This is a genomic window from Streptomyces sp. NPDC056883 (assembly GCF_042788835.1).
In the GTDB taxonomy this organism is placed as follows: domain Bacteria; phylum Actinomycetota; class Actinomycetes; order Streptomycetales; family Streptomycetaceae; genus Streptomyces; species Streptomyces stoeckheimensis.
This window is the reverse complement of sequence record NZ_JBHUBS010000001.1, coordinates 180,266-235,267: the sequence shown is the minus strand read 5'-3', so window position 1 is coordinate 235,267 and position 55,002 is coordinate 180,266. Positions and strand designations below refer to the sequence as shown.

Annotated in this window: 53 protein-coding genes; 20 read left to right on the top strand and 33 right to left on the bottom strand. The window is 72.6% G+C overall.

All coding sequences use genetic code 11. From position 1 onward, the window contains the following. Nucleotides 1–83 precede the first annotated feature (83 nt). The gene (locus tag ACFRU2_RS01085; protein ID WP_382966468.1) at nt 84–1,244 is read right to left on the bottom strand and encodes a hypothetical protein; all 1,161 of its coding nucleotides are present in this window, start codon (nt 1,242–1,244) and stop codon (nt 84–86) included. A gap of 253 nt (nt 1,245–1,497) precedes the next feature. On the opposite strand from ACFRU2_RS01085, the gene ACFRU2_RS01080 reads away from it, so the two are divergent. After that, nucleotides 1,498–2,313 (top strand): glutamate ABC transporter substrate-binding protein, encoded by an 816-nt coding sequence (locus ACFRU2_RS01080; RefSeq protein ID WP_382966467.1) that lies wholly within the window; start codon nt 1,498–1,500, stop codon nt 2,311–2,313. On the opposite strand, the gene ACFRU2_RS01075 is transcribed toward ACFRU2_RS01080, so the two are convergent. The 3 genes from ACFRU2_RS01075 to ACFRU2_RS01065 form a co-directional block, all read right to left on the bottom strand. After that, entirely contained in the window at nt 2,297–2,635 is a 339-nt protein-coding gene (locus ACFRU2_RS01075; protein ID WP_382966466.1) for a hypothetical protein, read from the bottom strand. The two genes, ACFRU2_RS01080 and ACFRU2_RS01075, sit on opposite strands and share 17 nt — an antisense overlap. 48 nt (nt 2,636–2,683) lie before the next feature. After that, on the bottom strand, nt 2,684–3,133 hold the full coding sequence (locus ACFRU2_RS01070; RefSeq protein ID WP_382966465.1) for a hypothetical protein: 450 nt from the start codon (nt 3,131–3,133) through the stop codon (nt 2,684–2,686). A 252-nt stretch (nt 3,134–3,385) separates the two neighbouring features. Then, the gene (locus ACFRU2_RS01065; protein WP_382966464.1) at nt 3,386–3,958 is read right to left on the bottom strand and encodes a DJ-1/PfpI family protein; all 573 of its coding nucleotides are present in this window, start codon (nt 3,956–3,958) and stop codon (nt 3,386–3,388) included. Between the two features lie 236 nt (nt 3,959–4,194). Here ACFRU2_RS01065 and ACFRU2_RS01060 point away from each other — a divergent pair, with 236 nt between their 5' ends. Continuing rightward, entirely contained in the window at nt 4,195–5,025 is an 831-nt protein-coding gene (locus tag ACFRU2_RS01060) for an endonuclease I family protein (protein WP_382966463.1), read from the top strand. A gap of 25 nt (nt 5,026–5,050) precedes the next feature. Here ACFRU2_RS01060 and ACFRU2_RS01055 read toward each other — a convergent pair whose 3' ends face one another. From ACFRU2_RS01055 to ACFRU2_RS01040, 4 genes are all read right to left on the bottom strand, one after another. Then, nucleotides 5,051–5,470, bottom strand: coding sequence for a GNAT family N-acetyltransferase (locus ACFRU2_RS01055; protein WP_382967796.1), 420 nt, complete (start codon nt 5,468–5,470; stop codon nt 5,051–5,053). A gap of 130 nt (nt 5,471–5,600) precedes the next feature. Further along, nucleotides 5,601–7,271, bottom strand: coding sequence for a glycoside hydrolase family 20 protein (locus ACFRU2_RS01050; protein ID WP_382966462.1), 1,671 nt, complete (start codon nt 7,269–7,271; stop codon nt 5,601–5,603). Between the two features lie 60 nt (nt 7,272–7,331). Beyond that, complete coding sequence (locus ACFRU2_RS01045; protein ID WP_267040459.1) at nt 7,332–7,772, bottom strand: heme-binding protein; 441 nt, start codon at nt 7,770–7,772, stop codon at nt 7,332–7,334. A gap of 54 nt (nt 7,773–7,826) precedes the next feature. After that, nucleotides 7,827–9,053 (bottom strand): MFS transporter, encoded by a 1,227-nt coding sequence (locus ACFRU2_RS01040; protein ID WP_382966461.1) that lies wholly within the window; start codon nt 9,051–9,053, stop codon nt 7,827–7,829. 197 nt (nt 9,054–9,250) lie between these two features. Between ACFRU2_RS01040 and ACFRU2_RS01035 the strand changes: the two genes are divergently transcribed. Continuing rightward, nucleotides 9,251–9,718: a MarR family winged helix-turn-helix transcriptional regulator gene (locus ACFRU2_RS01035; protein WP_267040458.1), complete on the top strand. Its 468-nt coding sequence runs from the start codon at nt 9,251–9,253 to the stop codon at nt 9,716–9,718. 55 nt (nt 9,719–9,773) lie between these two features. Here the strand turns inward: ACFRU2_RS01035 and ACFRU2_RS01030 are convergent, their stop codons facing one another. The 7 genes from ACFRU2_RS01030 to ACFRU2_RS01000 all read right to left on the bottom strand — a co-directional run bounded on the left by ACFRU2_RS01030 (nt 9,774) and on the right by ACFRU2_RS01000 (nt 16,343). Then, a complete protein-coding gene (locus tag ACFRU2_RS01030; RefSeq protein ID WP_382966460.1) occupies nt 9,774–10,934 on the bottom strand; it encodes an IMP dehydrogenase in 1,161 nt (386 codons plus the stop codon). Between the two features lie 366 nt (nt 10,935–11,300). Continuing rightward, nucleotides 11,301–11,831 (bottom strand): GNAT family N-acetyltransferase, encoded by a 531-nt coding sequence (locus tag ACFRU2_RS01025; RefSeq protein ID WP_382966459.1) that lies wholly within the window; start codon nt 11,829–11,831, stop codon nt 11,301–11,303. Between the two features lie 9 nt (nt 11,832–11,840). After that, the gene (locus tag ACFRU2_RS01020; protein WP_382966458.1) at nt 11,841–12,827 is read right to left on the bottom strand and encodes a helix-turn-helix domain-containing protein; all 987 of its coding nucleotides are present in this window, start codon (nt 12,825–12,827) and stop codon (nt 11,841–11,843) included. Between the two features lie 98 nt (nt 12,828–12,925). Continuing rightward, nucleotides 12,926–13,555 (bottom strand): hypothetical protein, encoded by a 630-nt coding sequence (locus ACFRU2_RS01015; protein WP_382966457.1) that lies wholly within the window; start codon nt 13,553–13,555, stop codon nt 12,926–12,928. Next, the gene (locus ACFRU2_RS01010; protein WP_382966456.1) at nt 13,552–14,217 is read right to left on the bottom strand and encodes an RNA polymerase sigma factor; all 666 of its coding nucleotides are present in this window, start codon (nt 14,215–14,217) and stop codon (nt 13,552–13,554) included. Before ACFRU2_RS01010 ends, ACFRU2_RS01015 begins: the two co-directional genes overlap by 4 nt. A gap of 8 nt (nt 14,218–14,225) precedes the next feature. Then, nucleotides 14,226–14,669: an LPXTG cell wall anchor domain-containing protein gene (locus ACFRU2_RS01005; RefSeq protein ID WP_382966455.1), complete on the bottom strand. Its 444-nt coding sequence runs from the start codon at nt 14,667–14,669 to the stop codon at nt 14,226–14,228. Nucleotides 14,670–14,807: 138 nt separating this feature from the next. Beyond that, nucleotides 14,808–16,343, bottom strand: coding sequence for a PLP-dependent aminotransferase family protein (locus ACFRU2_RS01000; RefSeq protein ID WP_382966454.1), 1,536 nt, complete (start codon nt 16,341–16,343; stop codon nt 14,808–14,810). A gap of 95 nt (nt 16,344–16,438) precedes the next feature. On the opposite strand from ACFRU2_RS01000, the gene ACFRU2_RS00995 reads away from it, so the two are divergent. Together ACFRU2_RS00995 and ACFRU2_RS00990 are read left to right on the top strand one after the other, a co-directional pair. Next, on the top strand, nt 16,439–17,398 hold the full coding sequence (locus ACFRU2_RS00995) for a DMT family transporter (protein ID WP_382966453.1): 960 nt from the start codon (nt 16,439–16,441) through the stop codon (nt 17,396–17,398). Nucleotides 17,399–17,430: 32 nt separating this feature from the next. After that, on the top strand, nt 17,431–18,339 hold the full coding sequence (locus ACFRU2_RS00990; protein ID WP_382966452.1) for a helix-turn-helix domain-containing protein: 909 nt from the start codon (nt 17,431–17,433) through the stop codon (nt 18,337–18,339). On the opposite strand, the gene ACFRU2_RS00985 is transcribed toward ACFRU2_RS00990, so the two are convergent. The 3 genes from ACFRU2_RS00985 to ACFRU2_RS00975 form a co-directional block, all read right to left on the bottom strand. Then, nucleotides 18,317–21,754: an endo-alpha-N-acetylgalactosaminidase family protein gene (locus tag ACFRU2_RS00985; RefSeq protein WP_382966451.1), complete on the bottom strand. Its 3,438-nt coding sequence runs from the start codon at nt 21,752–21,754 to the stop codon at nt 18,317–18,319. The two genes, ACFRU2_RS00990 and ACFRU2_RS00985, sit on opposite strands and share 23 nt — an antisense overlap. A gap of 310 nt (nt 21,755–22,064) precedes the next feature. Beyond that, on the bottom strand, nt 22,065–23,390 hold the full coding sequence (locus ACFRU2_RS00980) for an MFS transporter (RefSeq protein WP_382966450.1): 1,326 nt from the start codon (nt 23,388–23,390) through the stop codon (nt 22,065–22,067). A gap of 188 nt (nt 23,391–23,578) precedes the next feature. Continuing rightward, nucleotides 23,579–23,953: a YbjQ family protein gene (locus ACFRU2_RS00975; protein WP_382966449.1), complete on the bottom strand. Its 375-nt coding sequence runs from the start codon at nt 23,951–23,953 to the stop codon at nt 23,579–23,581. Between the two features lie 237 nt (nt 23,954–24,190). Here ACFRU2_RS00975 and ACFRU2_RS00970 point away from each other — a divergent pair, with 237 nt between their 5' ends. Then, on the top strand, nt 24,191–24,688 hold the full coding sequence (locus ACFRU2_RS00970; protein WP_382966448.1) for a hypothetical protein: 498 nt from the start codon (nt 24,191–24,193) through the stop codon (nt 24,686–24,688). A 19-nt stretch (nt 24,689–24,707) separates the two neighbouring features. Here the strand turns inward: ACFRU2_RS00970 and ACFRU2_RS00965 are convergent, their stop codons facing one another. From ACFRU2_RS00965 to ACFRU2_RS00930, 8 genes are all read right to left on the bottom strand, one after another. Then, a complete protein-coding gene (locus tag ACFRU2_RS00965) occupies nt 24,708–25,073 on the bottom strand; it encodes an NTP pyrophosphohydrolase (RefSeq protein ID WP_382966447.1) in 366 nt (121 codons plus the stop codon). Nucleotides 25,074–25,153: 80 nt separating this feature from the next. Continuing rightward, nucleotides 25,154–26,131: an AAA family ATPase gene (locus tag ACFRU2_RS00960; RefSeq protein WP_382966446.1), complete on the bottom strand. Its 978-nt coding sequence runs from the start codon at nt 26,129–26,131 to the stop codon at nt 25,154–25,156. 4 nt (nt 26,132–26,135) lie between these two features. Continuing rightward, complete coding sequence (locus ACFRU2_RS00955) at nt 26,136–27,350, bottom strand: RNA ligase (protein WP_382966445.1); 1,215 nt, start codon at nt 27,348–27,350, stop codon at nt 26,136–26,138. 72 nt (nt 27,351–27,422) lie between these two features. Then, complete coding sequence (locus ACFRU2_RS00950; protein ID WP_382966444.1) at nt 27,423–28,127, bottom strand: epimerase; 705 nt, start codon at nt 28,125–28,127, stop codon at nt 27,423–27,425. Nucleotides 28,128–28,156: 29 nt separating this feature from the next. Next, a complete protein-coding gene (locus ACFRU2_RS00945) occupies nt 28,157–28,591 on the bottom strand; it encodes a VOC family protein (RefSeq protein ID WP_382966443.1) in 435 nt (144 codons plus the stop codon). Between the two features lie 80 nt (nt 28,592–28,671). Next, nucleotides 28,672–30,204, bottom strand: coding sequence for an amino acid permease (locus ACFRU2_RS00940; RefSeq protein WP_382966442.1), 1,533 nt, complete (start codon nt 30,202–30,204; stop codon nt 28,672–28,674). A gap of 10 nt (nt 30,205–30,214) precedes the next feature. Beyond that, nucleotides 30,215–31,147 carry a glutaminase gene (locus ACFRU2_RS00935; RefSeq protein WP_382966441.1) on the bottom strand — a complete coding sequence of 311 codons (933 nt, stop codon included), beginning with the start codon at nt 31,145–31,147 and terminating at the stop codon, nt 30,215–30,217. Then, entirely contained in the window at nt 31,147–32,517 is a 1,371-nt protein-coding gene (locus tag ACFRU2_RS00930; protein WP_382966440.1) for a glutamate decarboxylase, read from the bottom strand. Before ACFRU2_RS00930 ends, ACFRU2_RS00935 begins: the two co-directional genes overlap by 1 nt. Nucleotides 32,518–32,740: 223 nt before the next feature. Between ACFRU2_RS00930 and ACFRU2_RS00925 the strand changes: the two genes are divergently transcribed. Continuing rightward, nucleotides 32,741–33,454 carry a YoaK family protein gene (locus ACFRU2_RS00925; protein WP_382966439.1) on the top strand — a complete coding sequence of 238 codons (714 nt, stop codon included), beginning with the start codon at nt 32,741–32,743 and terminating at the stop codon, nt 33,452–33,454. 66 nt (nt 33,455–33,520) lie between these two features. On the opposite strand, the gene ACFRU2_RS00920 is transcribed toward ACFRU2_RS00925, so the two are convergent. Beyond that, nucleotides 33,521–34,570 (bottom strand): tellurite resistance/C4-dicarboxylate transporter family protein, encoded by a 1,050-nt coding sequence (locus ACFRU2_RS00920; RefSeq protein WP_382966438.1) that lies wholly within the window; start codon nt 34,568–34,570, stop codon nt 33,521–33,523. Nucleotides 34,571–34,775: 205 nt separating this feature from the next. Here ACFRU2_RS00920 and ACFRU2_RS00915 point away from each other — a divergent pair, with 205 nt between their 5' ends. The 10 genes from ACFRU2_RS00915 to ACFRU2_RS00870 all read left to right on the top strand — a co-directional run bounded on the left by ACFRU2_RS00915 (nt 34,776) and on the right by ACFRU2_RS00870 (nt 44,593). After that, on the top strand, nt 34,776–35,747 hold the full coding sequence (locus ACFRU2_RS00915) for an urea transporter (RefSeq protein ID WP_382966437.1): 972 nt from the start codon (nt 34,776–34,778) through the stop codon (nt 35,745–35,747). A gap of 82 nt (nt 35,748–35,829) precedes the next feature. After that, nucleotides 35,830–36,135, top strand: a complete 306-nt coding sequence (locus ACFRU2_RS00910; RefSeq protein ID WP_250738231.1) for an urease subunit gamma — start codon at nt 35,830–35,832, stop codon at nt 36,133–36,135. Nucleotides 36,136–36,138: 3 nt separating this feature from the next. Beyond that, nucleotides 36,139–37,011: a sirohydrochlorin chelatase gene (locus ACFRU2_RS00905; RefSeq protein ID WP_382966436.1), complete on the top strand. Its 873-nt coding sequence runs from the start codon at nt 36,139–36,141 to the stop codon at nt 37,009–37,011. Nucleotides 37,012–37,034: 23 nt separating this feature from the next. After that, nucleotides 37,035–37,580, top strand: a complete 546-nt coding sequence (locus tag ACFRU2_RS00900; RefSeq protein ID WP_382966435.1) for an urease subunit beta — start codon at nt 37,035–37,037, stop codon at nt 37,578–37,580. Nucleotides 37,581–37,582: 2 nt separating this feature from the next. Continuing rightward, nucleotides 37,583–39,307, top strand: a complete 1,725-nt coding sequence (gene ureC / locus ACFRU2_RS00895) for an urease subunit alpha (protein WP_382966434.1) — start codon at nt 37,583–37,585, stop codon at nt 39,305–39,307. Then, the gene (locus ACFRU2_RS00890; RefSeq protein WP_382966433.1) at nt 39,304–40,035 is read left to right on the top strand and encodes an urease accessory protein UreF; all 732 of its coding nucleotides are present in this window, start codon (nt 39,304–39,306) and stop codon (nt 40,033–40,035) included. Before ureC ends, ACFRU2_RS00890 begins: the two co-directional genes overlap by 4 nt. Nucleotides 40,036–40,110: 75 nt before the next feature. After that, on the top strand, nt 40,111–40,734 hold the full coding sequence (gene ureG, locus ACFRU2_RS00885; RefSeq protein ID WP_382966432.1) for an urease accessory protein UreG: 624 nt from the start codon (nt 40,111–40,113) through the stop codon (nt 40,732–40,734). 35 nt (nt 40,735–40,769) lie between these two features. Then, complete coding sequence (locus ACFRU2_RS00880; protein ID WP_382967794.1) at nt 40,770–41,762, top strand: urease accessory protein UreD; 993 nt, start codon at nt 40,770–40,772, stop codon at nt 41,760–41,762. A 48-nt stretch (nt 41,763–41,810) separates the two neighbouring features. Then, a complete protein-coding gene (locus tag ACFRU2_RS00875) occupies nt 41,811–43,184 on the top strand; it encodes an ammonium transporter (RefSeq protein ID WP_382966431.1) in 1,374 nt (457 codons plus the stop codon). Beyond that, nucleotides 43,181–44,593, top strand: coding sequence for an ammonium transporter (locus ACFRU2_RS00870; protein ID WP_382966430.1), 1,413 nt, complete (start codon nt 43,181–43,183; stop codon nt 44,591–44,593). The genes ACFRU2_RS00875 and ACFRU2_RS00870 overlap by 4 nt, the downstream gene beginning before the upstream one ends. 72 nt (nt 44,594–44,665) lie before the next feature. Here ACFRU2_RS00870 and ACFRU2_RS00865 read toward each other — a convergent pair whose 3' ends face one another. Further along, nucleotides 44,666–45,280, bottom strand: a complete 615-nt coding sequence (locus tag ACFRU2_RS00865) for an RraA family protein (protein ID WP_382966429.1) — start codon at nt 45,278–45,280, stop codon at nt 44,666–44,668. A 185-nt stretch (nt 45,281–45,465) separates the two neighbouring features. Here ACFRU2_RS00865 and ACFRU2_RS00860 point away from each other — a divergent pair, with 185 nt between their 5' ends. After that, on the top strand, nt 45,466–46,464 hold the full coding sequence (locus tag ACFRU2_RS00860; protein WP_382966428.1) for an oxidoreductase: 999 nt from the start codon (nt 45,466–45,468) through the stop codon (nt 46,462–46,464). Between the two features lie 41 nt (nt 46,465–46,505). On the opposite strand, the gene ACFRU2_RS00855 is transcribed toward ACFRU2_RS00860, so the two are convergent. Next, nucleotides 46,506–46,721 carry a heavy-metal-associated domain-containing protein gene (locus tag ACFRU2_RS00855; RefSeq protein ID WP_382966427.1) on the bottom strand — a complete coding sequence of 72 codons (216 nt, stop codon included), beginning with the start codon at nt 46,719–46,721 and terminating at the stop codon, nt 46,506–46,508. Beyond that, nucleotides 46,718–47,755 carry a sulfite exporter TauE/SafE family protein gene (locus tag ACFRU2_RS00850; protein WP_382966426.1) on the bottom strand — a complete coding sequence of 346 codons (1,038 nt, stop codon included), beginning with the start codon at nt 47,753–47,755 and terminating at the stop codon, nt 46,718–46,720. Before ACFRU2_RS00850 ends, ACFRU2_RS00855 begins: the two co-directional genes overlap by 4 nt. A 1,161-nt stretch (nt 47,756–48,916) precedes the next feature. On the opposite strand from ACFRU2_RS00850, the gene ACFRU2_RS00845 reads away from it, so the two are divergent. Beyond that, nucleotides 48,917–49,387, top strand: a complete 471-nt coding sequence (locus ACFRU2_RS00845) for a hypothetical protein (RefSeq protein ID WP_382966425.1) — start codon at nt 48,917–48,919, stop codon at nt 49,385–49,387. Here ACFRU2_RS00845 and ACFRU2_RS00840 read toward each other — a convergent pair. The 3 genes from ACFRU2_RS00840 to katG all read right to left on the bottom strand — a co-directional run bounded on the left by ACFRU2_RS00840 (nt 49,375) and on the right by katG (nt 54,143). Continuing rightward, nucleotides 49,375–51,333: a potassium channel family protein gene (locus tag ACFRU2_RS00840; RefSeq protein WP_382967792.1), complete on the bottom strand. Its 1,959-nt coding sequence runs from the start codon at nt 51,331–51,333 to the stop codon at nt 49,375–49,377. The genes ACFRU2_RS00845 and ACFRU2_RS00840 overlap by 13 nt on opposite strands. 105 nt (nt 51,334–51,438) lie before the next feature. Then, a complete protein-coding gene (locus ACFRU2_RS00835; protein ID WP_382966424.1) occupies nt 51,439–51,789 on the bottom strand; it encodes a hypothetical protein in 351 nt (116 codons plus the stop codon). A 140-nt stretch (nt 51,790–51,929) separates the two neighbouring features. Then, nucleotides 51,930–54,143 (bottom strand): catalase/peroxidase HPI, encoded by a 2,214-nt coding sequence (gene katG / locus ACFRU2_RS00830; RefSeq protein ID WP_382966423.1) that lies wholly within the window; start codon nt 54,141–54,143, stop codon nt 51,930–51,932. A gap of 330 nt (nt 54,144–54,473) precedes the next feature. Between katG and ACFRU2_RS00825 the strand changes: the two genes are divergently transcribed. Further along, nucleotides 54,474–54,884: a Fur family transcriptional regulator gene (locus tag ACFRU2_RS00825; protein WP_250738278.1), complete on the top strand. Its 411-nt coding sequence runs from the start codon at nt 54,474–54,476 to the stop codon at nt 54,882–54,884. The last annotated feature ends 118 nt before the right edge of the window (nt 54,885–55,002 follow it).

Here is a 55,002-nt window from a genome sequence, read left to right as displayed (position 1 = left end):
TGCTGTCACGGGTCCCGCCCCGGGGGTCGAACGACCGTACGTTCCCGGCCAGTCCGGGGACCGGACGGGGCGACGGCACGGGGCTACCAGTCTCCGTCCTGGACCGGTTTGCCCGGCCGGGGTGCGTTCCCCAGGGGTGCGACCTGGCCGGGAGCGGGTTCCGCCCACGGGGCCTCGTCGGTGCCGAGCCATGCGCCGACCGGCTGCACCCCGCCGAGGGTGTCGGAGGGGGCGAGGTCGGCGCCGTCCTCGTCGTAGTAGTCGAACCACGGCAGCCCGGCCTGGGTGTAAGCGGCCCGGTCCACCGGCGAGGGCGGCGGCTCCTCCCCGGTGATCCGGCGCCATGCGGGCGGGGTCACCAGGTGGACGAAGACCCGCGCGGCCGGCTCGGCCGCCCAGTCCTTCACCTTGCGGTCGTCGCGGTACACCTCCTGCCGCATGGAGCCGCCGACGCCGAGCCCCATCGCCGGGGCCGCCTGCGGGGCCGGCCCGCCCCTCGTGCGGCGCAGCGGGCCCCTGGCCTCGGACGGGGCCGCGGGCGCTCCGGGAAGCCCGCCCGGCGCCGGTGCCGCCATCGGCGCCGGCATCGGCATCCCCGGGGCCGCTCCGTAGCCGCCGCCCGCGTAGCCGCCCGGCTGGCCGCCCGGCGGCACGATCCCGTAGGGAGCGGCGCCGACCCGGCCGGTCCCGGCCGTGCGTGCCCGCTCCTCCTCCCGCCACCGCTCCAGCGCCTTCGCTCCGAGCGGGAAGGCCTGGAGCTGCACGCCGCCCGCGGTCTCCTCACCGGTGACCTGGCCCTCCACGGTGGCGCCGAGCCCCAGCGGGACGGCGACGAACTGGCGGACCGTACCCGTGCCCGAATTGATCCCGTCCAGCCACGGCTGGCGCGGCAGCACGAGGTAGTTCTGCGGCTTGCGCCCGAGCGCGCCCGTCCACCGCTCTCCGGAGACGGCGCACACCTTGCCGACGCCGACCTGGAGCGCGGTGGGCTCCCGGGTCCCGCCGAAGCTGAGCCACATCGCCTCGCGCAGGTACACGGGGAGCATCACCCCGCCCTTGGCGAGCCAGTCCGCCGGAACCGTGTCCGGATAGTCCTCCACCCGCCGCAGCGGGAACTCCCCCAGCCCGGGGGGCAGATTGTGCGTACCGGTCTCCGGCAGGCGCAGCGTCCGCATGAAGCGGACCTGCGCCCCCTCGCCCAGCAGCAGTGCGTTCCCCTCGACCCGTACCCCGCCCTTGGCCACGTTGACCGGCTCCTCTCCCGTTCAGAACCGGATTCGCCGCAGGATCTGCCGCCGTTCCGGATCGTTACCCTCAAGATTTGCTCAGATGCCGTGACACTGCGCCCGACACCTTCCTAGCTTCCTCATATACGCGTCCACCAGCCCGTGCGGTTCCCCCGCGCCCCGGGCCGGTCCCGGTGCGCTCCGCGCGCTCCCGCGCGGCACCGCCCGCCCGCGACCCCGCGTATCCGCGTACCCCAGGAAAGAGTGCAGCATGAAGGTTCCCAAGGCCGGCGCCATCGCCGCAGTGATCGGTCTCTCCCTGACCGCATCGGCGTGTGGCGGTGACGATGACCAGGGGACCCTCGCCGTCGGCATCAAGTTCGACCAGCCGGGCGTGGGCATGCGGGAGCCGGACGGCACCTTCACCGGTTTCGACGTGGACGTGGCGACGTACGTCGCCAAGGAGCTCGGCTACTCGAAGGACCGGATCGTCTTCAAGGAGGTCCTCAGCAACGACCGCGAGCTCCTGATCGAGTACAACGAGGTCCAGATCGTGGCGGCCAGCTACTCGATCAACGACAAGCGCAAGCTGAAGGTCGACTTCGCCGGCCCGTACTTCCTCGCGCACCAGGACCTGATGGTCCGCGCCGACGACCCCACGATCACCAAGGCCGAGGACCTCAACAACCCCGCCAAGCGGCTGTGCTCGGTGACCGGCTCGACCTCGGCGGAGAACGTCAGGAAGAACCTGGCTCCCAAGGCGAGCCTCCTGGAGCTCGGCGGCTACTCCGAATGCGTCGTCGCCCTCAAGGACGGCCTGGTGGACGCCATGACCACGGACAACTCCATCCTGGCCGGCTACACCGCGCGCAAGGGCAACGAGGGCAAGTTCCGGCTGATCGGGCTGAGGCTGAGCAGCGAGAACTACGGGATCGGCATGAAGAAGGGCAGCGCCGAGCTCCAGGTCAAGATCAACAATGCGCTCCGCAAGATGGTCGAGGACGGCACCTGGGAAGCGGCCGTGAAGAAGAACTTCGGCACGGACTACAAGTACGAGCCGGCGCCCGCCATCACAGCGGGCAGCTGACGACCGTCGAAGCGGTGGCCGGGTCCGACCAGTCGGCGTCGAAGCGGGCGTTGACCACGTAGAGCCGGCCGCCGTGCACCGCGGCCGTCGTCGGCTCGTCGAAGCGCGGGTCGGTGATCTGCTTGACGAAGCGGGCCCGTCGGCCGTCCCCGCTCAGGGTGAACACGTCCACCGCATAGGCCCAGTTGCGTACGACGTACAGCGTCCGGCCGTGCACCACGAGCCCGTCGCCGTTGCGCACGGAGCCGCCGTCGAGGACCGTCCGGGTGGCGGAGCCGGTGCGCGGGTCCACGCGGAACAGCGCCTCGGCGGTGTCGTGCACCACGAGCAGGGCCCGGCCGTCGGGGGTCCGCTCGATCCCGTTGGCGCCCTAGTGGTCGCCGCCGGGCGGAACCGGGTCCCACTCGCCGCCGAGCCGCAGGGTGCGGGGGGCCGCGCCGGGGCCCGTGAGGTCCCGGCCGACGGGCAGGAAGTACAGGACGTCCGCGAAGGAGTCGGTGAACCAGGCGCCCCCGCAGCCGACGACGGCATCGTTGACGAAGGCGGTGCCGGTCGCGGCCTGGTGGGTGGCCAGAACCCGCCCGTCCCCGGCATCGATCACCCGGATCTGCCCGCTGGCGCCGCCCGCGACCAGCAGCCGGCCGTACGGGTCGAGCTTGAGGCCCACCGACATCGGTCCCTCGCCCCGGGTGATGATCCGCCCGGCGCCGGTGGTGAGGTCGAAGCGGTAGACCGAGCCGTCGAGCAGCGAGCCCGTGTAGGCCGTGCCGCGCGCGGAGACGGCGATCCCTTCGGGCTGGAAGCCCGCCGGGATCGCCACCGTGTCGGGCCAGGGCCTGGCCGCCTCCTGCGCCCGGGCGAGCGGCGCCCCGGCTCCGACGAGCGCGGCGCCTCCCAGCGCCGCGGCCGCACCGATGAACCCCGCGTCGTCCCCATCGCCCCGTCATGAGTGACCCCTCTCAACTGCCGTGCGCACTAGGTGCGTTGACGCCCACACCCCACCACATCGGTTGCGCTCCCCGGCAGTCCCCGGCAGTCCCGGCCGGGATCCTTCACAAGGGGACGGCGAAGCTCAGCCTCCCGAAACCGGGGCCTTGCCGCGCAGGACGGTCAGGAACTCCCGCATCCAGGCGGAGTGGTCGGGCCAGGCGCGGGCCGACACCAGCGTGCCGTCGACCACGGCTTCGGAGTCCTCGAAGGTGGCGCCGGCCGCCTTCACGTCCAGCTCCAGCGCCGGGTAGGCCGTGACCCGGCGGCCGTCGAGCGCACCGGCCGCGGCGGTGATCAGGGGGCCGTGGCAGATCTGCGCGATCGGCTTGTCGTCACCGGCGAAGGCCGACAGGATCCGCCGTACCTCGGGGTCGTTGCGCAGGTACTCCGGGGCGCGTCCGCCGGGCACGACGAGCGCCGCGTACTCCCCCGGGTCCACGTCGGCGAAGGCGATGTCGGCGGGCCAGGTGTAGCCGGGCTTCTCGGTGTAGGTGTCGAAGCCGTCCTCGAAGTCGTGTACGACGAACCGGAGCTTCTTCACCGCCGGCGCCGCGATGTGGACCTCGTACCCCTCCTCGATCAAGCGCTGGTAGGGGTAGAGGACTTCAAGGGATTCCGCCGCGTCGCCGGTCACGATGAGGATCTTCGGTGCCATGGGCTGCTCCTGGTAGGGCTGTTCACGGTGTGGCCTCCGCCACCGTGCCCGCACCGCCCCGCCCTGCATAGGGATTCTTCCGCCAATCACCCGCATGACGCGCGTAGAAAATCCTGCCTCCCGACACGTGCTTTTTACCTGTAGGGCACATGACAATGTGAATCTCGCTCTGCCACCTGATACCCCGCCAATTCCCCGGGCGGGAGCGGTGCGTGTGGAGAGGTACCCCCCACGTGATGAGAATCTCGCGCCTTACTCCCTGGGCAGCCGGCCTCGCGGCCGCGTCCTTGATACTGGTCCCGGCCTCCGCCTCGGCCGGCCAGCGGAACACGGCCGCAGCCCCCGCGGCAGCCCCGGTCTCGGCTTCGGCTTCGACCTCCGCCGTCGACACCTACTACGCCACCGCCGAGGGCAAGACCGGCGCCGCGCTGAAGACGGCCTTGCACAACATCATCAAGAACCAGTCCAAGGTGACGTACGACGGCGTGTGGAACGCCCTGAAGGTCACCGACCAGGACCCCGCGAACTCCAACAACGTCATCCTGGTCTACTCGGGCCGCTCGCAGTCGAAGTCCACCAACGGCGGCGGCGTCAACGACTGGAACCGCGAGCACGTCTGGGCCAAGAGCCACGGCGACTTCGGCACCGCCACCGGCCCCGGGACCGACCTGCACCACCTCAGGCCCGAGGACGTCACCGTCAACAGCACCCGCGGGAACAAGGACTTCGACCTGGGCGGCGGCCCGGTCTCCGAGGCCCCCGGCAGCCTGACCGACTCCGACTCCTTCGAGCCGCGGAACGCGGTCAAGGGCGATGTCGCGCGCATGCTGCTCTACATGGCCGTGCGCTACGACGGCGGTGACGGGTTCGCCGACCTGGAGATGAACGACAAGGTCAACAACGGCAGCGCGCCGCTCTTCGGCAAGATCAGCGTCCTGAAGCAGTGGAACCTGCAGGACCCGCCGGACGCCTTCGAGCAGCGCCGCAACCAGGTCATCTACGACACCTACCAGCACAACCGCAACCCGTTCATCGACCACCCGGAGTGGGTCAACTCCATCTGGTAGGCGTCCGCCGGAGCCCCTCGGCGCCCTACTGCACGCCGAGGGCCATCCACTTCTCCGGCGCCGCGAGCGGCTCGAAGCCGGCCTTCGCGTACACCTCGTGGGCGTCCGCGGTCGCCAGCAGGATCCTGCGCAGCCCGTACGGGGCGAGGTGGTCCCGTACCGCCCCCGCCAGGGCGGTGCCGAGCCCCTTGCCCCGTACGCCACGGTCCACGTACACGTCGCAGAGCCAGGCGAAGGTGGCGCGGTCGGTGATGACGCGGGCGTAGGCCACCTGGAGACCGGACACGGCGTCGTAGACCCCGAAGTTGAGGGACCCCTCGATGGCGGCGTCCTGCTTCTCCCGGCTCCGGCCGAGCGCCCAGTAGGCGTCCTCGGACAGCCACCGGTGGATCAGCTCCCGGTCCAGGCGGCCGGGGTCGGTGGACATCTCGTAGCCGGTCGACATCTCACGGCTGGCGGAAATCTCAAGGCCCTCCGGCGGGGGCAGCGCACTGTCGTCCATGCCCGCATCCAAGCAAAGCGGACGGAGCCCGGCCAGCGGGTTTCGACGGCTGATACGCCGAGGTGCAGCCGCGCTACAGCCGGTCGGCCAGGGCCTTGAAGGCCGGCCAGTCCAGGGCCGGGGTGCGGGAGTCCCAGACCTTCTGGGACAGGGCGGCGAGGGGGAGCCGGATGCCGGCCGCGACCTGGGCCTGGGTCTGGGATGCGGCCAGATCGCACCAGACGGCGAAGCGCGCGCCCAGGATCTGCCCGGCGTACCGCGCGGGCACGGCCGTGGTGCCGCGCAGGACGAGCGGGGTCCACTGCTCGTAGATGCGCCGGCCGTCGGGGTACGTGAACTGGTTCGGCTCCCCCAGTACGTAGTAGAGGTACTCGTCGTTGAGGTTGACGACGTTGCGGCCCTCGCGCAGGTACTCCAGCGGCGGCCGGGCCCCGATCTCCTTGCCCGTCCAGTACTCGACCTGGATGTCCCGGGCCGGCTGGGCGATCCCGCCGGTGAAGAAGCCGTCGTTCCAGGCCGCCGGCGCCCGGCCCGCCGAACGGACCACGGCCGCGCGGTCGTTCAGCCAGCCCGTCGCCAAGTCCTGGACCCGAGCGGTGGGCCCGTACCGCTGCCGGGCGGCGGCGGTGAGCTGCGGGAAGGAGGTCTGCGGATCGCGGTAGACCAGGGCCTGGTACTCGTCGGCGCCCACGTTCCAGATCGCTCCGGGGAACAACGGCAGGTACTCGCGCAGGAGTTCGTCGACGAGTTTCGCCGCCGCCGGGTTCGCGATGTCGACCGCGCCCTTGACCGCCCGGCCCTGGACGTCGCGCAGTTGCAGCCCGGGGTACGCGCGCAGCACCGCTCCGAGGTGGCCGGGCGAGTCGATCTCGGGGACGACCGCGATGTGCAGGCGGGCGGCGAGCGCCGTGATCTCGCGCACCTGCGCCTTGGTGAGGTGGGGGGTGGAGACGATCTCGGGGTGGGTGTCGGACTCGATCCGGAAGGCCTGGTCGTCGGAGAAGTGCAGGCCGAGCTGGTTCAGCTTCAGGTCGGCCATCTCGCGCAGCCGGTCCTCGATCCAGTCCGGGGTGAAGTACTTGCGGGCTATGTCGAGGTTGAGCCCGCGCTGCGGCTTGGCCGGGGCGTCGCGCACGATGCCTTCCGGGGCCGAACCGCCGCCGCTCACCTCCTGTTTGAGGGTGCGCGTGCCGTAGAACACCCCGGCCTGGTCGGGTCCGGTGATGCGGACCTGCCCGTTGCTGACGGTGAGGGTGTACGACTCGGGAGTACCGGAGCCCTTGGGCCCGAGGGCGAGTTCCACGTCCCCCTTGCGCGGGGTGGCCGATTCGGCGAATCCGATGCGCAGTTCCCCGGCGAGCAGCTTGCCCTCGTCCGCCAGGGCCGCGCTGTCGGCCGGCGGTACGACGACCCGCGCTTCGGGGGCGGGCCGCCAGCCGGGGCCTCGGGCCGGCACGTGTTCCCGTACGGCGGGGACGGTGCGCGGGGCCTTGGACAGCGGCAGGGCGGGCGTCGGTGAGGGCGCCGGGCCTTGCGGGGTGGAGGGGGCGGCCGGGGTCGCGGCGGGTGCCGTCGCGCCCGGCGGGGTGGTCGGCGGGGTGCTCGCCGCGGCCGGGGCCCGGGCGTCCCCCGGGCCGGGCGCCCCGGACGCACAGCCGGGGACGGCGACAAGGGTGACCAGCGCGGCGACGGTTGCCGTCGCGATGACGTGGCTCCGCCCGTACTGCTTCGTCTGCCGCATCATGCACCTGTCCCCCGTACCAACGTGGCACGGGGGGCGGCGCTGCGCGACCGGGGCAGGGAATCAGGCCAGGACGCCGAGCGCGGACTCCGCGAATCCGTGGTCCTGGGCGGGGGCTCCGCCGCCGACGCCGATGGCTCCGACGAGCCGGCCGTCGCGGTGGACCGGCAGCCCGCCCGCGATGAACAGCAGCGGCCGGTCCAGGGCGGTGGGCAGCGTGTGGAAGGGGCCGCCGGGCTGGACGGCGTCGACGAGATCGGCGGTCGGGGCGTCGAGCTGCAGCGCCGTGAAGGCCTTGCGGGTGCTGGTCTCGCCCGAGATCAGGACGGCCCGGTCGTCGCGCCGGAAGGCGAGCGGGTGGCCGCCCGCGTCGAGCACGGTGACGCTGACCGCGACTCCGGCGGCTCCGGCGGCGGCCGTGGCGGCGGCCACGAGCGCCTCGGCGTCCGCGGTGGTCAGCGGGGCGACGGCGGTACGGGTGGGGGTGGGGGTGGGGGTGGACATACGGGTCTCCTGTGACGTGCGGGGGGATGTCGGGGCGGTACGAGGGGTGGTGGATCAGTGGTGGGCCGGGACGGCGGCGGCGGACGGGGCACCGGCGGCGATGACCCGGCTGCCGCCTTCGCCGCCCGCGCGGATCCCCGTACGCCGTTCCAGCGCTCCGGACACCAGGGCGAGGGCGAGGGCGGAGGCGGCCAGGGCCGCGCCGACCCAGTTCGGGGCGGTCCAGCCGAGTCCGGCGGCGATGACGAGTCCGCCGAGCCAGGCGGCGAGGGCGTTGCCGAGGTTGAAGGCGCCGATGTTGACGGCGGAGGCCAGGGTGGGGGCGCCGGCGGCCTGGTCGAGGACCCGCTTCTGCAGCGGCGGCACGGTGGCGAAGCCGAGGGCCCCGATGAGGAAGAGGGTGACGGCGGCTCCGGCCCGGGTGTGGGCGGTGAGGGTGAAGGCGGCCAGGACCACGGCGAGCGCGCCCAGGGAGGTGTAGAGCATCGGCATCAGTGCGCGGTCGGCGAAGCGGCCGCCGACGAGGTTGCCCGCGACCATGCCGAGGCCGAGGAGGACGAGCAGCCAGGTGACGGAGGTGTCGGCGAAGCCGGCGACGTTGGTCATCATCGGGGTGATGTAGGTGATGGCGGCGAAGACCCCGCCGAAGCCGAGGACGGTCATGCCCATGGCCAGGAGCACCTGGACGTTGCGGAACGCGGCCAGCTCGTGGCGGATCCGTACCCCCTCGGGGCGGGGCAGGTCGGGGACGAGCCGGGCGATGCCGAGCAGTCCGAGGAGGCCGAGCGAGGCCACGATCAGGAAGGTGACGCGCCACCCGAGGTGCTGGCCGACGAGGGTGCCGAGCGGGACGCCGACGACGTTCGCGACGGTGAGGCCGGTGAACATCATGGCGATGGCTCCGGCCTTCTTCTCGGGGGCGACGAGCTCGGCGGCGACGACCGCGCCGATGCCGAAGAAGGCGCCGTGGGCGAGGGAGGCCACCACCCGTCCGGCGAGCATGACGCCGAAGACGGGGGCCAGCGCTGAGACCACGTTGCCCACGATGAACAGGCCCATGAGCAGCATCAGCATGCGCTTGCGCGGGATGCGGGTGCCGAGCACGGTCATCAGCGGGGCGCCGAGGACCACGCCGAGGGCGTAGCCGGTGACCAGGAAGCCGGCGGTGGGGATCGAGACGCCGTACGTGCCGGCGACCTCGGGGAGCAGGCCCATGATCACGAATTCGGTGGTGCCGATCCCGAAGGCGCCGATGGCGAGTGCGAGGAGTGCGAGAGGCATGAGGGGTGCCCTTCAGGAGCTACGGGAGCTTCAGGGGAGGGGGGAAGGGAGACGAAGAGGGAGGCGGCGGGCGCGGCGATTGCCACAGCGGGTTGCCTGCGTCCACATTAATTGCAGGCGCGGGATATTTGCAAGCGCGGGCAATTGCAGACGTGCCCTATCCTGGAGTCAGCCACACGGCTTCGAGGAGGACGCCCATGACGGCCACGGACAGTGCACTCACCGCCCTCTCCCAGGGCTGGTGCGCCCTCTCCCTCCTGCACGGGCGCATCGAGACGCACATCGAGCGCGCTCTCCAGGCGGGACACGACCTGAGCGTGCGCGAGTACTCCCTGCTCGACGTCCTCAGCCGTCAGCACAGCGGCCCGGGCGGCCACCTGCGCATGCACCAGGTCGCGGACGCGGTGGTGCTCAGCCAGAGCGCGACGACCCGGCTGGTCAGCCGGCTGGAGGACCGCGGGCTGCTGAGCCGCTACCTGTGCGACACGGACCGCCGGGGCATCTACACCGACGTCAGCCCGGCCGGCCTGGCGCTCCTGGCCGAGGCCCGCCCCACCAACGACACCGCCCTGCGCGAGGCCCTGGACGAGGCGGCGCGCACTCCGGAGCTCGCCCTGCTGGTGGCCGCGGTGAAGAACACCCCGGCGGGGGTTCCGGCCGCCTGAGCCGTCTCTTCCGACGGCAGCCGGCCCCGGGCCGCGGCGCCCGGGGCCGGCCGGGTCACTGCCCGGAGGCGATGGCGGGTTCGCGCAGCTGGACCTCCGCACCCGTCTGCTTGAACGACTCCGCGGAGACCGGTACCAGCACGGCATCGCGGTGGAAGTCCCGCAGGCTGGTCGACCCGCAGCTGATCATCGTCGAGGTGAGCTTCGCCCGGGTCCGCTCGACGTTGTCGTACAGACTGCCGGCGTAGGGCACGTAGCCGTCGACGCCCTCTTCGAAGACCATCCGGCCGCGCTGACCGTAACGGGCCGCGTTCTGCGCACGCCGCGAGCCTTCGCCCCAGTACTCCTTGTACCACTGGTCGCCGATCTGCAGCTTCCGCGACGGGCTCTCGTCGAGCCGGGCGAAGTAGCGGCCGAGCATGATGAAGTCCGACCCCATCGCCAATGCCATCGCCATGTGGGAGTCACTGAGCAGGCCGCCGTCGCAGCACAACGGCACGTACACACCGGTCTCCTGGGCGTAGGCATCGCGCGCCTGGACCACATCGAGCAGCGCGGAGGCCTGCCCGCGGCCGATGCCCTTCTGCGCCCGGGTGGTGCAGATGGCCCCGCCGCCGATCCCGACCTTCACGAACGCCGCGCCCGCATCGGCCAGATAGCGGAAGGCCCTGCCGTCGACGACGTTCCCCGCGCCGACGTGAACGTCCTCGCCGTACGTCTCCCGCGCGAACTCCAGGGTCCTCGCCTGATGTACGGAGTATCCGTCGGAGGAGTCCAGGCACAGCACGTCCGCGCCGGCTTCCGTCAGGGCGGGAATGCGGTCCTTGAAGTCACGGGAGTTGATGCCCGCACCCACGCGCAGACGCTCCGCGCCGTCCACCGTCGCGCGGTGATGCGTCTCGCCGGTCCGGACGTCGGCCCCGTGCTGCTTCACCGCCAGCACGTCCGCGGCCTGGTCCTCGATCAGCTGGTTCTGGTGGATGAACGACAACCCGCCGGCCCGCGCCAGTGCCACCGCCAGCGTCGGCGACGACACCGCCTGCATGATGGCGCTCACCAAGGGCGTGGCGACCCGAATGCCCGGCTCTTCGCCGACCCGGTGACGCACCAGCGGCGCCCCGAGATCCACGTTGTCCGGCGTGCAGTCTTCTGTGGTCAGGCCCGGGATGAGGAGGTATTCGCTCAGCGTACGAGAAATCTCGGGGAGGATTTTCACATGGTCTCCAGCAGGGAGCCTGCGCGCCGATCGATGAGGGATCGATGCGGGATCGACGAGGCTCGTACGGGCAGTGCGGATCAATGCCGGCCGGTGGCGCGCAATCGGAAGGATGCGCTCTGGAGATCCTCAGAGCGGGCGCGACCGGCGGAGCAGTGCTCGCACGCGCGGCCGAACCGGCGGCGAAGGCAGGGCAAACCCCCGGTCCTCCGCGCGGTGCTGCACAGGCGCTGACTTCCATTGCGCCATGAGTGATCTTAACGCACTGCCGCTGTGCGCCCGTCGGCGCACAGCGGCAGGAGTGGCGGGAGCATCGGGTCGCCAGCGCCGAAGTCGGCCTCTCCTCCTCGTACTTGGCCGGGCGGCCTAGACCCGCTGCGCCAGCACCTGGCCGGGCCAGGTTCCGGAGAGGAACGGGTCGGTGCGGGTGAAGCCGTTGCGCTCGTAGTACGCGACCAGTTCGCCCGTACCGCCCGCCCAGCAGTCGACCCGCAGCAGCTCCACGCCGGCCCGCCTGGTCTCCTCCACGGCCCGGGCCAGCAGGGCGGCCCCGACGCCCAGGCCCGCGTACCTCCGGTCGGAGATCAGCAGCCGGACGTACCGCTCGGGTTCCCCGGCGGGTGCGATCATCGGCATCTTCGGGCTCGGCCCGGAGTCCAGCACCAGAGCTCCGACGGGCACCCCGCCCAGCTCCGCGACGTACGGGGAGTTCTCGGTCGTGTACCGCTGGACCCGCTCCACCCCGCCGGGGATCTGCGAGTAAGGGACCGTGCCCCACTGCTCGGTGTTCCCGCGGGCGTTCATCCAGGCCACGGCCGCGTCGAGCATGTCCAGAACGGCCGGTACGTCCGCCGGGCCGCCCGGCCGGATCCGTATGCCGTGTGTGGTGTCGTTCATGGAACGAGCCTAGACGCCGTCCCGGTGCGGATCCCCGGCGCTCAGCGCACGGTACTCCGTGGGCGTGAGCCCGTACGCCTCGCGGAACGCCCGGCTGAAGGCCACGGGCCCGCCGAATCCCCAGCGGGCGGCGATGGACTGCACCCGGTGTGCGGCGAGTTCGGGACGGCCCAGGTCGGCGCGGCACTGTTCCAGGCGGCGTCGGCGGATCCGGGCCTGGACGGTCTCCCCCTGCCCCCGGAAGAGCTGGTGGAGCCCGCGCACCGAGATGTTGTGGCGGGCCGCGATCGCGGGCGGTCCCAGCTCAGGGTCGCCGAGGTTGTGCTCGATGAAGGCGTGGATCCGCCGCAGGAGGACTTCCGCCCGGGCTTCGGAGGGGATCCGGTCCTCGGCGTCCAGGTGCTGGGCCAGGCAGGCCGTGGCGAGGTCGACGGCGACCGTGCCCAGCCGGGCCAGTTCCTCGGGCGCGCATTCGGCGGCGTGGTCCTCCAGGGCGGCCATGAAGGAGGCCAGGATCGCCGCGATTCCGCGGTCGCCCGGTATGCGGCGGGCCAGCAGTCGTTCCAGCCGTTCGGGACGCAGCGGCAGGATGCCCCGGGGGAGCATCAGGATCGTCGCGCGCACCTGGCCGCCGTCCGCGTGCATCGTGTTGTCGGAGGGGAGCGAGGTGTCCCACAGCATGAGGTCCCCGGCCCCGACCGTGCACGCGTTGCGGTTCTGGGACATCGACGTGACGCCCGTGCGCAGGAGGGCCAACTGGTACTGCTCCGGGTCGCCGCGCCGGATCAGTGCGGGCGTCCGCCGCGAACGCAGGGGCGACAGGGTGAACTTGGACGCGCGCAGGGGCCCCAGGTCCACCACGGCGGCCTCGCCCTGGAAGTCGGCCGGCCGTTCGCTGCTGAGGGCGGCCGGCATCACCTCGCGCGAGATGATGTCGGCGTACCAGTCGAACCGCTCCCCCGCCGGGACCCCGCCCGACGACACCAATGACCACATCCCGCGCTCCCCCCGTCCGCATGCTTGGCAAGATCCAAGCATGCGGCCAACGGACCACCACCGGCGCATGGTTCGGGCCCGGGTGCCGCCCCGCCCCCTCAGCGGCGGCCCGGTGACGCCGTGGCCGGCGGGGAGGAGGGCGAGGCCGAGGGCTGCGCCGCGGCGGTCGGCGAGCCCGACGGAGCCGAGCGGGCGGAACTCGGCTGTGGCGCACCCGTACCGGACTGCGGAGGCCGCGAGGGGCTCGCGCTGGGCACGTGCGAATTCGAGGGCGCGGCCGAAGGAGAAAGCGGCGACGGCGACGGCGACGCGGACGGGACGACCGACGGGGACGGACCGTCCTGAACCGTCCCCGGAGCCGAACCGGTCGGCGAAGCCGACGGCGGCGCGGCGGGCGGCACGGGCACCGGGCCCGGGCGGACCGGGGCGTCCGGCGCCAGTACGGCGTACCCCACCACCACCGCGGCGGCGGCCGCCAGCCCCGCCAGGGGCAGCGCGAAACCGCGCGGCCAGGCCCACGGCAGGCGCAGCCCGCCCGGCACCGGCGGCTGCGCAGGCCGCAGATCGCGCACGGTGATCCCGGCCGCGCGGGCGTCGAGGGCCTGTCGCAGCCGGTACTCCACCGGCCGCTCGGCCGGCACCCCGGAGGGCAGGTGCGCCCCGGACGGCCCGTACACGTCCGCCGGCTCCCGGCCCGGCCCCGTGGCCGGCTCCTGTCCACGCGTCATATCCGACCCTCCAGAATCCGTTCCAGCGCGTCCAGCCCGCGGCTCGCGTTCGATTTGACCGCCCCCCGGCTGATCCCCAGCGTCTCGGCGATCTCCGCCTCGCTGAGGTCGGCCCAGTAGCGCAGCACCAGGACCTGCCGCCGCCTCGGCGTCAACCGCCCCAGCGCGGCGAGGACCTCGCGGTGCGCCTCGTCGAGGACCACGGAGGCCTCGGCGGAGGGTACGTCGGCGGGTGCCTGCGGGATCCACGCGCGGGCGGTCCGGCGGCGGCGCAGCACGGAGCGGGCCGTGTTGACGACGGCCGTGCGCAGGTAGCCCAGCGCGTTGTCCACCTCCGTGATCCGCTCGCCGTGGCGCCGGTACAGCGCCGTGAAGGCGTCCTGCACCACGTCCTCGGCGGTACCGAGATCGTCGACCAGCAGCACCGCCAGCCGGACCATCCGCAGCCGGTGGGCGTGGTAGAGCTCGGTCACGGTGGGCGGCGGGCCGCCCGCCTCGGAGGGGTGGCCGTACGTGTACGCGTGCCGGTACGGCTCCGACGGCGCGGGCGGGGCCTGCGCGGCGGAGGAGCGCTCACGGCGCAGCAGGAACGACCACAAGCCCCGCCGCGGCCGGTCGAAACCGGACGCGACGGGGCCCGCGGGGAATGCGAGGTGGAGCACGGGGGTCCTCAGCCGTTGGCGCGGCGCCGCACGGTGTACAGGGTCGCGGCCCCGGCGGTGATCAGCACGGCGGCCCCGGCGCCGAGTGCGGCCGTGGTGGCGGAGGAGCCAGTATGCGCGAGCTCGGGCTCTCCGGGCGAGGACGGGGCGGCGCTCGGAGCCGCGCTGGGTGCGGCGCTCGGGGACACGCTCGGGACGGAGCTGGGGGAGGCGCTCGGCGTGGTGCCCGGGGGCAGGCTCACCGAGGGCTGCGGCTTCGGAGCCGAGGGGACCACGCTCGGCGCGGCGGTCGGCGCGGTGGTCGCCGGGGCGGGGGCGGGTGCGGTCGGCGAGGCGGACGGCCCCTGTGCGGCGGAGGCCGGACCGGCCAGCGCGAGGGCCGCGCCGGCGGCGGCGACGGCGAGGGCCGCCGCCCTGCGGGCGGACAGCGGGGCGCGCTTCAGGTTCTTCACGGTGGTTCTCCACGGTCGGCTGCGGGGCGCGGGATCACGCCCTTCACCCCCGCACGACGCGCGAGTCCCCGGGAGGTTGCCGCCGTTCCCGAAAAACTTTTCGCAGCCTCGGGCCGGTGTGGCCCGGCACCGGCCCGGCTACCCCCGTAGCGCTCGCAGGGCCGTGCCGAGGGTGGCCACGCCCTCCTCGATCTCCCCCACCGAGCCCGCGGCGTAGCCGAGGACCAGGCCCGCCGGGCCCGGGGTGATCCGGTGCCAGGACAGGGGGTGGGCCTTGACCCCGAGGTCCAGGGCCGCGGCGGCGAGGGCGGTGTCGTCGATGCCCTCGGCGTCCGCCCCCTCGAAGGTGACCATCAGGTGCAGCCCGGCCGCCGCCCCGTGCACCCGTGCGCCGGGCAGTTCGGCGGCGATCGCGCGGAGCATCGCGTCCCGGCGGGCCCGGTGGCGCCTGCGTACGAAGCGCAGGTGGCGCTCCAGCTCCCCCGAGGCCATCAGCCGGGCCAGCACCAGCTGGGCGAGGACGGGATTGCCGAGGTCGGCGTAGCGCTTGGCCTCGATCACGGCGTCCAGCCTGCGCGGCGGGACCAGCAGCCAGCCCAGTCGCAGGGCGGGGGCCAGGAGTTTGGAGACGCTTCCGGTGTAGCAGACGGCCTCCGGGAGCAGGGCTCGCAGGGCCGGTACGGGGGCGCGGTCGTAGCGGTGTTCGGCGTCGTAGTCGTCCTCGATGACGACTCCCCCGGCCGCCGCCCAGCGGAGCAGTTCGCGGCGGCGTTCTCCCTCGAGGACGACCCCCGTGGGGAACTGGTGCGCCGGTGTCAGCACCACCGCCTGGGCCGGGCCGGCCGCCAGGGCGGCGGTGTCGATGCCTCCCCCGTCCACCGGTACGGGCAGGATGCGCATGCCCCCGTGTTCCAGTTGCCGGCGCGTCCCGAGCGAGCCGGGGTCCTCGACCGCCACGTGCCGTACGCCTTCCGCGCGCAGCACCTGTGCCAGCAGTCCGAGCGCCTGCGCCACGCCCGCCACCACGACCACCTCGTCGGGGTCGGCGCGGATCCCGCGGTTCAGGGCGAGCCAGCCGACGATCGCCTCGCGCAGCGCGGGGGTGCCCTGCGGGTTCCCGTAGCCGAAGTCGGCGGGGGTCAGCTCGGCCAGGACCCGGCGTTCCGCCTGGAGCCAGGCCGTGCGCGGGAACGCGGCCAGGTCCGGCGCCCCGGGCGAGAGGTCGATCCGGCCCGGGGCCGCGCGCAGCGCGTCGACGAGGGCGCCCCATTCCCTCGTGCCGAACGGGTCGGCCGGGTCCCGGAGTGCGGAGCGCGCGGGCTCGGACGAGGGCTGCCCTCCGGTCACCGGTGCGGCCACCACGACCGTCCCCGCACGGCCGCGGCCGGCCACCTGGCCGGTCTCCGCCAGCCGCTGGTACGCCTCGGTGACCAGTCCCCGGGAGACCCGCAGCTCGGCGGCGAGGACGCGGCTGGCTGGGAGGCGGCTGCCGACGGCGAGCGTGCCGTCGGCGATGGCCGCACGGAGCCGGTCGGCGAGCCAGTCGGTGCGCCCGCCGGCTGGTGCCCGGCCGATGTCCAGCTGGAGGAAGTCCGACCCCCCTGCTTCGGACCCCGCCGCTTCGAAACCTGCTGTTACGGACCCCTCTACGGTGCTCTCTTTGGACCTGTCCATTGGTCCATTGTGGCGCCAGGCTCGACGGTATGAACACCTCGCCCCCTTCACACGCTTCGCACCCTTCACCGCCTTCGCCGCCTTCGCCCCGGCAGTTGCGCGACCTCGCCCCCGGCATCGCCGGCATGGCGCTCGTCGGCAGCAGCGTCACCGTCTCCCGCTCCCTCGTGGACGCCCCGCTCTTCGGGGTGCAGGCCGTGCGCTACACCATGGCTGCGCTGCTCCTCTTCGGCCTGGCCCGGCTCGCCCGGGTGCGGATCGCCGCGCCGCGCGGCCGGGAGTGGCTGTGGCTGGCCGGGGTGGCCGCGACCGGGCTGGTGCTGTTCAACGTCGCCGTCGTTCGGGGCGTCGCGCACGCCGAGCCGGCCGTGATCGCCGTCGCCGTGGCCTGCGTACCCGTCCTGTTCGGGGTGCTCGGCCCGCTGATGGAGGGCCGCAGGCCCAGCCGCCGGGTGCTGCTGGCCGCGCCGGTGGTCGTCGCCGGGGCGGTGCTGGTGGAGGGAACGGGCCGGACGGACGCGGCCGGGGTCGGCTGGGCCGCGCTCGCGCTGGGCTGCGAGGCCGGGTTCACCCTGCTCGCGGTGCCGGTGCTGAGGCGCCACGGGGCGTGGGGGGTGTCCTTGCACGCGGTGTGGATGGGCGCGGTGATGCTGGCGGTGCTCACGGTGTGCGTCGAAGGGCCCGCGGAGCTCGTGTCCGTGAGCCCGCGCCAGTGGGCCGCCGCGGGGTACCTCGCGGTGATGGTGACGGCGGTGGCCTTCCTCCTCTGGTACCGCACGGTGGCCGCGGTGGGCTCCGGCCGGGCCGGGCTGCTGACCGGGGTGGCCCCGCTCGCGGCGGCGGGCGCGGGAGCCGTCACGGGCGGCGGAGTACCGGGGCCGGCGGTGTGGCTGGGCCTGGCCGTGGTGGTCGCCGGGCTGGCGGCAGGGCTCCGGCCGGAGCGGGCACCCGGCAGGGCGTCCGCAGGCGAGCGGCCCGCGCCGGTCGCGGCGGTCGCGCCGATCGCGCCGGTCGCGCGAAAGCCTCGTAACGCCCAGGAGTCCGCGGCCCCTTGAGCACGCCCCGCCTTGTGGATCACAATCCGCAGATGGCAACGCCTCCGTACAGCAGTTGGATGCGGTACTTCTCGCCGACCGCCAACCACCGCCGGCTCGGGCTGGTGTGCCTCGGTGTGGGGGTGCAGCAGGGCGAGCTGCCGGTGGTCGGCCCGCGCGTGCTCGACCACCACGTCGCGGTGGTGGTGTGCGCCGGCCGGGGCTGGTTCAGCCACGGCGGGCGGGCCCCGCAGCCGGTGACGGCACCGGCGCTGCTGTGGCTCGTGCCCGGGGTGGAGCACCACTACGGCCCCGATCCGCAGACCGGATGGGACGAGTGCTTCGTGGATTTCGCCGGCCACAGCGTGGAGGCGTACACCGACCTGGGCTACGTCACCCCCGACCGGCCGCTGGTCCCGCTCAGCGGCACGGCCGGGGTGCGGCACGTGGTCGACGGGATCGTCCGGGCGGCCCGCCTCGGCGGCCCCCTGCTGGAGGTGGAGGCCGCCGCGGCCGTGCACGGGCTGCTCGTCGCACTGCGCTACGCCCGGGCCGGGGTGTCGCGGCACGGGGACGCCGTGATGGACACCCTGGCCCGGGACGCACTGCTGCCGATCTCGGTGGCCGAGCACGCCGCCCGGCTCGGGATGAGCCTCCCCGAACTGCGCGGAGCGGTGCGGGGCAGTACCGGGGAGGGGGTCAAGGAGTACCTCCTCGGTATCCGCCTGAGCCGGGCGAAGGAGCTGCTGGCCCGGACCGACCTGCCGGTCGCCGGGGTCGCCCGGCGGGTCGGTTACGAGGATGCCGCCTACTTCAGCAGGCTGTTCAGCCGCCGGGTGGGCGTGGCGCCCGGCCGGTTCCGCCAACAGCAGTCGGTGCAACAGCAGTCGGCGCGATGGCTCCTCTCTCCCCCGGAGCCGTCACCGCGGGAAGGACCCGTCACGGCAGGTAGCCGATGTTGAGTTCCGCGACCGCCGTCCACGGATTGCCCGAAACCTCCCTCGTGGCCTTGAGCTTGACGTAGCGCGCGGTGCGCGCCGTGAAGGCGACGTCCTGCTGGGCGGTGGTGTTGGCAAAGGTGCCGGAGGCGGCCGCCGTTCCCCAGGTGACGCCGTCGGTGGAGGTGAGGACCTGGTAGTCGGCGATGCGTCCGTTGCTCTGCGTCTGCCGGGGCAGGTAGTGCAGGGCGGAGACGTTGTACGAGGCGCCGAGGTCGAGGGTGATCTCGTGCGGCATCGGCGCGGTGGCCTGGTACCACTGGGTGTGCCAGATGGTGGCGCTGTCCCCGTCGAGCACGTTGGCCGCGGCGCCGTTCTCGCCCGCGGTCTCCTGGCTGTCGACCGCCTTGACGCTCATCTGCGCCTGCGGGACGAGGAGTTCGCCGCCGCTCCCGGAGCCCAGGTCGTCGACGGCGAGGTCGTCGAGGATGAAGTCGGCCTCGTTGTGGGAGCCTTCGCCGGTGACCTTCCGTACGCCGATCCAGGCGTCGGTCCCCGCGGTGAAGGTCTTGGTGAAGGTGGTGGCCGTCCGGGCCTGGTCCAGCGCGGTGGCCGTCTCGGTGCTGCCGGAGCCGGTGATGAACTGGTAGTCGCCGCTGAAGCCGTTCTCGTAGCTGAAGGTGACCTTGTACGAGCGGCCGGGCGTCAGCCGCAGGGTCTGCGGGAGGGTGCGGTAGACCAGGCCCTGGCGTTCCTCGTGCGATTTCAGCGAGTTCTGCCCGCTGATCACGTCGTCGACCAGCTTTCCGTTCCAGCCCGCCTGGGTGTACGGGGCGTTGCGCTGGGCGATGTGGGTGCGCGGGTCGGTGGCCGAGCCGCCGGCGCCGCCGAAGGCGAAGGGGCCCCAGCCCGCGTCGACGTTCTCGAAGTCCTCGGTGAACCAGTGGCCGTTCAGCGGGGTGCGGGCGGAGCGGACGACCCGTACGTCGTCCAGGTAGACGGTGCCGGAGCCGGAGGCCGCGGACAGTTTGAGGGTGGCCGCCGACTGCCCCGCGGGGACGTCGAAGAGCACCTTCATGCGCTGCATCTTGGTGCCGTTCTTCTCGCTGCCGCCGAGGTTGTTGGTCAGCGTCGAGGAGTCGGCGTAGACGGAGCCGGCCGTGCCTCCGGCCGGGGTCACGGTGAGGGTGGCTGCGCGTCCGGCCGGGGTGGAGACCCAGACGGAGGCGGCGTAGGTGCCGGGGGCGAGTCCGGTGAGCTGCTGGGAGACGGCGGGGGCGGTGCTCGGGGCCATCGTGAGCTCGTTCTGCCCCTGGGCGTTGCGGGTGACGGCGGCGCCGGAGCCGGTGACGGTCCAGGCGTTCAGGTTGCCGGAGAAGAAGGAGGGGTCCTTGACGGGGGCACCCTCGCCCCAGTTCGGGTCGGCCTGGGCCGGGGCGGCGCCGTTGGTGACGACGTAGGCGGTCTTGGCGGCGGCGTTGATGGTGACCTGCCCGCCGGTGACGGCCAGGTCGCCGACCAACTGGCGTCCGTTGTCGGTCAGTTTGTACAGCTTGGGCGAGGACCAGCCGGCCGGCAGGGTCCAGGTGGTGGAGGCCGCCTTGTCGTTCCAGTGGTAGAGCTTGCCGTCGCGCGGGAGCAGGTAGGCGGAGCCGTCGAGGACGGTCCGGCCGGCCGTGGTGATCTTGCGGGTGTTCCCGGAGGTGGTGATGGTGGTGCCGTTGGCGAGGGTGACCGTGTTGGCGGTCCACTTCACGATCGGCGATTCCTGGAGGTACTTGGTCGGCAGGTTGGTCGCGAAGGTGGTGGAGAGGAAGGAGGTGAAGTCCCGCTTGCCCTGCCAGCCCTCGTAGGCGGTGATCTCCGCGCCGCCGAGCAGCGGGTTGGCGGCGATCCAGTCGTCCTTGGTGTGGTTGGCGATGAAGCGGGCGATGTTCGAGTTGATGCCCTTGAGGTCGGTGCCGCCGTAGTTGACGTCGGTGGCCCAGTGGTGCCAGAGGGACTGTCCGGTCATGGAGTTGGGGAACTCCGTGGCGAGCTGGTAGCCGAGGCCGCCGATCTCGCGCTCGAGCCTGCGCGAGAGGTAGCCGTCGCCGTACCAGACGTCCACGTAGAGGAAGTCCAGGCCGGGGGCGGCTGCCTTGAGGTCCTGGAGCCGCTTCAGGCGCCCGCCGGACTGTCCGTCCTTGCGGGTGTCCACGTAGTACGACTGGTCGAGCCAGTCCCAGCCGAGGCCGCCGGTCTGGTGCGCCGGGTCGAAGGTGGCCGAGACCGGGTACTCCTCGGTGGCGTTGATGTGGACGCCGAAGTCGGCGTTGTAGCTGTGGCCGACGGTGGTGAGGGTGTTCAGGTCGGTGGCGCCGCCGAGCTTGGAGCCGATGTTCTTGTAGTCCATGTGGGCCGAGTCGTGGCCCTCGGAGGCGTACCCCTTGAGCAGGACGAACTGGCCGAGGCCGTCGGTGGCGAGGTTGACCCGCTTGGTCTCGTCGAGGGTCTCGGCGAAGGGGTGGGTGGCCGCGGAGGCGAAGTTGAAGGGGATGCGCTGCACGACCCGGTCGGCGGTCTGCTGCCAGCCGGTGGGAGCGGTCCAGATGTCGCGGTAGGCGACCGCCGCGTCCTGCCAGTCCACGGCGGAGTCGGCGTTGCGGTCGGCCGTGATCGCGACCCGGACGTAGGGCAGCGGCTCGGTGTCGGTGTCGGCCGCGCCCGAGGCCCGGTAGAGCCAGGATCCGCTCCACAGGCCGGCCCGGCGGTAGCCGCCCTTGTCGGTGACCTGCTTGCTGATCCGGCCGTTCTCGTTGGCGGTGCCGCCCGAGGGGGCGTCGTAGTACGAGTTGGAGTCGATGGCCGCGGCCAGTTTGCCGGTGTTGGCCAGCCCGTACATCACGGTCGTCGCGGAGGCGTCCACCGGGGTGTTCGCGGTGATCGGGGTGAAGGTATCCCCGGTCCCGGTGGTGGCGGTGTGCATCTTCGCGGTGGAGAGCGCGGCGCCGGTCTGGTTGCTGCGGACGCTGACGAGGTTGTGGTTGGGGATGGCGAAGCTGCGGACGCGCAGGGCGGCCGTGTCCTCGACCGCCGTGACCTTGAACTCCACCACCGAACCGGTCACCGAGAGCCGCGACCTGATGGTCACTCCGGAGAAGGCCAGCGCGTAGTCCACGCCGGAGGCGGAGGGGGTCGAGGTGACGGTGGGGGTGTAGGTGGTTCCGTTGACGACGATCGCGCCGATGGCGTCCTCGTTGCCGTTCAGCACGTCCCCGGTGGCGGTGCGGGTGTAGCTGATGACGCGGGGGAAGGCGCTGTCCACGCTGACGGACAGCTCGGGCGAGGTGATCGTCACGGGGCCGGCCGCCACGGCGGGGGCGGCGGGCACGGCCACGACCAAGGTGGCCACGAGACCGGCCACCGCGGCTGCGGCCGGCCAGAGGGGGGTTCGCATCGGACCTCCGGGAGTCGGCGCTTCCTGGGCGGAAGACCGCACACCGTGGAGGCCGGCGGTCCGCTCACTGACCTGACAGCCTGCGGACCACGGCCCGGCAGGCCCATGGACAAAGCCGCGCCCCGTCCTGGACTTATGTGACGGGTGGGTCGGGTGGGCGCACGCGCCCCGGCGGTGAGAGCGCGCAGAGCGCGATCAGGGCCACGGCCCTCGTGGCCAGGTGACCCGACCGGCCGCCCGGGGCCGCCCGGCCCGTCTAGGAAGCCCGTTCACCAGGACGGAAGGCCCAACCCACCGGCCGGGGATGCCCCTAGGCCGGCTCGGCTCCCTCTGCCTCCCGGGGGGCCGGGTACGCGGCCTCGGGCGAGCCGCGTCGGACCCACAGCAGGGCGCCCGCCAGGAGCAGTGCGGCCCCCGTCAGCCAGGGCAGCGGGCCCCGGGGCAGCACGCCGACGAGCAGGCCCGTGAGGGCTCCGGTCAGTTGGAGGGCGAGGGACTGGACGGACAGGGCCGTGGCTCGTCCCGTGCTCGGCACCCGGCGGTGCAGGAGGTCGTTCTGGCTCGGTCCCGCCGCGCCGAGGCCGAGGTACACCAGGCCGTAGCCGAGGATCGCGAGGGCAAGCGCGACCGGGCCCGCCGCCACGGCGGTGGCGCCGAGCAGGAGCAGTCCGCCCGCGCCGGCGCCCAGGCCCAGCAGGACCGCGCGCTCGCCGCTGCCCGCGAGCCGCGCGGTCAGGGGTGCGAGGTGGCTCCCGAGTCCGGAGCAGAGGAACCCGGCGCAGGCGAGCACGGCGAAGAGCATCGCGCCCGATTCCGGCGCCCCGGTGAACGACGCGGCGCGGCCCGGCGTCAGCAGTTCGAGCGCGGCGAGCGCGCCGCCCGCGGCCGCCGCGCTCAGGAGCACCCGGCGGATCAGCGGATCGCGGCCGCCCAGCCGTACCCCCTCGGTGATGGTGGCCGGGATGCCGTGGAGGACGGAGCGCAGGGTGCTCGGCGGGCGGGGCGGTTCGGGGAGCGCGGTGAGGACGTACAGCACGAAGGCCGTCTCCACGACGGCGCCCAGCAGCGGTGGTATGGAGAGCGGGAGCACCAGCCCGGAGGTTTCCCGGCTGAGCCGGGCGGCGGCTCCGTCGCCGCGGGCGAGCAGCCAGGGGAGCGCGCCCCCGAGCAGCGTGCCCGCCGCGAGCGCGGCGGAGACCGCGGAGCCGCCGCGGGCCAGTCCGGTGCGCAGTTCGGCGTCGGGGCCGGAGTGGGCCTGGACCGTGTCGACGTACCAGGCCTCGGCGGGTCCGCTGGACAGCGCGCGCCCCGCGCCCATGAGGGCCATCCCGAGGGCGAGGACCCAGGGCGCGGTGCCCAGGCCCTGGAGGGTGAAGGCCGTCAGGTTGAGCAGGCCCGCGGCGGCCAGCACGGCGCGGCGGCCCAGCACGTCGGAGAGTCCGCCGGTGGGCAGTTCCAGTGCGGCGGCGGTGACGGAGTGCGCGACGAAGAACGCGGCGACGGCGGTCAGGGACATGCCGCGCTCGGTGAAGAGCAGGATCAGCGGGCTGACGGCCAGGCCCACGGGGAACCAGTAGAGGACGCAGGCGGTCACGTAGCGGCGTCCCGCGGTGCGCGGGTCCAGGGACCCGGTCACGCCGCGGCTCCGGTGGTCCCGGAGACGGAGGGGGCCGACTCGGGTTCGCGTGCGCGTTTGAATTCTTCGCAGATCATCACGGGAGGTTAGGGCCCCGCCGCGGTGATCGCCAAGACACCCCCCGGGCCGTCTAGGTCGTCTCTTTCGGATCTTGCCGGTCAGGCCCGGCAAGATCCGAAAGAGACGGCCTAGGTGCTCGCCGGCACCAGGATCACGGCCGTCCCGTACGCGCACACCTCGGTGCCGACATCGGCCGCGTCGGTCACGTCGAAGCGCATCATCAGCACGGCGTTCGCGCCGCGCGCCTTCGCCTGCTCGATGAGCCGTTCCATGGCCTGGTTGCGGGTCTCCACCAGGGTCTTGGTGAGGCCCTTCAGTTCGCCGCCGATCATCGATTTCAGGCCGGCGCCGATCTGGCTGCCCAGGTGGCGGGAGCGGACGGTGAGGCCGAAGACCTCTCCGATGACCTGCTCGACCCGGTAGCCGGGGACGTCGTTCGTCGTCACGACCATCACACCGGTCTGCTGTGCGCCGGCGCCGCCGCCGTAATCCTCGATACCCATGGCATCCACTCTGGCGGCGTCGCGCGGTGCCCGCATCCGGAGGAGGGGGCCGGGGCTTCGGAGCAGCCGGGTTGCGTCCCCGGGCGGACCCGCGTATTGGGCATATCGGGCGAAGTCACGGTGCGTCAACGGGACCTCCCGGTCCTCCGTCGCCATAGTCGTCCCTGGCAACCGCCTGGTTGCCGCCCCGCGCCGCGTGCCGCGGCCGGGCGGACGTCTTCTCGGAGGAGCCGGCTCATGCTGAAGCCCACCAGGACCATCCTCGCCCTCACCGCCGGAAGCATGGTGCTCGGCCTGGTCGGGGCGGGCACGGCCGTCGCGGCCGACCACTCGGTGCCGCGCGGACCGGTCCTTACCACTCCCGTCCAGGACGCCGACGAGGAAGACGACTACGGCCGGGACGACGAGGACGGCAACCGCAGGCACGCCCGCGGCGTCGTCATCTCGCGCGGCCCCCTGACCGTCCGCAGCAGGCCGACCACCCACTCCCACAAGGTGGGCCGGGTGCACCCGCACGAGAAGCTCTCCATCGAGTGCAAGACGCGCGGCGAGCGGGTGGACGGGAACAACCTCTGGTACCTGCTGGAGGAGCGGGACGAGCACGAGTCCATGGACGAGGACCGCAAGGGCGCGATGACCCCGAAGTCGGCGAAGGCCGCCAAGGACCGCGACGACCGCTGGGTCGCCGCCCGCTACGTCAAGAACCTGGGCGAGGTCCGCTACTGCCGCTCCTAGGCACCGCCCCGCGGCGGGCCTATGGCCGCATCTCCGGGCGTACGGTGCGCGGTCCCACGCACCGTGCACCGTACGCCCGTACCCGTATCCGCAGTTCCCGGTCCGCCGTGACCACGACGCACCCGCCGCGCTCCGCGCAGGCGGCCGCGAGCTCCACGATCCTGTCGTCGCCGCTGCCCGGCGCCTCGTCCACCCGTACGCCGGGCACCGAGGCGACGCCCCGCGCGGCGCCTTCGACGACGAGGACGATCTCCTCGCCCTCGTCGCGCAGCGCCAGCCGGTCGCGCAGCCGCTCGGCGGCGCCGCGCCGGTCCCGCCACCAGCCGTCCGGCACGGACCCGACGACGTTGGCACCGTCCACGATCAGTACGTTCGGCTCGTCCATCCCTTCAGTATGGCGAGCCCTGCGGAGGCCGGAGTGCCGCAGTGCCGGCACTGACGGCAGTACCGGCAGTGCCGGCCGGACTAGAAGTCGCCGTAGTTGACCTGCCAGGTCGCCAGACCCATCCGGCGCCAGATCGCCACCACGCGGTCGCGGTCGTCCAGGGAGACCCGGACCGCGTACCGGTCGCGCACGTGCGCGTTGAACAGCTCCGCCTTGACGATGTCGTCCCGGCGCGTGTCGCCCGCCGCCCGCATCCACAGTTCGTCGTACGGGACTTCGTGCTCCCGCAGCCAGGCCTCGGTCGGCTCCCGGTGCTCCTCCCCGCGCCCCGACAGCAGGACGACGGTGTCGCCGTCGGCGCGCCGGAAGGAGTCCAGCGCGTCGCGCACCGGGGTGTTCAGCGTGTCGAGGCCGCAGCGCGAGAAGTCGTACGGATTGCGGTCGCCGGTCATCGCGAGCGTGCCGTCGATATCGCACATGACCGCCGTGGGCAGCGCCGGGTCGGGGACGTACGGGGACACGTCCGGCTGGTCGTTGAGCCAGTCCTCGGTGAGCCGCCAGCCGCCCTTCCTGGCCTTCGCGTGCTTGTCCGCGAGTATCCGGATGATCTCCTCGCCGACCTGGCGTTCGCGCGCGGCGTCGCGCCGCAGGCACTCCTCCACGGGCACGTCGGTGAAGTCGTGCACGACGAAGGTGGCCCGTCCCGCCACGGCCGCCTTGAGCCGCTTGGGGATGTGCGAGGTCAGGTGGGTGTTGTCGACGACCACGTCGAAGCCGCCCTCGACGGCCGCGCCGACGGCCGCGTCCTGGATGTCCAGCACGGTCTGCTCGTGCTTGTACGAGCGCCCGCGCTCCGGGTCCGGCACGTCGAGCATGGCCCGCAGGTCGTCGAGGTTGACACGGCGCATCCGCCCGCCGGACTCCGCCTGGAGGGCGCGCGCGGCGGTGGTCTTCCCGGAGGCCGGCAGACCCGTCATGACGTGGACCACCGGAAGCGCCGGGGGCGCGGGGAGCGCGGCCGGGGACGCGGGGGTCTCGGTTTCGGGTGCTTCGGACACGGGTTCAGTTCTCCTCGTCGTTCGTGAAGGGGTCGGACGCCTCGGGCCGCACCTGCCGCCAGGTGACCATCTCGGTCGTCCTGCCGTCGAGGCGCTGGAACAGCGCGCTGCGGACCCCGCTGTCGCGGATCGTCGCCTTGGCGGCGCGCGCGAACGCGCCCCGGTCGCCCGCCAGGTGGGCCAGCGAGGCGTACGCCTCGTCGATGGCGCGCTCGCGGAGCGCGGCCTCGGCCTCCAGGCGTTCGATCACCGAGCGCACCCAGTGGTCAAACTCGTCGGGCACCTGCTCCAGCAGTGCGTCGAGCGGCTTGCCGTCCGAGGCCTCGATGTCGGCGACGGTGCAGTTCAGGCCCTGGGCGACCTGCTTGACGGGCAGGCCGGCGAACCGCTGGATGCCGTGTCCGCGCCAGATGTCCCGCTCGGTCACGCCGGTGAGCAGCTTGTGGAGGCGTACGTACTCGGCGATCTTGGCCTTGGCCCGGATGCCGGAGGCGAAGCGCAGGACGAAGCCCTCCGCGTCGGTACCGGTCGCGGCGCCGCCGCCCGGCAGGGTGCTGGAGCCGGTCAGCGCGAGCAGCTCGTCCAGCGGCATGGCGGGCCATACGGTGACCACGGAGCCGATGCCCTGCCAGTGACCGGCGGCCTCGGTGAGCGGCACCTCGACGCCGTCCGCTCCGTACGCGGCGAGCAGGACCAGGTCGCGGCGGTCCCCGTAGTCCACGACGATGCGGTTCTGCGGGTACACGATCTCCGCGAGGTAGGTGGTGCCGGGGACCAGGGCGGAGGTGTCGCGTCCGTCGAGGCGGCGCTGCGCCCAGACGGCCTGGGTGCTGGTGAAGGAACCCCTGGAGGCGGCCCGCCACTTCCCTGCGTAGTGGAAGAGCACTCCGAGGCTGCCGTCGACCTTGTCGTACACCTCGAACGGCTCGTCCTCCGGCAGGGCGGGCGCGTACGGCCGGTCCGACTCGTGCTCGCCGACGTTGAAGAACTTGGGCAGCGGCAGCGCGACGACCTCGCCGGTGACGTCGTCGGCGACGAGTCCGCGGCAGCGCGTGGTGACCTGGTTCCAGACCTGCTCGTACTGGGCGGTCCGGGTGTAGCTGTAGAGGGACAGCGGCAGCTCGGGGTGTGCCTTGCGGGCCACGTATCCGGCGTCGATGGCCTCGGTCAGCGCCTGCGCGGGCATCAGGTCGTGCAGAGTCAGGCGGTCCTGGCTCATGGGGTTCCTCCCGGTTCGAGATGCCTCATTCTCAGGTCCGCAGGGCCCCGGCCGAAACCGAATTTCCGCTCGTTACCGCAGGTCCGCCGACCCGTGCGGGTGTTGGCCGCCCAGCCGGTTGATGTCCCGCGGCCGCAGGATCCGCTGGGTGCCGGCGTCACCGGGCCCTGCGGCGGCGACGGCGATCATGGCGCGGCCGAGTGCCCCGGTGGTGGTCACGAGGTGGGGCGCGAAGCGGCGCAGGACCGGGAAGAGCGGCGCGGTGACGGCGTAAGCCGCGCGGTAGAGCGGGGTCTTGGAGGGGATGCCGCGGTCCGGCTGCACGATCCCCGGCCGGAACATGTACGCCTCGAAGGGCAGCTTCAGCAGGTCGTTCTCGGTCTTCCCCTTGACCCGGGCCCACATGGAGCGGCCGCTCTCGGTGCTGTCGGTGCCCTCGCCGGAGACGTAGGCGAAGGTCAGCCGCGGGTTGGCGGCGGCGAGGGGGCGGGCGGCGGCGAGCGTCAGGTCGTAGGTGATCCGCCGGTACTCCTCCTCCTTCATGCGGAAGGAGGAAACGCCGAGGCAGAAGAAGCACGCGTCGTACGAGGCCAGGTCCGGCCCGGGCACCGACAGGTCGGTCGGATCGTCCCGGACCAGCTCGCCCAGCTTGGGGTGGGTGACGGCGAGCGGGCTGCGCCCGACGGCGAGCACGCTTTCGACGGACTCGTCGCGCAGGCACTCGCGCAGCACGCCGCGCCCGATCATGCCGGTCGCGCCGAAGAGGATGACGTTCACGGGGTCAGCCTAGGGCCGTGCCGTCTCCGTCAGTGCGAGACGCACAGCTCGTTGCCCTCGGGGTCCGTGAGGGTGGTCCAGGTGAAGGGGCCCTGGTTGCCTTCGTGCAGGTGCTTGGCTCCCTTGGCGAGGAGCCTCTCGACCAGGGCCTGCGGGTCGTCCCCGCCGGTGCGGACGTCGAGGTGGAGGCGGTTCTTGACGGTCTTGGGCTCCTCGATGAACTGGAAGAGGATGCGGGGCGCCCGTTCGAGGCCCTCGGGGTGGCGGATCCCCTGGCCCGCCTTCCAGACGAGGACGCCACGGTGGGTGGTGGTGTCCTCCTCGGTCGCCCGCCCGTCGGCGATCATCTTGCGGATGAACTCCTCGTCGCTGGGCTCGACTTCCCATTCGAGGGCCTCGGCCCACCAGTCGGCGAGGGCGTGCGGGGTGGCGGAATCGACGGTCAGCTGAAACGTGTAGGCCATGCCGGAACCCTACTGATCACCTCTGACAATCTGCCACCGGAAGGGGCCCGTAGTGGGACCCGACGGCGGGCTGACCCGTGTCAGGGTGAATCGGCGCTCACCTCCTCTCCCTCCGGCACGGCCTCCTTCGGCATCCACGACGGCTTCTTGAACCGTTCCAGGATCAGCGGCGCCGAACTGAAGATCACGGCGCCCGCGGCGACCAGGCCCACGTACAGTCCCGGACTGCCGATGGGCAGTTGGGACGGCGGGACGAAGGCCAGGACGAAGGCGAAGGCCACGGCGAGGAAGCCGAGGCCGCCCACCAGCCAGATGCCGGGCTTCCCCCCGGGGATGCGGAAGGCGCGCGGCAGGTCGGGCTGGGTGTAGCGGAGCCGGATGGCCGAGGCGTACAGCAGCATGTAGACGATGATGTACAGGCTGACGGCCATGGCCGAGATCAGGAAGAAGACGGTCGATACGTTGTCCACGACCAGGTAGAGCGAGGACAGCAGGGCCACCACGACGACCTGGACGAGCAGGATGTTCTTCTGGACTCCGGCCTTGTTGGTCTTCTGCATGAACGGCGGCAGCAGCCCGTCGCGGGCGGTGGCCAGCACGCCGCGGCTGGGGCCGGTGATCCAGGCGAGCACCCCGCCGAGGGCCCCGTAGCAGATCAGGACGGCGAGCACCTGCACCGGCCAGCCGACGTGCATGAGGCCGGTGGTGGCGTGCGTGAGGGCGTCGAAGACACCGGTGTTGATGTCGATGTCCTTGTACGGGAGGATGCCCGCCACCGCGAGCGCGCCGAGGGTGAAGATCACGAAGGACAGCCCGGCGGCGACCATGATGACGACCGGGTAGCCGCGCTTGGCGTCCTTCAGCTCGGTCGCGTGCACGGCCTGGGACTCGACGCCCGCGAAGTTCAGCAGGATCCCGGCCAGGAACGACAGGCTGGACAGGCCGGTCAGGTACGGCAGCCAGCGCGGGCTGGAGTGCCCGTGCGAGACGACGGCGACGGCGTGGTCCGTGGCGGTGGACCAGCCTGCGGCGTGGCCGGTGACCAGCCAGGCCAGACAGAGCGCGATGAGGACGACGCCGGGGACGACGGTGCCCAGGAGGAAGCCGTACTTGGTGACCTTGCTCGCGAAGTGCGTGCTCACCAGGGCGGCCCCGGTGCACAGGCAGAAGGCGACGACGATGAAGAGCCCGACGTAGACGTTGTTCGCGGCGAGGTCGGGGCGGCCGATGGCGAAGGCCGCGGCGGTCGCGGCGAAGGTGAGGCCGGTGGGGTACCAGACGATGTTCTGGACCCAGGTCAGGAAGATGGCGACGAATCCGGTGGGTTTGCCGAAGGCCTCGCCGACCCAGACGTAGAGCCCGCCGGCGCGGTGGCCGAAGGCGCCGCCGAGCTCGGCGGCGACCAGTCCGGCGGGAACGAGGAAGAGCAGGGTGGAGAAGCCGATGTACGCGAACATCGTCATCTCCTCCTTGGCCATCATCGGGAGTCCGCGCAGGCTGGTGACGATGGACGCCGCGGTCATGAGGCCGAGGGTGGAGACGGTCAGGTACTTCGTGTGCGGGCGGGCGCCGACCTGCGGTGGGGCGGCGGGCGAGGGGCGCGTGGTGAGCACGGTGTCCTCCTCAGAAGATCGACAGGCCGCCGGTGGCCGCGAAGGTCTCCAGCGCGATGGTGGCGGAGACGGAGTTGCCCTTGACGTCGAGGCCGGGGCCCCAGGCGACGACGGCGCACCGGTCGGGGACGACGGCGAGGATGCCGCCGCCGACTCCGCTCTTGCAGGGCAGGCCGACGCGGTAGGCGAACTCGCCCGCCTCGTCGTAGGTGCCGCAGGTGAGCATGAGCGCGTTGATCCGCCGGGCTTCGGCCCGGCGGATCAGCCGGGTCCCGTCGGCGCGCTCGCCGTGCCGGGCGAACAGCAGTCCGGCGCGGGCGAGTTCGGATGCGGTGATCATGAGGGAGCACTGCCGGAAGTAGTGGTCCAGCACCTCGGGAACGGGGCCGATCATGTTGTCGAAGTCGGCCATCAGGTAGGCGAGGGCGCGGTTCCGGTCTCCGGTACGGGCCTCCGACCCTTCGGTGACCCCGTCCAGGTGGAGGTACGGGTTCCCGGTCTCGGCGCGCAGCAGCCCGCGTACGGCCTCGAAGGCGTCGCCCGTGTACGAGAGCAGCTGATCGGTGACGACGATGGCGCCGGGGTTGATGAACGGGTTGCGGGGGACGCCGAGTTCCAGTTCGAGCTGGATCAAGGAGTTGAAGGGCTCCCCCGACGGTTCGCGGTGGACCCGGTTCCAGATCGTCCTGTCGTCGTGGCCGAGGACGAGCGCCAGGGAGAAGAGCTTGGAGATGCTCTCCAGCGCGAAGGGCACGTCCGCATCTCCGCCGGAGTGGAATTCCCCGTCCACCGTGGCGATGGCGAAGCCGAACTGGTGGGGATCGACCCTCCCCAGGTCCGGGATGTAGTCGGCCACCTTGCCCGCACCGATGTGCGGGGCCACCGCGCTCATGACCCGGCGGGTGATCTCCGCGTAGTCGGGGGTGCACTCGAAGGCGGTCATCACGCGACCTGCTCCGCCCGGATGCCGGCCGGGCTGAGCTCGGCGACCGCGCGACGGATGTCGGCGAGCAGCAGGGAGGCCTTGTCGCGGCTGATCTCGCGGCGGACCAGGATCCGGTGTATCACGAGGGGCTCGCCGGCGCAGGGCAGCGGGTACGCGGCCACCTGCCAGCCTCGCCGGCGCAGCCGGTCGGAGAGCTCGTACAGGGTGAAGGGACTCCCCTCGGGGTCGGCGAGGGTGTAGGAGACTCCGGGCAGGGCTCCCTTCCCGTCGTACAGGATCCTGAACTGGCCCATCGCCGCTATCTCTTCGCCCAGGTGGACGGCGGTGTCGGCGCTCGCCTGCTGGATCCGGCGGTATCCCTCGCGGCCGAGGTGGACCAGCAGGTAGTACTGGGCGATGATCTCGCCCCCGGGCCGGGAGAAGTTCAGGGCGAAGGTGGGCATGTCCCCGCCGAGGTAGTCGACCCGGAAGATCAGCTCGGGCGGGAGCAGTTCGGCGGTGCGCCAGACGACCCAGCCGACCCCGAGGGGGGCGAGGCCGTACTTGTGGCCGGAACTGCTGATCGAGCTGACGCGCGCGATCTCGAAGTCCCAGACCAGGTCGGGCTGGATGAAGGGGGCGACGAAGCCGCCGCTGGCGGCGTCCACGTGGAGGGGGACGTCGAGTCCGGTGTCGCGCTGGATGGCGTCGAGTTCGGCGGCGATCTCGGCGACGGGCTCGTAGTCGCAGGTGAAGGTGACGCCGAGGATCGCGACGACGCCGATCGTGTTGTCGTCCACGTGGGCGCGGAGCTGCTCGGGGCGCAGACCCGTGGCGCCGGGCAGCAACTCGACCCGGCGCAGCTCCACATCGAAGTAGCGGGCGAACTTCTCCCAGCAGACCTGGACGGGGCCGCAGACCAGGTTCGGCCTGTCGGCGGGCAGTCCGGCGGCCTTGCGGGCCTTGCGCCAGCGGGTCTTGAGGGCGAGACCGCCGAGCATGCAGGCCTCGCTGGAGCCGGTCGTGGAGCAGCCGAGCGCGGTTTCGGGCTCGGGAGCGTGCCACAGGTCGGCGAGCATCGACACGCACCGCTCCTCGATGGCGGCGGTCTGCGGGTACTCGGCCTTGTCGATCATGTTCTTGGCGAGGTTCTCGTCCATCAGCTTGCGGACCTGGGGCTCGGCCCAGGTGCTGCAGAAGGTGGCGAGGTTCTGCTCGGCATTGCCGTCGAGTTCGAGCTCGTCGCGGATGAGGGTGTACACGGCCTCCGGATCCGACGGCTCGTCGGGAATCCGGTGTTCGGGCAGGGAGCGCCGGGCGAATTCACCCGCGTAGACGTCCCTGAATCGCAGGGCGCCCTCAGGGGCACCGGCGGCTGAGTCCGACATGGAATCTCCTTACCTGGAATCCCGATTCGACGACCGGGTCGCTCCTTCTTGGACCTCTGCGGGTCGCTCCTTCTATCGTCTGCCGGGGATGGCTAGCATTTCTGCGGGACAAAGCCCCGTCCACTCCGCTCCCTTTCGGGGTGTGCGGGTCGCTTCCCTTCCGACGAAGGTCCCGTTTGCCCACCTGCCACGGACCGGCCCGCGCCACGACCGGAGGCACCCCTTGACCTCACCCCCACCGCGGCGACGCGGGATCCTGCCGCCGCTGGCCGACCTGCTGTTCCCGCCGGAGGCGGACGGCGCCGGGTCTCCCCACGGGGTGCTCCCCCCGCTGCTGATCGCCCTCACCTTCGTCAGCGGTGTGGTCGACGCGGTGTGCTACCTGGGGCTCGGTCACGTCTTCGTGGCCAATATGACGGGCAACGTGGTCTTCCTCGGCTTCGCCCTCGCCGGCGACCGGTCCCTGTCCGCCCCGGACTCCCTGCTCGCCGTCGGCGCCTTCCTGGCCGGGGCGGCGGCCGCCGGACGGCTACGGCGGACCACCGGGGCGGCCAGGATGTTCGCGCCGCTGGTGGCGGTGCAGACGGTCCTGGTGGGCGGGGCGCTCGCCCTGACCGCGCTCGGCGCCGGGCCGCCGGGCGTCATCGCCCTGCTCGCCCTCGGCATGGGCCTGCAGAACGCCGTCGTGCACCGGCTCGCCGTCCCCGATCTCACCACCACCGTCGTCACCAGGGCCCTGACCGGGCTGGCGGCCGATCCGTGGGGGCCGGGTCCGCTCCGCCGCCTCGTGACGATCGTGACCCTGCTCCTCGGAGCCCTCACCGGCGGGGTGCTGACGCTCCGTCACGGTGCGGTGTGGGCGCTGGCCTTGGCCGTGGGTCTCCTGGGCTGCGTAGCCCTCTCCCCCCGATGGGACGGCACCGGACGGCGGCCGTAGGGGCCGGACGCGCCCTCGGGGCCCGGGGCGCGGGGCCCGGGGCCCGCCGGGTGCGTCGAGTACGCCTCACGTCGACGGACGGTCCCGCCCGCGCTCCACGAGGAACGCCGCGCAGGTCAGCACGCACGCCCCGACCGCCACCCAGAGCAGCACCGTACCGAGGGGCCGCAGCCACTCCACCCCGGTCGGGGCGGCTGCCGAGAGGCAGGCGGTCGCCGTCATGCCGAGCGGGAAGACGCTCGACCAGCGCCGGGTGTCGTAGCGGGGCCTCGGCCGGACCGCCTCGGCGGTGAGGAGCACGGCGTACCAGGCCAGGGAGAGGCCGAGAGCCGCCAGGGTGACGGTACGCAGCCCCGCGTGCGCCCATCCCGTCCACAGCGGTGACGCCGTGAGCCCGGATCCGGCGAGGGCGGTGATGGAGAGCGCCCCGCCGGCCACCCAGTGGTCGCCCGCACCCGAGACGACCTGGCGGAAGTCGAAGCGCACGAGCGCCTCGGCGTAGAGCAGCAGGCCCAGGCAGAAGGCGGCCAGCGCCGCCCGGCCGAGCCAGTCGCGGCCGGTGGGGGCGGTCAGGGTGCCCGCCAGGACGGCGAGCCCCTGGGTGGCCACGCAGACGAGGAACGCCGCGCCGGGCATCCGGTAGCCCCAGTGCCGCAGGACGGCGACCAGCAGTCCCGGCCAGAGCACGGCGGCCAGCACCAGCAGCCCCACGGCCACGGAGGTCCACCCGAGAAGGGTGAGCCGGGAGCCGAGTACGGCGGTGGCGGCCACGGCGGTGAGGGCCGCCGGGGTGTCGGCCTCGGCGCGGAACCGTCGGCGGTCACCCAGGAGCCGGGCGGTGAAGTCGCAGGCGAGTACCAGCCACAGCGCGGTGGAGACGACCAGCGCGGCGATCGACAGCGCGTCCCGGCCGATCAGGTGCAGGCCGACGGAGATGATCCCGGCCGCCATGACGGCGGCGCCGGCGGCCGGCGACAGCTCCGCCCACCACCGGGCACCCACAAGGACTCGCACCCCGCCAAGGGACACCACCGCAGGGGGCGGGCCGCTGCGGCGCGCCATCACGGCGGCGGCGATGACCCTTCCGGGCGCGGTGAAGGGCTTCTCCCCCACCATTCGCTCTTCGATATTCCGATCCTATTTCCATCCCCGGGAAAGGGAATGACGAGCACATTTATGACAACCCGGCCGCATTCTCCCGGCCATCCCGACACGCCCATGTCCAGGCGGAATTGATCCGATTCACCGGTACTGTCGTCGTCAACGCACCGCTGATTCACGGGCCCTTCAGGGCCCTCTCTTTTTGCACAGGGAGAATGAAATGCAGGCCGCCTTGGCAACGGAGCCCGCACGCCAGGCCCCTCCCGCCCAGCCCGCGAGCTTCATCCAGGAAGTCCTGCGCGGTGTCGCTCAGGTCGATTTCATGCCGAGCGCGATCACGGGCATCTTCTTCCTGGCCGCCCTGGCCGCCGCGGGCTGGCAGTACGCCCTCTACGGCCTCCTCGGCGCGGTCGTCGGCACCGGCACCGCCTACGCGTTCGGGATCGACCGCGAGATCGTCTCGGCCGGCCTGCGCGGTTTCAACGGCACCCTCGTCTCGCTCGGGTTCGCCGTCTTCCTCGGGTGGGAGCACCTGTCCACGCTGCTGCTCGCGATCGGCGGCAGCATCACCGTGGTGGTCGTCACCTCGGCGCTGGCCACCGTCCTCGGCACGTGGAACATCCCCACGTTCACCGCACCGTTCTGCATCATCGCGAGCGTCATGACCATCGCGGCGCCGAGCTTCTCCCGGGTGTGGCACACCGGCCCCAATCTGGCGGCGCTGCCCGCGGCCGCTTCCGGAACCACCGCCCTCGACTGGGGCCAGCTCTGGCGCGCCTTCTTCGCGAACGTCGGCCAGATCTTCTTCATGCCGCAGTGGTACGTCGGCCTGATCTTCCTCGCCGGGATCTTCGTGGCCAGCCGGGTCGCCGGGGCCATGGCCTGCGTCGGCAGCCTCACCGGCATCTTCGTCGCCTGGGCGATGGGTTCGCCCTCCGACGCGGTCACGCAGGGACTCATGGGCTACAGCAGCGTGCTCGTCGCGATGGCCCTGTGCGGGGTCTTCCTCGTCCCGTCCAACTGGAGCTTCGCGTTCGCCCTCCTGGGCGCCGCGGCCGCGACCGGGCTCACGGCCGCGATGACCTCCTTCTTCGCCCCGTTCGGCGGCCACACCTTCACCTGGCCGTTCGTCCTGACCACGGTCGTCTTCGTCGCCGCCGTCCCCCAGATCCCCCGGCTGCAACGGACCTGACACCACCTCAGCCCGAACCGCCGCACCCAGAACACGGCGCCGGCAGCACTGAACCACCTTGAGAGCCGAAAGTGAGTGACCGATGAATCTCGCTCCCCGTGAGATGGACAAGCTCTGGATCTACGTCGTGGCCGACCTGGCGCGCAAGCGGCGGGACCGGGGCGTCAAGCTCAACTACAGCGAGGCCTGCGCCCTGATCAGCGAAGGCATCCTCGAAGGCGCCCGTGACGGCAGGACCGTCGCCGAGTGCATGGAGCTCGGCAAGCAGATGGTCTCCGCCGCCGATGTCATGAAGGGCGTACGGGAGATGCTTCCGCTGCTGCAGGTCGAGGCCGCCTTCGTGGACGGCACCAAGCTCGTCTCCTGCCACGACCCCGTCGGCGCCTGAGCGGTGGCGGCCATCGCACCCGAACGGCCCGGCCGGGCAACGGAATCGGCGGCCCGCGTCATCCTGGCCGGCGGTCACGAGGGCGGCTCCGCGGCGGGCGCCGTGCACCCCGGCCGGCCGCTGGCCGAAGCCGTGCGCGCGGGGCTCGCCGCCTCGTCCGAACCGGTGTGCGTGGTCCCGATGACGCTGGGGCGCGACCCCGGGCTGATCGCCGACTGTGCCCGCGCGCTGCGCTGGCTGAGCCGGGAGGCGGAGCCCGGGCGGCTCGCGCTGGCGCCCCCCTTCGCCACCGTGGACCACCTGACCGCGTGGCTCCGTACCGCCGCCCTCAAGGCGGTCCGCGCGGCTCCCGACTCCTCCGCCGTTCTGGTCACCGCACCCGCCGCGGGTCCCTTCCAGGACGCCGATCTGTTCCGGGTGGCCCGGCTGGTGCGCCAGTACGGGCACCACCGCTGGGTCGAGGTCGCCTTCGACGGCGGTGACCCGGACCTGGCGGAGGGCGCGGAGCGGTGCCGTCGGCTCGGCGCCGGCCACGTCTCCCTGATCCGGGCCGCGTTCGCCCCGCCCGCCGAGCTCCCCGCGGGGGTCCTGGACACCGGTCCGCTGCTGTCCGACGCCGCGATCGCCCAGGTCGTACGGGCCCGCTCGCAGGAGGCGCTGCACCGGCTGGCCCACGGGCAGGACGGCGTGGCCGAGGGGCTGGACGCCGAACACGGGCACGGGTACGCGCACTCCCACGGCCCCGGCGGCGGCCACCACCACCACGACCACGCGGACCCGGACGCACACCACACGCACGCGCACGCTCACGGCGAGGGCCACCGGCACGCGCACGGCCAGGGTCACGGCCACCCGCACGGCCATTCCCCCCACTGATCCGAAGGAAGGGAAGTACCACCATGTCAGGTGGCGCCACATACCTTTACGGCGAAGGCACCGTAGAGATCAACGCCGGCCGCCGCAAGGCCAAGGTCACCGTCTCCAACACCGGCGACCGTGCCGTCCAGGTCGGCTCGCACTACCACTTCTTCGAGGTCAACCGAGCCCTCGACTTCGACCGCAACGCCGCCTACGGCATGCACCTCGACCTGCCCGCCGGCACCGGCGTCCGCTTCGAGCCGGGCGACACCCGCGAGGTCGAACTCACCGCGTACAGCGGCCACGGCCGGCTGATCGGCTTCAGCTCCCTCGTCAACGGCGGCCTCGGCTCCACCGACACCCGCGTCCGCGCGATGAACCGGGCGGTCGAGCTCGGATTCCTGGGAGCCCGGACGGAGACGGCCCGGCAGGCCGCGGCGGCGCAGGCCGCCGCGCCGGCCGTGGAGACGCCCTCGAAGCCGGGGACCAAGCCGGCTTCGAAGCCGGCCGCCAAGCCCGCCGCCAAGGCGCCCGCCAAGACCGCGGCCGCCAAGAAGGCCAAGACCTCCAAGAAGGGCGACAAGTAGCGATGGCTGTCCTGAGCCGCAAGCAGTACACCGACCTGTTCGGGCCGACCGTCGGCGACCGCTTCCACCTGGCGGACACCAACCTGGTCGTCGAGGTCGAGAAGGACCACAACGAGGGCCACTACGGCGACGAGGCCGTCTACGGCGGCGGCAAGGGCATCCGCGACGGCATGGCGCAGGACCCGCAGGCGACGAACCTGCAAGGCGCCCTGGACCTGGTCATCACCAACGTGGTGGTCATGGACGCGATCCTGGGTGTGGTCAAGGGCGACCTCGGCGTCAAGGACGGGTTCATCGCGGGTCTCGGCAAGGCCGGCAACCCGCACACCCAGTCCGGGGTGCACCCCAAGCTGGTCATCGGGCCCGGCACCGAGGTGATCTCGGGCGAGCACATGATCGCCACGGCCGGCGGCATCGACACCCACATCCACTTCATCGCCCCGCAGCAGGCCGAGCACGGCCTGTCCAACGGCATCACCACCCTCATCGGCGGCGGCACCGGCCCCTCCGACGGCACCAACGGCACCACGTGCACCCCGGGTCCGTGGAACATCGGGCGGATGTATCAGGCGGTCGAGGACCTGCCGGTCAACGTCGGCCTGCTGGGCAAGGGCAACGGCTCGCTGCCGGAAGCGCTGATCGAGCAGGTCGAGGCGGGCGTCTGCGGCCTCAAGGTGCACGAGGACTGGGGCACCACCCCGGCCGCGCTGAGCAAGGCCCTGGACGTGGCCGACGCCTACGACGTGCAGGTGGCGGTGCACACGGACACCCTGAACGAGTCCGGCTTCTTCGAGGACACCCGCTCGGCCATCGACGGGCGCACCATCCACACCTTCCACACCGAGGGCGCAGGCGGTGGCCACGCCCCCGACATCATGCGGGTGGCGGGCGAGCCCAACGTCCTGCCGTCCTCCACCAACCCGACGCTGCCGTACACGGTGAACTCGGTCGACGAGCTGCTCGACATGGTGATGGTCTGCCACCACCTGTCGCACGACATCCCCGAGGACGTGTCCTTCGCGGACTCGCGCGTGCGCGCCGAGACGATCGCCGCCGAGACCGTGCTGCACGACGAGGGGGTCATCTCGATCTTCTCCTCCGACTCCCAGGCCATGGGCCGCATCGGCGAGTCCTGGACCCGGGCCTTCCAGACCGCGCACCACTGCAAGGACCAGCGCGGCAAGCTCGACGGCGACACCGAGCGCAACGACAACTTCCGCGCCCTGCGCTACCTCGCCAAGATCACGATCAACCCGGCGATCGCCTCGGGCACCGCCGAGTACATCGGCTCCCTGGAGCCGGGCAAGCTCGCCGACATCGTGTTGTGGCCGATCGGCTCCTTCGCCGCCAAGCCGAAGATGGTCATCAAGGGCGGCCTGATCAACTGGGCGCTGATGGGCGACCCGAACGCCTCCCTCCCGACCCCGCAACCGGTGTACTACCGGCCGATGTTCGGGGCCTACGGCAAGGCCAGGCAGGCCACCCGCGTCTCCTTCATGTCGCAGGCCGCGATCGAGCTCGGCGTACCGGAGAAGCTGGGCCTGGACAGCAGGGTCCTGCCGGTCCGGCACTGCCGCTCCGTCGGCAAGCAGCACATGGTCCGCAACGACGCCCTCCCGGTCATCACGGTCGACCCGGAGACCTACAAGGTCACCCTCGACGGGGTGCCGGCCACCATCGAGCCGGCCCGCGAGCTGCCCCTGAACCACTTGTTCTACCTGGCATGAGCACTGCCGCCAACGCCGCCGCGCTCAGCCCCGCGGCCGTGACGCCGGTACAGGCCCTGCTGGTCAGCCTCCAGCTCACCGACTCGGCCTTCCCCAGCGGCTTCTACACCCTCTCCCACGGCCTGGAGGGCTACGCCCAGGCCAAGGCCGTGACCCCCGAGGGCGTACCCGGACTGCTGGCCGACCTGCTGCGGCACGCGGTGGGGCCTTCCGACGCCACCGCGCTGGCGCTGGCCCACCGGGCGGCGCTGGCCGGTGACTGGGAGGCCCTGGCCGAGACCGACCGGCGGCTGAACGCGGCCAAGCTGAACGAGGGGCTGCGCCGCGCCGCCACCCGTACCGGCCGCCAGCTGCTGGACCTCGCCCGCGAGTGCGTCGGCGGCGAGCCGCTGGAGCGGTACGCGGAGCTCGTGGCGGCCAAGCGGGCCCCCGGCTCGCAGGCCGTGGCCGCCGGGGTCGCGTACGCGGCCGCCGGCGTCCCGGCCGAACAGGCCGTCGTGAGCGATCTGTTCGCCTATTCAGCCAGCTTCACCGGGGCCGCGCTGCGACTGCGGCTCACGGACCACCGCAAGGCGCAGGTGGTGCTGCGCGGGATCGCACCCGTCATCGAGGAGGTGGCGGAGGCGGCCCTGCATCGCGAACTCGCGGACCTCGGCGGGTGCGTTCCGATGGCCGATGTGATGTCGGGCCGTCACGAACGGGCCGAGGCTCGGCTGTTCGCCACCTGATCGGCCGATCCCGCTTCCTTCCTTCTTTCTCGATCCCATTCCTCAAGCCGTCTTTCCCTAAGGTGCGTGACTTTGATGACCGAGGACAACGTCCTGCGCGTCGGCGTCGGCGGCCCCGTCGGCTCCGGCAAGACCGCGCTGATCGAGGCCCTGGTACCGGTGCTGATCGCGCGGGGCCACCGGCCCGCCGTGATCACCAACGACATCTACACCCAGGAGGACGCCCGCCAGGTCCGCCGCACGCTGGCCGGGGTGCTCGACCCCGAGCGCGTCGTGGGCGTGGAGACCGGTGCGTGCCCGCACACCGCCGTGCGCGACGACCCGACGATGAACCTGGCCGCGGGCGCCGAGATGCTGGAGCGGTTTCCCGATGTCGACACCCTGCTCTACGAGTCGGGCGGCGACAACCTCACCCTCACCTTCAGCCCGGTCCTGGTCGACCTGTTCCTCTTCGTCCTGGACACCGCCGAGGGCGAGAAGATGCCCCGCAAGCGCGGTCCGGGCATCACCGAGTCCGACCTGCTCGTGATCAACAAGATCGACATCGCCCAGTACGTCCGCTGCGACATCGGCGTCATGGAGTCCGACGCGCACCGCGTGCGCGAGGGGCGCCCCGTGGTCCTGACCAACTGCCTCACCGGGCAGGGCCTGGAGGACGTGGCCACCTTCGTCGAGTCCTTCCGACGGGTGCCGGCGTGAGCGTCGTGGCAGATCCGCCCCACACCCCGCCGCACATCCCGCCGCACGCTCCGCCCCACACCCCGCCCGGCGCCCTCCTGCCGACCGGGCGCCTGGAGGCCGCGCACTACGAACCGCCGCGCGTCCCCCTGGAGGTGCTGCGGCACTCCTCGGTGCCTGACACCCTCGGTGTCGGGCGCCCCGGAAAGGTGGGGCTGCTGGAGCTGGGCTTCGAGCGGGTCGGCGGGCGCACGGAGCTGGTGCGGCACTACCAGAAGTCCCCGCTCCAGATCATGCGGCCGCTCTACTTCGACCCGCACCGCCCCGACCTGCCCATCACCTTCCTGATGTCCACGGGCGGCGGGGTCATCCAGGCCGACCGGCTGCGCACCGACCTGTCCTTCGGCCCCGGCACCTCGGCGCACGTCACCACGCAGGCGGCCACCAAGGTCTACCGGATGGAGCACGACTACGCCGTCGCCCAGACCTTCCTGACCGCCGGCCCCGACGCGTACGTCGAATACCTGCCGGATCCGGTCATCCCCTACGTCGACTCCCGCTTCTACCAGCGCACGGTGATCACCGCCGCCCCCACGGCCACCGTGCTGGTGAGCGAGACCGTCCTGGCCGGCCGGCTGGCGCACGGGGAGCGCAATGCCTACCAGGTCTTCGCCTCCGATCTCGAACTGCGCCGACCCGACGGCGAGTTGGTGGCCCTGGACACCGTACGGCTGGAACCGGGCGGGGCCGGGGAGTCCGGTGGCCGCTCCGTCGACGGGCCCGCCGTGCTGGCCGGCCGTTCCGTGATGGCCTGCTTCTTCGCGGTCAGCCCGCTCGCACCGGCCCGCGAGCTCGCCGACCTGCTGCACACGACCCTGGCCGGCCGCGGACTCCCGTACGGGGTCAGCGTGCTGCCGCAGGACTGCGGGGCCTGGGTGCGGGTGCTCGGGGAGCACACCGAGGCCGTGACCCGGGCGCTCGGGGCCGCCTGGGACGCGGTGCGGCGCAGGCTGATCGGCGTACCCGCACCGGATCTGCGCAAGACCTGAACCACCCACTCCCTCCTGCCTGTTCACGACCAGAGAGAGTTCCACCAGATGCCCAGTGGCTACGATACGGGTAATACCGCCTGGATGATGGCGAGCACCGCCATGGTGCTGCTGATGACCCCCGGCCTCGCCTTCTTCTACGGGGGCATGGTCCAAACCAAGCACGTGCTGGTGATGCTCAAGATGAGCTTCGCCTGCCTGTCGCTGGTGACCATCCTGTGGGTCGCGGTCGGCTACTCCCTCGCCTTCGGCAAGGACTCCGGCGGCGGCATGATCGGCAATCTCGACCACGCCTTCTTCCGCGGCATCGGGATGGACTCCCTGCACGGCTCCATCCCGACCGTGATCTTCGCCTGCTTCCAGATGTCCTTCGCGATCATCACGGTGGCGCTGATCAGCGGCTCGATCGCGGGCCGCGCCACCATGAAGGGCTGGCTGGTCTTCGTCGTCGCCTGGACCATGCTGGTCTACGTGCCCACCGCGCACTGGGTGTTCGCCGCCGACGGCTGGATCAACAAGTCCCTGGGCGCGCTCGACTACGCCGGCGGTCTGCCGGTCGAGCTCAGCTCGGGGGCCTCCGGCCTCGCGGTGGCCATCGTGCTGCGCAAGCGCAAGGACTTCGAGCGCGAGACGATCCGCCCGCACAACCTGCCCCTGGTCATCATCGGTCTGGCTCTGCTGTGGTTCGGCTGGTTCGGCTTCAACGCGGGCTCCGCGCTCCAGGTCGAGGGCAGCGCGCCGACCACCTTCTTCAACACCCAACTGGCGGCCGCGGGAGCAATGATCGGCTGGCCGATCATCGAGAAGTGGCGCCTGGGGCACGTGGAGATGCTGGGCGTGGCCTCGGCGGCGGTCGCCGGCATGGTGGCCATCACCCCCGCCTGCGGCGAGGTCTCCCCGCTCGGCGCGCTGATCATCGGCTTCACCGCCGGCGTGGTCTGCTGCTTCGCCATCAACATGAAGTACAAGATCGGCGTCGACGACACCCTCGACGTGGTCGGCGTGCACGGCTGGGGCGGCATCGTCGGCGTGCTCTCCATCGGCTTCTTCGCGACGTCCGCGATGAGCGGCAAGAAGGGCCTCTTCTACGGGGGCGGCCTGGACCAGCTCTGGCGCCAGGCCGTCGGCGTCCTGGCGGTGGGGACCTTCGCCTTCGCGATGACCTGGCTCATCGCCAAGGTCATCGACAAGGCCGTCGGCTTCCGCACCTCGGAGGAGTACGAGAACGTACCCGGCCGGGACGAGGAGGTCGCCTACGACAACCAGACCCTGGACGAGATCCGCGACCGGATCGGCGGAGCCGCGGCCGCGCCCCGCGAGCCCGCCGCGGTGGGCGCCGCCCAGGGCGCGTCGGAACAGCAGGACGCCGCGCTGCTCGCCGAAATCGTATCCGTGCTGGACCGACGAGAGCGTGACAAGTGACCGCGCACACGATTGCCGCCACCGTGTCGGCGGTCTCCGCCGCACCCGCCGTCGCCGACTCCGGCAACGCGTCCTGGCTGATGATGGCCACGGCGCTGGTGCTGCTGATGGCTCCCGGAGTGGCCTTCTTCTACGGCGGCATGGTCCGCACCGGCCAGATCGTCGCCATGCTGAAGATGATCTTCTTCTGCATGGTGATCGTCACCGTGCTCTGGTTCGCGATCGGCTACTCCCTGGCCTTCGGCCCGGATGCCGGCGGGCTCGGGGTCATCGGCACGCTCGACCACGCCTTCCTGCGCGGGATCGACGCCCGGTCGCTGACCGGCTCCGTGCCCACGGTCACCTTCGTGGTGTTCCACCTGTCCTTCGCGGTCGTCACCGTGGCCCTGATCGCCGGCTCCATCGCGGGCCGCGCGAAGATGGGCGGCTGGATCGCCTTCGTCATCGCGTGGACCCTGCTGGTCTACATCCCCATGGCCCACTGGGTGTTCGACCCGGCCGGCTGGGTCGCCAAGCAGCTCGGCGCCGTCGACTTCTCCGGCGGCACGGTCGTGGAGATCGGATCGGGGGCCGCCGGACTCGCCCTCGCCATCGTCGCGGGCAAGCGCGCGGACTTCGACCGCCAGGGCATCCGGCCGCACAACCTGCCGCTCGTGGTCATCGGGCTGTCCCTCATGTGGTTCGGCTGGTTCGGCTTCAACACCGGTTCCTCCCTGGAGACCCCGGGCGGCGCGGCGATGGCCTTCCTCAACAGCCAGCTCGCGGCGGGCGCGGCGATGGCCGGCTGGGCGGTGACCAGTTGGTGGCGCACCCGGCAGGTCGGCCTGCTCGACATGTGCATGGGCGCCGTCACCGGACTGGTCGCCATGACCCCGCTGGCCGGCGGGGTCAGCCCGGTATGGGCCACCATCATCGGCTTCCTCGCCGGGCTGACCTGCGCGTTCGCGATCAGCTGGAAGTACCGGCTGGGCGTGGACGACACCCTGGACGTGGTGGGCATCCACGGCTGGGGCGGCATCGTGGGCATGGTCATGGCCGGCCTCTGCGCGACCGGGACGCTGACGGGCCACAAGGGCCTCTTCTACGGCGGCTCCTGGGACCTGCTGAGCAAGCAGCTCACCGCCACGGTGGTGCTCGGGCTGTTCTCGTTCGTGATGACCGCACTGATCGGCAAGGCCATCGAGGTCACCATCGGGCTGCGCCAGCCCGGCGCCATGGTGGAGAAGGAGCAGGCCTACGCCGACGTCCTCTCCGACAACCTCGAGCAACTGTCGGGCGCCGCTCCCCGCGCCGAGGGGGCCGGTGCAGAGCCGGAGAGCGCCTCCGCGCTGGTCGCCCGGCTGCGCGAGGTCCTGCTGACCGCCCCGCAGGGCGGCGGCGACCGGCAGGGCGGAGACGACCGCGGCTGAGCACGGCCGCACACGGGCCGCGGACCCGGTCGCGTCACGCGACCGGGTCCGGGTCACACGGCCGAGTCCGGGTCAGCCGGTGAAGCCGAGGCCGCCCAGCGCCTTCTCGATGCGCGCGCGGTGCTGCTCCTCCCAGGCGTCCAGGGACTCCTCCGCCTCCTTCGCCAGCTTGTCCAGAGCGGCCCGCAGGATCTCGTCCTGCCGGGCGGCCGGGGTGACGACGATGCCCTCCTCGTCGGCGACCACGATGTCACCGGGATGCACGGTCACTCCGCCGACCCGCACGGCTTCGCCGAGGGCGCCGAGCTTCTTCTTGCCGCCCGGGATGGGGATGACACCACGGGCGAAGACCGGGAAGCCCGCTGCGCGCACCTCCGCGAGGTCGCGCAGGAGCCCGTCGAGCACGAACGCGGCGATGCCGCGGCGCTGGGCGACGGCGCACACGTTGCCGCCGGCGAGCGCGTAGTCCAGGTCACCCGATTCCACGACGATGACCGAGCCGGGCTCGGCGCGGTAGATGGCCGCGTGCAGCATCAGGTTGTCCCCGGGCTCGCACCGCACGGTGTACGCGGGTCCCGCGATGCGCGGCGCGTCCCACAGCGGCCGGATGCCGATGTCCATGACCTGCTCGCGGCCCAGGAAGTCGGCCAGGGTGGTGGGCGGGACGCCCTCGAAACCGTTGCGCATGTCCGTCCTTGCTCTCAGTGGCGCCCGCCCGTCCGGCGGGCCCGCCCGGGGCAGCAAGATCGTAGGTCACGGCGCCCCGGGAAGGCGCGAAGGGGCCGCGGGGCGGACGGGCGGCGGCGGGTGGGAGCCCTGCGCTGTCGGTGAACGTCCTCGGAATCCGGCGCGCGCAGTGCTTGGCTGGAGCGATGGAGATCCTCATTCTGGGTGGAACGGCATGGCTGGGACGCGAGTTGTCCCGGCAGGCGATCGAGCGGGGTCACTGGGTGACCTGCCTGGCGCGCGGCGAGAGCGGCGCGGTCGCGGACGGGGCCAGGCTCGTGGTGGCCGACCGGCAGAGCCCTTCGGCGTACGAACCCCTCCTGGACCGCACGTGGGACGCGGTCGTCGAGGTGTCCTGGCAGCCGGGGTTCGTACGCGGGGCGCTGGCCGCCCTCGCGGACCGGGCCGGGCACTGGACCTACGTCTCCTCCATCAGCGCCTACGCCTCCCACGCGACCCCGGACGCCGACGAGTCCGCGGCGCTGCTGGCCCCGGCCGAGGCGAGCGAGGCCGACCGCTCCGTGTACGGCGAGGCCAAAGTCGCCTGTGAGCAGGCCTCCGCGGCCGCCGTCGGCGACCGGCTCCTGATCGCCCGCGCCGGCCTGATCGGCGGCCCGGGCGATCACAGCGACCGCTCCGGTTACTGGGTGGCCCGCGCCGCGGCCGATCCGGTGGGGCCGATGCTGGTCCCCGACGAACCGGACATCGCCACCCAGGCCGTCGACGTACGGGACCTCGCAGGCTGGCTCCTCGACTGCGCGGCGAACCGGACCACCGGTACCTACGACGCGGTCGGCCCGGTGGTTCCGTTCGCGCAGTGGATCGAGCTGTCCCGCGCCGCCGGGGGGCACACCGGTCCGATGGTCCCCGCCGACTCCGAGTGGCTGCTCGCCCAGGGCGTGGCCGAGTACATGGGCCCCGGCTCGCTGCCGATGTGGGTCGTCGAGAAGGGCTGGGAGGGCTGGGCGGCGCGGAGCGGGGCGGCGGCGCGCGCGGCGGGCCTGCGCCACCGCCCCCGGGCCGAGCTGCTTGCCGACACCCTGAGCTGGGAGCGCGCACGGGGCCTGGACCGGACCAGGCGCGCGGGCCTGGGCCTCGGCCGCGAACGCGAACTGCTCGACGCGCTCGCGGCCGAAGCCGGCTGAGACCGGTAGCCCGGGGGCCCGGCGCCCGGCGCCCGTTCGGGCTACCGCGCGCCTTGCGCCGGGTATCCCGCGGAGGCGATCGCCGCGATGACGGCGGCCGGGTCGACGGGCCGGTCCGTATCGACGACGGTGCGGCCCGTGCGCAGGCTCGTCGTGCTGGCGACCACTCCCGCCAGCTCCTCCACCTCGTCGTCGATCAGCAGGCCGCAGCTGTTGCAGTGCATGCCGGCCACGGTGAACTCCATGCGCTCCTTCACGAGGTGCCCTCCCGGCTCTCGAAGGTGATCCGGCCGCCGTACATGCCCATGCCGCAGCTGTACTCGAGCGTCCCCGGCTGCCGGGCGCCCAGGTCGATGCCCGTGGTCCCGGTCGTGGGGAGGATCTTCTGGACGCCGAGGTCGGGGATGACGAAGGCGCGGACGCAGCCGCCCGTCCCCTGCGTGGCGACGACCAGGGTGGTGGGGAGACCGGCCGTCGCCGTGACGGCGGCCGGGGCGTAGGCGTTCGTACGGGCCCGGATGGTCACTGTCTGCGTGCCGTCCGGGTGGAGCACCACCGTGTCGGCCGCAGCCTCGACGGCGACCGCCGCGGGGGCTCCGGTGGGCCACCAGCCGCCGAGCCGCAGCCCGCTGCCGAGGGTCCACACCGCGACGAGCAGCACGACGACGGCGGTCGCCAGGGTCAGCCGCCCCTGCCACAGGCGGGCGGCGGAGCGCAGGAAGAAGCCGAGGGCGGCGAAGAGCGGGCCGGTCCCGAGGACGAAGCCGGCCATGACGGCCGCTCCCGCGAGCGGGGCGCCGGAGGTGACGGCGAGGAGCTCGACGCTCAGGGTCACCCCGCAGGGGATCAGCACGGTGAGGAAGCCGAGGACGGCCGGGGTGGTGACGGCCGTGGACCGGGCCGACCGGCGGACCCGCCGGCCCCAGGAGGCGGGCGTGCGCGGCACGAAGCGGCGTACCCCGCGCACCCCGAACATGTCGAGGGCGAACAGGACCATCAGCACGCCCGCGCACAGCATCAGCGCGGCGCGGGTGCGCGGGCCGGGCTGGACCGCGGCTCCGATCAGGCCGAGGGCGGCGCCGAGGAGGGTGTGGGAGAGGAGCTTGGCGCCGAGGAAGGCGCCGACGGGGGCGAAGAGGCCGCTGCGCTGCCACCTCTCCCGGGACCACTCGGTGGACCGGCGGCCGACGGCCCCGGCGAGCAGGCCTCCCTGGACGGCGGCGCAGGAGGCGCCGCCGGCGAACAGACCGGTGGAGACACCGGTGACGAACAACGCGGTGGATGAAGCCATGGGGAACGGACTCCCTGTACGTACGTCGCAGTGGATCAGGACACGGCGAAGCACCCCGGCCGTCCGGCGCGCGGACGGGTACGGGTGCGGGGCCGGTCAGGTCCGGCTGACGCAGAGGGAGTCGAGATCGGGCGCTCTGGGGCGGGACAGCCCCGGGGTCTGCACGGGCCCCGATTGGCCGCCGACCACGGCCTGCGCCCCTCCCGCGACGGACCCGGAAAGCTCCCCGGCCGGCCCGACGAACACGGTGGGCGCGTACGCCGAAGCCAGCGGACACTCCTGCCCGAAGACCGAACACCCCCCACCACCACCGCCCCCCACACCACTCCCCGCCCCCACGGCCACACCTACGGCTACGCCGAGGCCGGGACCCGTGCCGAAGCCCGTGGCAGGGCCCGTGCCGAAGCCGGGGCTGGTGTCAGGGCCGGGACCCGTGCCGGGGTCGGTGCCCGTGTCAGGGCCTACGGCCATCCCTTTGGGCGCGACCGCGCCAAGGGCCGGCGGATCCATGCGCGTGGCCGGTCCCGCGCCCATGGCCATCCCGGCCATGGCCGGTGTCCCAGCCGTCGAAGGCGACCCCGGCGTCCTGGCCGGTGCTGGAGGCCGGGCCGTACCGGCGGTCACCGGCGCCCCATGCATCCCAGCCGCCGCGCGGGGCTCAGCCGTCACGGCCATCCCCGCCGTCGCAGGCAACCGGTGCATCCCAGCCATCGCCCGGGTCTCGGCCGTCACGGCCAGCCGCAGAGTCCCGGCCGGCGCCGGAGCCCCTGACGGTGCAGGCGACCCATGCATCCCAGCCATCGCCCGGGTCTCGGCCGTCGCGGCCAGCCGCGGAGTCCCGGCCGGCGCCGGAGCGCCTGACGGTGCAGGCGACCCGGGCATCCCGGCCGGTGTCGCCATCGCGGTCATCGCGGATGCGGGATGCGTGAACAGCCCGCCGCAGGCGAGGAGCAGCACCGCCACGATGCCCGCGACGACGGCGCGAGCGCGGCGGAGGGCGCGGAGGGGCTGCATGGGCGCGATGCTACGACAGCCGCCCGGTGCCCCCACCGGCCGGGGCGGGGCGGTGACGTCGCGCGGATCCGTCACCCCGGCCGCTGCACCGTTACCGTGTGGCCATGGAGACGCGCACCCCCTCACGAACGAAGCCCGCAGGCGGTCATGGCGACCGCGCCTGAGGGCCCGGCCGTGGACGCGCCCCGGCGCGGCGCCTGGCTCCGCGCCGGCATCAGCCGGGACGGCGGCCCGCTCCGGGAAACCGAGCACGTCGTGTGGCTCCAGAGCGGCAGTCTGTACGCGGACAGCCGCGGGTTCGCCGGAACCACCTCCTACGACGGCCGGCAGATCACCTTCCACCACCACGTCGGCATCCCCGGCCACGACGTCGGAGTCCTGCGCCCCGACGGCGAGTCCTTGATCGAGACGGGCACCAATCTCGACGGCAGCACCTTCCTGGAGGTGTGGTCCCCGCTGCCCCGTGCCCAGGGCCCCACCGGCTGCTGGCTCGCCTCGGGCACCCAGACCGTGCGGGTGGGCAGCCACGTGGTGCACGTGGACGCCGCCGGGCACGGCACGCACCACGTCCTGCCCCACGGCGATGCCGCGCCGACGCCGCCGGATCAGACGGGCTGACCCGCCCCGGTCTCCGCGGCCCCGGCGGTACGCGCCTGCCCGCGGCCGAGCAGTTCCGCCAGGCCGCGCCGGGTGGCGGCCATGACCACGCGGTCCTCGGGCCGCAGGACGTAGCCGGGACGCAGGTCCCACACCAGGGCGGGCCGCCTGGCCGTGTCGTAGCCCGGCTCCGTGGCGAGGCCGGGGCGGCGGTTGGCCGGGGCGGCCGTGTCCAGGGCGACGACCCGCCAGGCCCCGGGCCGGAACGATTCCGCGACGGTGCGGCCCTCCAGCTGGGGATGGCCGGCCACCTCCAGCACCGCGAACACCAGCACCCTGCGCTCCACGGGGATCGCGCCGAGCACCTGGCGGCCCATCATCGCCCCGGCGAACGCGGGCGCGGCCAGGTGGGAGACGCTGCGGCTCCGGGTCAGGGCCGCCGGGTGGGCCTCGCGCAGGGTCCGGTAGACGGCGGTGGCGAACTCGTTGTCGTACAGCCGCATCACCACCCGTACGTCGGGTTTCACCGAGCGGGCGTAGAGCGCGGCCTCCAGATTGGTGGTGTCCGAGCTGGTCACCGCCAGCAGCGCGGCGGCGCGGTGGATCCGGGCGGCCTCCAGGACCCCTTCGTCGGTGACGTCGCCGAGCACGACGGGCACGTGCAGGCGGCGCGCGAGGGCGATCCCGCGGGCCCCGGGGTCGGACTCCACGCACACCACGGGGATCCCCAGCTCCCGCAGCCGCGCGAGCACCCGGGCGCCGACCTTGCCGAGGCCGAGCAGCACGACGTGACCGGAGAGCCCGCGCGGCGGCCTGCGCAGGGCCGTGGCGGTACGGAAGGCCCCCAGCGCTTCGAGCGCGGCCGCGACCAGGACGGGCAGCAGGAGCAGCCCGACGAAGCCGGCCAGGATCTGCAGGAGTTGCCGCTCGGTGGGCTGGTCCAGCGCGGGGTCGTTGATCGCGAAGACGTCGAGCAGGGTCAGGTAGACGGCGTGCAGCGGGGCGTCGCCCGTGACCAGCGAGGAGGCCACGGCCAGGGCGCCCACGGCGGCCGTGATCCCGGCCAGCGACCAGCGGAGCCTGCGGGAGAACAGTGACCCCACCGGCAGGGAGACCTGGTTCAGCCGCCGCCCTTCCGGTGCGGCGGTGGCGTGCGAGACCGCTTCCAGGGCGACGATCCCGCGCCCGGTCGCGGCTGCCACGGACCGGGCGTCCGGGAGGAGTTGCGGGCCGCGGTCTCCGCCGAGCTCCGATCCGTCGGCGCCGGCCGGGTCCACGGCGGTGGCGGAGAGCAGGGCGAGCGTGCACAGGCCCGGGTCGGCCACCTCGCCGGGGCCGGGAGGCGTGCGTTCCACCGCCCGCAGGAGCAGCCCGTCGGCCTGGATCACCTTGCTGGTGCCGGCGACGGCGGAGGCGACGAGTGCGGGGGCGGCCGTATCGGCGTCGGAGAGCACGGTCGTGGCGGAGTCGAGCCCCCGCCGGTCGAGCCCGGGTTCCGCGACGAGCGCCGCCTGGTCGAGCAACTCCTCAAGGTGCTGGCCTAGTTTGCGGTTGTAGAGGCGGATGACGAGCCGCAGCCTGGGGTTCAGCCGCCGGGCCGTCAGGGCGGCCCGTACGTTCGTCTCGTCGTCCTCGTACACGAGCGCCAGCGCCGCCGCCCCGGCCACCCCGGCTGCGGAGAGGGCCTCTTCGTCGGGGGCGGGAGCCTCCAGCACCCGCAGTTCGGGTACGGGCGCCTCCCCCGCGCCGGCCGGGTCCGCGGCGGCCGTACGGATCCGCGCGGCCGGGAACCGCCCCAGCAGCGCGCGCCCGGCCCCGACCCGGGCGCGGGTCCGGCCCGGTCCGGCGCCCGCACCGGGGCGCACCTCGCGGGCGGCCGGCACGACCAGCGTCACCTGCTCCTCGTACACGTCGCGGAGCTCCGCGGCCAGCCGGTGGGCGAGCCCGTCGTCCCCGCAGACGACCATCAGGTCGGCGGATTCGGGCTGTTGAGGGTGCGCGGAAGGAGAGGACACCGCCCCAGCATGCCGTGTCGGCCGGTTCGGCCGGGCGGCGGCCGCGCCGCGCGTGCGTCAGTGGATGACGGTGAAGCTGCGCCAGGGCAGGGCTTCGGGGGACGTGACGTTCGAGAGGGTCGTGCCCACGTAGGTGCCGTCGCCCCGGTCGAGCTTGCGGCAGTCCTCCGTCTGGTACAGGACGACGTCCACGAGGGTGTTGTTCACGACGTGGGTCGCCCCCTTCGGCAGGGCGATCTTGTGGCAGCCCTTGACCGAGGTGTTGCTGTAGCTCACCTCGACCGGCGAGTCGTGCCCCCGGAACTCGAGCATTCCGACGGTGCTCCGGCCCAGGCCCGAGCAGGCGGTGGCCGTCAGCAGCAGCGCTGCCGTTCCCGCGATGATGCTGATACGCCTGCTGTGGGACATGGCGCGGTCCTCGTCTGTGCGGTGGTGGCGGTCCTACGCACAGACTGCCCCGGCACGGCGCGTGCGGCCCCCGCTGCTCCGCCGTCCGGGTGAACGCGGCCCCGCGGCCCCGGCAGGTGCCGGGGCCGCGGACGCCGGGATCAGACGAGGTCGAACCGGTCCAGGTTCATGACCTTGTGCCAGGCGGCGACGAAGTCCTTGACGAACTTCTCCTTCGCGTCGTCGCTCGCGTAGACCTCCGCGAGCGCGCGCAGCTCGGAGTTCGAGCCGAAGACGAGGTCGGCCCGGCTGCCGGTCCACCGGACCTTGCCCGAGTCGTCGCGGCCCTCGAAGGCGTGGGCGTCCTCGGAGGTCGCCTTCCACGTCGTGCCCAGGTCGAGCAGGTTGACGAAGAAGTCGTTGGTCAGGGTGCCCGGGCGGGCGGTGAGGACACCGGCCGTCGACTGCTGGTGGTTCGCCCCGAGCACGCGCAGGCCGCCGACGAGGACGGTCATCTCGGGGGCGCTGAGCGTGAGCAGGTTCGCCCTGTCGAGCAGCAGGTACTCGGCCGGGAGCCGGTTGCCCTTGCCCACGTAGTTGCGGAACCCGTCGGAGGAGGGCTCCAGCGCGGAGAAGGACTCGACGTCCGTCTGCTCCTCGGTGGCGTCCACGCGGCCCGGCGTGAAGGGAACCTCGATCCGGACACCGCCGTCCGCGGCGGCCTTCTCCACGGCCGCGGAGCCCGCGAGCACGACGAGGTCGGCCAGCGAGACCTGCTTGGCCCCGGAGTTGAAGGAGCTCTGGATGCCCTCGAGGGTGCGGAGCACCTGCGCGAGGTCGTCCGGGTTGTTGACCTCCCAGTTGCGCTGCGGCTCCAGGCGGATGCGGCCGCCGTTGGCGCCGCCGCGCTTGTCGCTGCCGCGGAAGGACGAGGCGGCGGCCCAGGCGGCCGAGACCAGCTGGGAGACGGTGAGGCCCGAGCCGAGGATCTGCTCCTTGAGGGAGGCGATGTCCGCGGCGCCGACCGGCTCGCCGGAACGCTCCGGGAGCGGGTCCTGCCACAGCAGGGCCTCGGACGGGACCTCGGGGCCGAGGTAGCGGACGACCGGGCCCATGTCACGGTGCGTCAGCTTGTACCAGGCTCGGGCGAAGGCGTCCGCGAACTGGTCCGGGTTCTCGTAGAAGCGCCGGGAGATCGGCTCGTAGACCGGGTCGAAGCGCAGCGACAGGTCGGTGGTGAGCATGGTCGGGAGGTGCTTCTTCGACGCGTCGTAGGCGTCGGGGATGATCGCCTCGGCGTTCTTCGCCACCCACTGGTTGGCGCCGGCCGGGCTCTGGGTGAGCTCGTACTCGTACTCGAAGAGGTTCCTGAAGAACTCGTTGCCCCACCGGGTCGGGGTGCTGGTCCAGGTGACCTCGAGACCGCTGGTGATCGCGTCGGTGCCCTTGCCGCTGCGGTAGGTGCTGGCCCAGCCGAAGCCCTGGGCCTCCAGCGGGGCGGCCTCGGGGTCGTCGCCCACGCTCTCGGCCGGGCCCGCGCCGTGGGTCTTGCCGAAGGTGTGGCCGCCCGCGATGAGGGCGACGGTCTCCTCGTCGTTCATCGCCATGCGGTGGAACGTCTCGCGGATGTCGCGCGCCGCGGCGAGCGGGTCCGGGGTGCCGTTCGGGCCCTCCGGGTTGACGTAGATGAGGCCCATCTGGACGGCGCCGAGGGGGTTCTCCAGCTCGCGGTCGCCGGTGTAGCGCTCGTCGTCGAGCCAGGTGGTCTCGGGACCCCAGTACACGTCCTCGTCGGCCTCCCAGACGTCCGGGCGGCCGCCGCCGAAGCCGAAGGTCTCGAAGCCCATCGACTCCAGGGCGACATTGCCCGTGAGGACCATGAGGTCGGCCCAGGAGAGGCTCTGGCCGTACTTCTTCTTGACCGGCCACAGCAGGCGGCGGGCCTTGTCGAGGTTGCCGTTGTCCGGCCAGCTGTTGAGGGGGGCGAACCGCTGCTGGCCGGCTCCGGCGCCGCCGCGGCCGTCGCTGATGCGGTAGGTGCCCGCGCTGTGCCAGGCCATGCGGATCATGAGCGGGCCGTAGTGGCCGAAGTCGGCGGGCCACCACTCCTGCGAGTTGGTCAGCACCTCCGCGATGTCCCGCTTGACCGCCGGGAGGTCGAGCGCGTTGAACGCCGCGGCGTAGTCGAATTCCTCGCCGAGGGGGTTGGCCACGGCGGGGTTCTTGGCGAGGATCTTCAGGTTGAGGCGCTCCGGCCACCACTGGCGGTTTCCGCCGCCCTGGGTCGGGTGCGCTGCCCGCTCGTGCGCGACCGGGCAGCCACCGCCGCCCTCCGCCTTCGCATCGGTGACGATTGCATCATGGTTCTCAGACATGGGAATCCTTCCGGACCGGACCGGGGGTCACGGTGATCAGGAACTGCATGCGATGGAACATTTTTGGGGCACGGGGCCCGGCAGCGGGCCTCGGTTTCACGGTCGTCCTGACGCCGGGGCGGTCACCGTCGCGGACGGTCTCACGTCCAGTCTCACGCTGCTCCGGACCGTTCCTGTCCCTTGGCTATCAACACGACCGATCCTACGATGGACGCAATCCAAGTCAAGAACGACACCAAGCCCGTATCCAGTCGGATCCCGGACCGTAGCGGTACGTTTCCGGGGCATCGCGCCGATCTGCCCCGCCGAACTCGAAAACGGTGAGCCAATATGAGTGACCTGCTGGAGCGGCTGCGCGAGCGCGGCTGGCGGATGACCTCCCAGCGGCGTGTGGTCGCCGAGGTGCTCGACGGTGACCACGTGCACCTCACGGCCGACGAGGTGCACGCCCGCGCGGTGGCGCGGTTGCCCGAGATCTCCCGCGCCACCGTCTACAACGCCCTGGGCGAGCTGGTCTCCCTCGGCGAGGTCATGGAGGTCACCACCGACGGCCGGGCCAAACGGTACGACCCCAACGCGCACCATCCGCACCAGCACCTGGTGTGCTCCGGCTGCGGCCTGATCCGCGACGTGCACCCCACCGGCGACCCGCTGGCCGGCCTCCCGGCCGAGGAGCGGTTCGGTTTCACGGTGTCCGGGGTCGAGGTCACCTACCGGGGGCTCTGCGCCTCCTGCGCATGAGGAACGGGCCGGGGGGGGGGGAGGGGGAGGGGGGGGCGGGGAAAAAACAACCCCACGAAGGAGAGGTGAGAGGGGGAGGGGAGGGGGGGGCTGGGTGTCCCGGCCCCCCCTCCCCCCC

Coding starts and splice junctions, on each gene's coding strand:
- ACFRU2_RS01080 (WP_382966467.1), top strand. CDS start 1,498: ATGAAGGTTCCCAAGGCCGGCGCCATCGCCGCAGTGATCGGTCTCTCC.
- ACFRU2_RS01065 (WP_382966464.1), bottom strand. CDS start 3,958: ATGGCACCGAAGATCCTCATCGTGACCGGCGACGCGGCGGAATCCCTT.
- ACFRU2_RS01060 (WP_382966463.1), top strand. CDS start 4,195: ATGAGAATCTCGCGCCTTACTCCCTGGGCAGCCGGCCTCGCGGCCGCG.
- ACFRU2_RS01055 (WP_382967796.1), bottom strand. CDS start 5,470: ATGTCGACCGGCTACGAGATGTCCACCGACCCCGGCCGCCTGGACCGG.
- ACFRU2_RS01050 (WP_382966462.1), bottom strand. CDS start 7,271: ATGATGCGGCAGACGAAGCAGTACGGGCGGAGCCACGTCATCGCGACG.
- ACFRU2_RS01045 (WP_267040459.1), bottom strand. CDS start 7,772: ATGTCCACCCCCACCCCCACCCCCACCCGTACCGCCGTCGCCCCGCTG.
- ACFRU2_RS01040 (WP_382966461.1), bottom strand. CDS start 9,053: ATGCCTCTCGCACTCCTCGCACTCGCCATCGGCGCCTTCGGGATCGGC.
- ACFRU2_RS01035 (WP_267040458.1), top strand. CDS start 9,251: ATGACGGCCACGGACAGTGCACTCACCGCCCTCTCCCAGGGCTGGTGC.
- ACFRU2_RS01025 (WP_382966459.1), bottom strand. CDS start 11,831: ATGAACGACACCACACACGGCATACGGATCCGGCCGGGCGGCCCGGCG.
- ACFRU2_RS01020 (WP_382966458.1), bottom strand. CDS start 12,827: ATGTGGTCATTGGTGTCGTCGGGCGGGGTCCCGGCGGGGGAGCGGTTC.
- ACFRU2_RS01015 (WP_382966457.1), bottom strand. CDS start 13,555: ATGACGCGTGGACAGGAGCCGGCCACGGGGCCGGGCCGGGAGCCGGCG.
- ACFRU2_RS01000 (WP_382966454.1), bottom strand. CDS start 16,343: ATGGACAGGTCCAAAGAGAGCACCGTAGAGGGGTCCGTAACAGCAGGT.
- ACFRU2_RS00990 (WP_382966452.1), top strand. CDS start 17,431: ATGGCAACGCCTCCGTACAGCAGTTGGATGCGGTACTTCTCGCCGACC.
- ACFRU2_RS00985 (WP_382966451.1), bottom strand. CDS start 21,754: ATGCGAACCCCCCTCTGGCCGGCCGCAGCCGCGGTGGCCGGTCTCGTG.
- ACFRU2_RS00975 (WP_382966449.1), bottom strand. CDS start 23,953: ATGGGTATCGAGGATTACGGCGGCGGCGCCGGCGCACAGCAGACCGGT.
- ACFRU2_RS00970 (WP_382966448.1), top strand. CDS start 24,191: ATGCTGAAGCCCACCAGGACCATCCTCGCCCTCACCGCCGGAAGCATG.
- ACFRU2_RS00965 (WP_382966447.1), bottom strand. CDS start 25,073: ATGGACGAGCCGAACGTACTGATCGTGGACGGTGCCAACGTCGTCGGG.
- ACFRU2_RS00955 (WP_382966445.1), bottom strand. CDS start 27,350: ATGAGCCAGGACCGCCTGACTCTGCACGACCTGATGCCCGCGCAGGCG.
- ACFRU2_RS00945 (WP_382966443.1), bottom strand. CDS start 28,591: ATGGCCTACACGTTTCAGCTGACCGTCGATTCCGCCACCCCGCACGCC.
- ACFRU2_RS00935 (WP_382966441.1), bottom strand. CDS start 31,147: ATGACCGCCTTCGAGTGCACCCCCGACTACGCGGAGATCACCCGCCGG.
- ACFRU2_RS00930 (WP_382966440.1), bottom strand. CDS start 32,517: ATGTCGGACTCAGCCGCCGGTGCCCCTGAGGGCGCCCTGCGATTCAGG.
- ACFRU2_RS00920 (WP_382966438.1), bottom strand. CDS start 34,570: ATGGTGGGGGAGAAGCCCTTCACCGCGCCCGGAAGGGTCATCGCCGCC.
- ACFRU2_RS00915 (WP_382966437.1), top strand. CDS start 34,776: ATGCAGGCCGCCTTGGCAACGGAGCCCGCACGCCAGGCCCCTCCCGCC.
- ACFRU2_RS00910 (WP_250738231.1), top strand. CDS start 35,830: ATGAATCTCGCTCCCCGTGAGATGGACAAGCTCTGGATCTACGTCGTG.
- ACFRU2_RS00900 (WP_382966435.1), top strand. CDS start 37,035: ATGTCAGGTGGCGCCACATACCTTTACGGCGAAGGCACCGTAGAGATC.
- ureC (WP_382966434.1), top strand. CDS start 37,583: ATGGCTGTCCTGAGCCGCAAGCAGTACACCGACCTGTTCGGGCCGACC.
- ACFRU2_RS00890 (WP_382966433.1), top strand. CDS start 39,304: ATGAGCACTGCCGCCAACGCCGCCGCGCTCAGCCCCGCGGCCGTGACG.
- ureG (WP_382966432.1), top strand. CDS start 40,111: ATGACCGAGGACAACGTCCTGCGCGTCGGCGTCGGCGGCCCCGTCGGC.
- ACFRU2_RS00875 (WP_382966431.1), top strand. CDS start 41,811: ATGCCCAGTGGCTACGATACGGGTAATACCGCCTGGATGATGGCGAGC.
- ACFRU2_RS00865 (WP_382966429.1), bottom strand. CDS start 45,280: ATGCGCAACGGTTTCGAGGGCGTCCCGCCCACCACCCTGGCCGACTTC.
- ACFRU2_RS00860 (WP_382966428.1), top strand. CDS start 45,466: ATGGAGATCCTCATTCTGGGTGGAACGGCATGGCTGGGACGCGAGTTG.
- ACFRU2_RS00850 (WP_382966426.1), bottom strand. CDS start 47,755: ATGGCTTCATCCACCGCGTTGTTCGTCACCGGTGTCTCCACCGGTCTG.
- ACFRU2_RS00845 (WP_382966425.1), top strand. CDS start 48,917: ATGGCGACCGCGCCTGAGGGCCCGGCCGTGGACGCGCCCCGGCGCGGC.
- ACFRU2_RS00840 (WP_382967792.1), bottom strand. CDS start 51,333: ATGGTCGTCTGCGGGGACGACGGGCTCGCCCACCGGCTGGCCGCGGAG.
- ACFRU2_RS00835 (WP_382966424.1), bottom strand. CDS start 51,789: ATGTCCCACAGCAGGCGTATCAGCATCATCGCGGGAACGGCAGCGCTG.
- katG (WP_382966423.1), bottom strand. CDS start 54,143: ATGTCTGAGAACCATGATGCAATCGTCACCGATGCGAAGGCGGAGGGC.
- ACFRU2_RS00825 (WP_250738278.1), top strand. CDS start 54,474: ATGAGTGACCTGCTGGAGCGGCTGCGCGAGCGCGGCTGGCGGATGACC.